At 62.6% G+C, this 57,671-nt stretch carries 48 protein-coding genes and 1 pseudogene (1 of these 49 running past the window's edge); 25 read left to right on the top strand and 24 right to left on the bottom strand.

Translation table 11 applies throughout. The annotated features are described in order from the left end of the window. The 3 genes in view from AC07ZH_RS07590 to ruvB are tightly spaced (at most 6 nt apart) and all read right to left on the bottom strand, a layout consistent with a single transcriptional unit that may run on beyond the window. Positions 1-696 carry the 5' portion of an ABC transporter permease gene (locus tag AC07ZH_RS07590; RefSeq protein WP_495199211.1) on the bottom strand. The gene continues 531 nt to the left of window position 1, outside the view, so 696 of the gene's 1,227 nt are visible here — the first part of the coding sequence; its start codon is at positions 694-696; the stop codon falls past the left edge of the window. 6 nt (positions 697-702) lie between these two features. After that, on the bottom strand, positions 703-1,992 hold the full coding sequence (locus AC07ZH_RS07585) for an efflux RND transporter periplasmic adaptor subunit (protein WP_495199210.1): 1,290 nt from the start codon (positions 1,990-1,992) through the stop codon (positions 703-705). After that, entirely contained in the window at positions 1,989-3,059 is a 1,071-nt protein-coding gene (gene ruvB / locus AC07ZH_RS07580) for a Holliday junction branch migration DNA helicase RuvB (protein ID WP_119110141.1), read from the bottom strand. Before ruvB ends, AC07ZH_RS07585 begins: the two co-directional genes overlap by 4 nt. Positions 3,060-3,249: 190 nt before the next feature. Here ruvB and AC07ZH_RS07575 point away from each other — a divergent pair, with 190 nt between their 5' ends. After that, positions 3,250-3,795 carry a hypothetical protein gene (locus AC07ZH_RS07575; RefSeq protein WP_495199209.1) on the top strand — a complete coding sequence of 182 codons (546 nt, stop codon included), beginning with the start codon at positions 3,250-3,252 and terminating at the stop codon, positions 3,793-3,795. 45 nt (positions 3,796-3,840) lie between these two features. Here the strand turns inward: AC07ZH_RS07575 and AC07ZH_RS07570 are convergent, their stop codons facing one another. Both AC07ZH_RS07570 and ruvA read right to left on the bottom strand, forming a co-directional pair. Further along, positions 3,841-5,379 (bottom strand): trypsin-like serine peptidase, encoded by a 1,539-nt coding sequence (locus tag AC07ZH_RS07570; protein ID WP_495199208.1) that lies wholly within the window; start codon positions 5,377-5,379, stop codon positions 3,841-3,843. 40 nt (positions 5,380-5,419) lie between these two features. Further along, the gene (ruvA, locus tag AC07ZH_RS07565; protein ID WP_495199207.1) at positions 5,420-5,995 is read right to left on the bottom strand and encodes a Holliday junction branch migration protein RuvA; all 576 of its coding nucleotides are present in this window, start codon (positions 5,993-5,995) and stop codon (positions 5,420-5,422) included. Between the two features lie 95 nt (positions 5,996-6,090). Between ruvA and AC07ZH_RS07560 the strand changes: the two genes are divergently transcribed. The 4 genes from AC07ZH_RS07560 (at position 6,091) to AC07ZH_RS07545 (ending at position 10,495) form a co-directional block, all read left to right on the top strand. After that, positions 6,091-7,044, top strand: coding sequence for a PhoH family protein (locus tag AC07ZH_RS07560; protein WP_495199206.1), 954 nt, complete (start codon positions 6,091-6,093; stop codon positions 7,042-7,044). Positions 7,045-7,112: 68 nt separating this feature from the next. Further along, a complete protein-coding gene (ybeY, locus tag AC07ZH_RS07555; RefSeq protein ID WP_495199205.1) occupies positions 7,113-7,568 on the top strand; it encodes an rRNA maturation RNase YbeY in 456 nt (151 codons plus the stop codon). A 144-nt stretch (positions 7,569-7,712) separates the two neighbouring features. Next, entirely contained in the window at positions 7,713-9,677 is a 1,965-nt protein-coding gene (locus AC07ZH_RS07550) for an FG-GAP repeat protein (protein WP_495199204.1), read from the top strand. A gap of 77 nt (positions 9,678-9,754) precedes the next feature. Beyond that, the gene (locus AC07ZH_RS07545; protein WP_495199203.1) at positions 9,755-10,495 is read left to right on the top strand and encodes a sulfite exporter TauE/SafE family protein; all 741 of its coding nucleotides are present in this window, start codon (positions 9,755-9,757) and stop codon (positions 10,493-10,495) included. A 187-nt stretch (positions 10,496-10,682) separates the two neighbouring features. Here AC07ZH_RS07545 and pedF (AC07ZH_RS07540) read toward each other — a convergent pair whose 3' ends face one another. From pedF (AC07ZH_RS07540) to AC07ZH_RS07525, 4 genes are all read right to left on the bottom strand, one after another. Next, a complete protein-coding gene (pedF, locus tag AC07ZH_RS07540; protein WP_495199284.1) occupies positions 10,683-11,069 on the bottom strand; it encodes a cytochrome c-550 PedF in 387 nt (128 codons plus the stop codon). 321 nt (positions 11,070-11,390) lie between these two features. After that, positions 11,391-11,903, bottom strand: coding sequence for a c-type cytochrome (locus AC07ZH_RS07535; protein WP_495199202.1), 513 nt, complete (start codon positions 11,901-11,903; stop codon positions 11,391-11,393). 2 nt (positions 11,904-11,905) lie between these two features. Further along, the gene (locus AC07ZH_RS07530; protein ID WP_495199201.1) at positions 11,906-12,481 is read right to left on the bottom strand and encodes a pentapeptide repeat-containing protein; all 576 of its coding nucleotides are present in this window, start codon (positions 12,479-12,481) and stop codon (positions 11,906-11,908) included. Between the two features lie 53 nt (positions 12,482-12,534). After that, positions 12,535-14,364, bottom strand: a complete 1,830-nt coding sequence (locus tag AC07ZH_RS07525; protein WP_495199283.1) for a methanol/ethanol family PQQ-dependent dehydrogenase — start codon at positions 14,362-14,364, stop codon at positions 12,535-12,537. A 284-nt stretch (positions 14,365-14,648) separates the two neighbouring features. On the opposite strand from AC07ZH_RS07525, the gene AC07ZH_RS07520 reads away from it, so the two are divergent. Next, on the top strand, positions 14,649-15,956 hold the full coding sequence (locus AC07ZH_RS07520) for a sensor histidine kinase (protein WP_495199200.1): 1,308 nt from the start codon (positions 14,649-14,651) through the stop codon (positions 15,954-15,956). Beyond that, complete coding sequence (locus AC07ZH_RS07515; RefSeq protein WP_495199199.1) at positions 15,953-16,693, top strand: response regulator; 741 nt, start codon at positions 15,953-15,955, stop codon at positions 16,691-16,693. The genes AC07ZH_RS07520 and AC07ZH_RS07515 overlap by 4 nt, the downstream gene beginning before the upstream one ends. Positions 16,694-16,744: 51 nt before the next feature. On the opposite strand, the gene AC07ZH_RS07510 is transcribed toward AC07ZH_RS07515, so the two are convergent. From AC07ZH_RS07510 to AC07ZH_RS07485, 6 genes are all read right to left on the bottom strand, one after another. After that, on the bottom strand, positions 16,745-19,261 hold the full coding sequence (locus AC07ZH_RS07510) for a TonB-dependent receptor (RefSeq protein WP_495199198.1): 2,517 nt from the start codon (positions 19,259-19,261) through the stop codon (positions 16,745-16,747). A 524-nt stretch (positions 19,262-19,785) separates the two neighbouring features. After that, positions 19,786-20,763 (bottom strand): FAD:protein FMN transferase, encoded by a 978-nt coding sequence (locus tag AC07ZH_RS07505; RefSeq protein WP_495199197.1) that lies wholly within the window; start codon positions 20,761-20,763, stop codon positions 19,786-19,788. Positions 20,764-20,779: 16 nt separating this feature from the next. Further along, positions 20,780-22,966, bottom strand: a complete 2,187-nt coding sequence (locus tag AC07ZH_RS07500) for a 4Fe-4S binding protein (RefSeq protein WP_495199196.1) — start codon at positions 22,964-22,966, stop codon at positions 20,780-20,782. A 412-nt stretch (positions 22,967-23,378) separates the two neighbouring features. After that, positions 23,379-24,323 (bottom strand): prolyl aminopeptidase, encoded by a 945-nt coding sequence (gene pip, locus AC07ZH_RS07495; RefSeq protein WP_495199195.1) that lies wholly within the window; start codon positions 24,321-24,323, stop codon positions 23,379-23,381. After that, a complete protein-coding gene (locus AC07ZH_RS07490; RefSeq protein WP_495199194.1) occupies positions 24,320-24,967 on the bottom strand; it encodes a response regulator in 648 nt (215 codons plus the stop codon). The genes pip and AC07ZH_RS07490 overlap by 4 nt, the downstream gene beginning before the upstream one ends. A 19-nt stretch (positions 24,968-24,986) precedes the next feature. Further along, positions 24,987-26,351 carry a sensor histidine kinase gene (locus tag AC07ZH_RS07485; RefSeq protein ID WP_495199193.1) on the bottom strand — a complete coding sequence of 455 codons (1,365 nt, stop codon included), beginning with the start codon at positions 26,349-26,351 and terminating at the stop codon, positions 24,987-24,989. A gap of 731 nt (positions 26,352-27,082) precedes the next feature. Here AC07ZH_RS07485 and AC07ZH_RS07480 point away from each other — a divergent pair. From AC07ZH_RS07480 to AC07ZH_RS07455, 6 genes are all read left to right on the top strand, one after another. Then, entirely contained in the window at positions 27,083-28,879 is a 1,797-nt protein-coding gene (locus AC07ZH_RS07480) for a methanol/ethanol family PQQ-dependent dehydrogenase (protein ID WP_495199192.1), read from the top strand. 49 nt (positions 28,880-28,928) lie between these two features. Next, positions 28,929-29,663 carry a hypothetical protein gene (locus AC07ZH_RS07475; RefSeq protein WP_495199191.1) on the top strand — a complete coding sequence of 245 codons (735 nt, stop codon included), beginning with the start codon at positions 28,929-28,931 and terminating at the stop codon, positions 29,661-29,663. Positions 29,664-29,778: 115 nt separating this feature from the next. Continuing rightward, entirely contained in the window at positions 29,779-30,210 is a 432-nt protein-coding gene (pedF, locus tag AC07ZH_RS07470) for a cytochrome c-550 PedF (RefSeq protein WP_495199190.1), read from the top strand. Then, positions 30,197-31,048: a substrate-binding periplasmic protein gene (locus tag AC07ZH_RS07465; protein ID WP_495199189.1), complete on the top strand. Its 852-nt coding sequence runs from the start codon at positions 30,197-30,199 to the stop codon at positions 31,046-31,048. The genes pedF (AC07ZH_RS07470) and AC07ZH_RS07465 overlap by 14 nt, the downstream gene beginning before the upstream one ends. A gap of 100 nt (positions 31,049-31,148) precedes the next feature. Further along, the gene (locus AC07ZH_RS07460; RefSeq protein WP_495199188.1) at positions 31,149-31,727 is read left to right on the top strand and encodes a cytochrome b; all 579 of its coding nucleotides are present in this window, start codon (positions 31,149-31,151) and stop codon (positions 31,725-31,727) included. A gap of 675 nt (positions 31,728-32,402) precedes the next feature. After that, positions 32,403-34,502: a TonB-dependent receptor family protein gene (locus tag AC07ZH_RS07455; protein WP_495199187.1), complete on the top strand. Its 2,100-nt coding sequence runs from the start codon at positions 32,403-32,405 to the stop codon at positions 34,500-34,502. Positions 34,503-34,563: 61 nt separating this feature from the next. Here AC07ZH_RS07455 and dtd read toward each other — a convergent pair whose 3' ends face one another. Both dtd and dbpA read right to left on the bottom strand, forming a co-directional pair. Then, positions 34,564-35,016, bottom strand: a complete 453-nt coding sequence (gene dtd, locus AC07ZH_RS07450; protein ID WP_495199186.1) for a D-aminoacyl-tRNA deacylase — start codon at positions 35,014-35,016, stop codon at positions 34,564-34,566. Then, the gene (dbpA, locus tag AC07ZH_RS07445; RefSeq protein WP_495199185.1) at positions 35,013-36,422 is read right to left on the bottom strand and encodes an ATP-dependent RNA helicase DbpA; all 1,410 of its coding nucleotides are present in this window, start codon (positions 36,420-36,422) and stop codon (positions 35,013-35,015) included. The genes dtd and dbpA overlap by 4 nt, the downstream gene beginning before the upstream one ends. 174 nt (positions 36,423-36,596) lie before the next feature. On the opposite strand from dbpA, the gene AC07ZH_RS07440 reads away from it, so the two are divergent. From AC07ZH_RS07440 to AC07ZH_RS07415, 6 genes are all read left to right on the top strand, one after another. Further along, positions 36,597-38,684 carry a putative bifunctional diguanylate cyclase/phosphodiesterase gene (locus AC07ZH_RS07440; RefSeq protein WP_495199184.1) on the top strand — a complete coding sequence of 696 codons (2,088 nt, stop codon included), beginning with the start codon at positions 36,597-36,599 and terminating at the stop codon, positions 38,682-38,684. 37 nt (positions 38,685-38,721) lie between these two features. Beyond that, complete coding sequence (locus AC07ZH_RS07435; RefSeq protein WP_495199183.1) at positions 38,722-40,203, top strand: AMP nucleosidase; 1,482 nt, start codon at positions 38,722-38,724, stop codon at positions 40,201-40,203. A gap of 134 nt (positions 40,204-40,337) precedes the next feature. Further along, positions 40,338-41,336 (top strand): ATP-binding cassette domain-containing protein, encoded by a 999-nt coding sequence (locus AC07ZH_RS07430; protein WP_495199182.1) that lies wholly within the window; start codon positions 40,338-40,340, stop codon positions 41,334-41,336. Then, positions 41,333-42,151 (top strand): ABC transporter permease, encoded by an 819-nt coding sequence (locus tag AC07ZH_RS07425; RefSeq protein ID WP_495199181.1) that lies wholly within the window; start codon positions 41,333-41,335, stop codon positions 42,149-42,151. The genes AC07ZH_RS07430 and AC07ZH_RS07425 overlap by 4 nt, the downstream gene beginning before the upstream one ends. Before the next feature lie 10 nt (positions 42,152-42,161). Next, on the top strand, positions 42,162-42,671 hold the full coding sequence (locus AC07ZH_RS07420; RefSeq protein ID WP_495199180.1) for a hypothetical protein: 510 nt from the start codon (positions 42,162-42,164) through the stop codon (positions 42,669-42,671). Further along, complete coding sequence (locus tag AC07ZH_RS07415; protein WP_495199179.1) at positions 42,668-44,017, top strand: GAF domain-containing protein; 1,350 nt, start codon at positions 42,668-42,670, stop codon at positions 44,015-44,017. The genes AC07ZH_RS07420 and AC07ZH_RS07415 overlap by 4 nt, the downstream gene beginning before the upstream one ends. A 396-nt stretch (positions 44,018-44,413) precedes the next feature. Here the strand turns inward: AC07ZH_RS07415 and AC07ZH_RS07410 are convergent, their stop codons facing one another. Then, on the bottom strand, positions 44,414-45,169 hold the full coding sequence (locus AC07ZH_RS07410) for a hemerythrin domain-containing protein (protein WP_495199178.1): 756 nt from the start codon (positions 45,167-45,169) through the stop codon (positions 44,414-44,416). 142 nt (positions 45,170-45,311) lie between these two features. Continuing rightward, complete coding sequence (locus tag AC07ZH_RS07405; protein ID WP_495199177.1) at positions 45,312-46,901, bottom strand: GMC family oxidoreductase; 1,590 nt, start codon at positions 46,899-46,901, stop codon at positions 45,312-45,314. A gap of 122 nt (positions 46,902-47,023) precedes the next feature. Here AC07ZH_RS07405 and AC07ZH_RS07400 point away from each other — a divergent pair, with 122 nt between their 5' ends. From AC07ZH_RS07400 to AC07ZH_RS07390, 3 genes are all read left to right on the top strand, one after another. Then, the gene (locus AC07ZH_RS07400) at positions 47,024-47,872 is read left to right on the top strand and encodes a 3-hydroxybutyryl-CoA dehydrogenase (RefSeq protein ID WP_495199176.1); all 849 of its coding nucleotides are present in this window, start codon (positions 47,024-47,026) and stop codon (positions 47,870-47,872) included. 132 nt (positions 47,873-48,004) lie between these two features. Then, positions 48,005-48,511, top strand: a complete 507-nt coding sequence (locus AC07ZH_RS07395) for a MarR family winged helix-turn-helix transcriptional regulator (protein ID WP_495199175.1) — start codon at positions 48,005-48,007, stop codon at positions 48,509-48,511. Between the two features lie 11 nt (positions 48,512-48,522). Then, positions 48,523-48,939 carry an organic hydroperoxide resistance protein gene (locus AC07ZH_RS07390; RefSeq protein WP_495199174.1) on the top strand — a complete coding sequence of 139 codons (417 nt, stop codon included), beginning with the start codon at positions 48,523-48,525 and terminating at the stop codon, positions 48,937-48,939. 4 nt (positions 48,940-48,943) lie between these two features. Here the strand turns inward: AC07ZH_RS07390 and AC07ZH_RS07385 are convergent, their stop codons facing one another. After that, positions 48,944-49,360 carry a potassium channel family protein gene (locus tag AC07ZH_RS07385; protein WP_495199173.1) on the bottom strand — a complete coding sequence of 139 codons (417 nt, stop codon included), beginning with the start codon at positions 49,358-49,360 and terminating at the stop codon, positions 48,944-48,946. 138 nt (positions 49,361-49,498) lie between these two features. Between AC07ZH_RS07385 and AC07ZH_RS07380 the strand changes: the two genes are divergently transcribed. From AC07ZH_RS07380 to AC07ZH_RS07370, 3 genes and pseudogenes are all read left to right on the top strand, one after another. Beyond that, a complete protein-coding gene (locus AC07ZH_RS07380) occupies positions 49,499-50,614 on the top strand; it encodes a DUF2855 family protein (protein ID WP_495199172.1) in 1,116 nt (371 codons plus the stop codon). After that, a pseudogene (locus AC07ZH_RS07375) lies at positions 50,611-51,684 on the top strand (serine/threonine protein kinase). The gene AC07ZH_RS07380 and the pseudogene AC07ZH_RS07375 overlap by 4 nt, the downstream one beginning before the upstream one ends. Before the next feature lie 61 nt (positions 51,685-51,745). Further along, complete coding sequence (locus AC07ZH_RS07370; protein ID WP_119110111.1) at positions 51,746-52,054, top strand: hypothetical protein; 309 nt, start codon at positions 51,746-51,748, stop codon at positions 52,052-52,054. A gap of 95 nt (positions 52,055-52,149) precedes the next feature. Here the strand turns inward: AC07ZH_RS07370 and htpG are convergent, their stop codons facing one another. The 4 genes from htpG to AC07ZH_RS07350 all read right to left on the bottom strand — a co-directional run bounded on the left by htpG (position 52,150) and on the right by AC07ZH_RS07350 (position 57,471). Beyond that, complete coding sequence (gene htpG / locus AC07ZH_RS07365) at positions 52,150-54,123, bottom strand: molecular chaperone HtpG (protein WP_495199171.1); 1,974 nt, start codon at positions 54,121-54,123, stop codon at positions 52,150-52,152. A 204-nt stretch (positions 54,124-54,327) separates the two neighbouring features. Then, positions 54,328-55,263, bottom strand: coding sequence for an exopolyphosphatase (locus AC07ZH_RS07360; protein WP_119110109.1), 936 nt, complete (start codon positions 55,261-55,263; stop codon positions 54,328-54,330). Positions 55,264-55,305: 42 nt separating this feature from the next. Then, positions 55,306-56,589 (bottom strand): lipase family alpha/beta hydrolase, encoded by a 1,284-nt coding sequence (locus tag AC07ZH_RS07355; protein ID WP_495199170.1) that lies wholly within the window; start codon positions 56,587-56,589, stop codon positions 55,306-55,308. Positions 56,590-56,628: 39 nt separating this feature from the next. After that, positions 56,629-57,471: a pseudouridine synthase gene (locus tag AC07ZH_RS07350; protein WP_495199282.1), complete on the bottom strand. Its 843-nt coding sequence runs from the start codon at positions 57,469-57,471 to the stop codon at positions 56,629-56,631. Positions 57,472-57,671 lie beyond the last annotated feature (200 nt).

The following is a 57,671-nucleotide window of genomic DNA, read 5'->3' as shown; positions in this document are numbered from 1 at the left end:
GGTGGCGCCACCGGGCAAGGCCAACAGGTTCTGCGCCTCGCGCAGCGGCACGATCACCGTGCGGCGGTTCAAATCCTTGACGCCAAGATCCACCAGCGCCGTCACGCGCAACGGCTCGCTGGAAGTGCTCGTCTGCACCGTGAAGCGGTCGCCCGCGTGCACGCCCAGGTCGTGCGCCAGCTCGCGTCCGATGATCGCGTCACCCGGCGCCAACCGCGCCACCCCGTTGACCACCTTGCTGCGCAGGCCGACGACGCGGTCGTAGCGGTCCAGGTCGACACCCATCAACGCGATCGATTGGACCGCCTCGCCGCGCAGCGCCAGCCCCGCGCCCGAAACCATGGGCGAGACGCCGGCCACATTGGGCCGACGCTCCAAAAGCGGCACCAGCGCCTGCCAGTTGGCCACCGAGCGCAGGCGCTGGGCGCGCGGCTGGGTATCGCTCAGCACCGCAGCACCGGGCCGAGGCAGCGCCGCCGGCGTGACAACATCGTCGGGCACCTGGAGCGTGATGTGCGCCTGGGCACCGAGTGTCTTGGCGAGCGTGTTCGATTGCAGGCCGCTGATCAGCGCCGAGATATAGGCCACCACCGCGACGCCTGCCGCCACCCCGACGATGATGAGCACGGTCTGCATGCGCCCCTCACGCAAAAAGCGCAGGGCCACGCGCAGTTCAAAGCCGGGCCAGCGCAGCATGGGCGGTCAGTTCCCCATGGTATTGAAAATGGCCGCGCCGGCATCTTCGGCGCGCGCAGCCGGGTCGCTGGCAGCGGGCAGCCAGTCCACCACGCGGCTGCGCACATGGGCGCCGGGCGGCACGCCCGCAGCGTTTTGCAGCACGGCATCCCCTTCGGCAAGGCCGCCCAGCACCTCGACGGCGCCCAGGGTGCGCAGGCCCAGCCGCACCTTGCGCATGCGCGCACGGCCCGCCTGCACCACCAGCACTTCGGCCTGGTCGCCCACAGGCGGCGCGCGCAGCGCTGTCTGCGGCAGCACCAGGGTGTTGTCTCTTCTTGCAGTTTCCACCTCCACCGACAGCGTCATGTCCTCGCGCAGAAACGCTGGGGCCTCTGCGGCAAGCGCGAATTTCACTTCGATGGCGCCGCGCTGCGCGTCCACCGCCGGCGCCAGGCTCAGCACGCGCGCGGCAAAGCGCTGGTTCGGGAAAGCGTCGGCCACGACGGCGGCGCTCTGGCCAGGCCGCAGTTGCTCCAGAAAGCGCTCGTCCACCTGGGCGACAAGCTGCGTCGGGCCGGCCAGCGCCAGGCTCAGCAAGGCCTTGCCGGGCTGCACGATCTGCCCAGGCTCAACGCTCCGCACCAGCACGCGGGCGTTGGTGGGTGCGCGCAGCGTGGCCTGGGCCAGCCGCGCCTGCGCAGCCTGTGTCGCGGCGTGGGCAACATCCAACTGTGCCCTGGCCTGCACCACGTCGCTGCCCGCGTCGGCATTGGCCTGCACCTGGGCGCGCGCACTGTTGGTTTGCGCCTGCGCGACATCGGCAGCGCGGCGCGCCTCATCAAGTTGGGCGGCGCTGTAAAAACCCTGGGCCACCAACTGCTGCGCGCGCGCCAGGGCCGCCTTGGCGGCATGCAGGCCGGCCTCGGCCTGCGCGAGGCCAGCCTGCAAAGCCGCGCGGCCGCTGCTGCGCAGGCCCGTCAGGTGCGCATGGGCCTGCTGCTCCGCGGCCCTGGCCTGGGCGAGTGCGGCGCGCCATTCCTGGTCTTCGAGTTGAATCAGTGCATCGCCTGCCTGCACGCGGTCGCCTTCGACCACCAGCACCTGCACCACGCGGCCAGTGAGGGTGCTGCCAATGTCCACGCGCGAGAGCGTCGCGACGCGGGCGGAAAACTGCAGCGTGCGCACAAGCGGCGCACGCTGCACCTGCACAGCATCGACCTGCGGCCCGCGCAGCCAAATGGCGAGCGCCACCGCCAAAACACCCAGCGCCAGCGCCGCGCCCAACAGCCACAGCGTGCGCCGAGGCAACGTCACTGCGACGCCCCGGCATCGAACAGACCGCCAGCCGCTTGCGGCGGCGTCACGCCCAAATGGCGGTAGGCGGCCAGCGTGGCCACGCGGCCGCGCGTGGTGCGCTGCAAATAGCCTTGCTGGATCAGGTAGGGCTCAATCACGTCTTCAATCGTGCCGGCCTCTTCGCCAATGCTGGCGGCAATGTTGTCCAACCCCACCGGGCCGCCGTCAAAGCGGTGAATCAGCGCCTCCAAAAGCTTTCTGTCCATCACGTCAAAGCCCTGCGGGTCTACGTCCAGCATGGCGAGCGCCCGGTTGGCAATATCTTGGGTGATGTGGCCTTCGCCCTTGACCTCGGCATAGTCGCGCACGCGGCGCAGCAGCCGATTGGCAATGCGCGGCGTACCGCGCGAGCGCCGCGCCAGCTCGAAACCACCGGCGTCGTCCATGGGGGTTCCCAGCAACCCAGCACTGCGCCTGACGATGCGGGCCAGCTCTTCAGGCGTATAAAACTCGAGCCGCGCGACGATGCCGAAGCGGTCGCGCAGCGGATTGGTCAGCATGCCGGCGCGCGTCGTGGCGCCCACCAGCGTGAAGGGCTGCAGATCGAGCTTGATGGAACGCGCCGCCGGGCCTTCGCCGATCATGATGTCGATCTGGTAATCCTCCAGAGCGGGGTAGAGGATTTCCTCGACCACGGGGCTGAGGCGATGGATCTCGTCGATAAAGAGCACATCGTTGCGCTCCAGATTGGTCAGGAGCGCCGCCAGGTCCTTGGGCTTTTCCAGCACCGGGCCGCTGGTCTGGCGCAGGTTCACCCCGAGTTCGGCGGCAATGATGTGGCTGAGCGTGGTCTTGCCCAAGCCAGGGGGGCCAAACAGCAGCACGTGGTCGAGCGCCTCACCGCGCTTTTTGGCAGCGCCAATGAAAATTTCGAGCTGCTCGCGCGCCTTGGCCTGGCCCACATACTCCTGCAACAGTTTGGGGCGCAGGGCGCGCTCTATGGCCTCTTCCTGCGGCGAGGCGGGCGCAGCAGAGATGACGCGCTTGGGCGGCGCGGGAGCGAAATCATCGGTCTGGATGGTCACGTAGGCATATTTCCAGCAAACATTCCGACATAGACTATAGGGCCAAATGAGAGTTGATTTAAGTTGCTGCAACACATAAGGGTTAGCACCTATTTTGGCAAACGTTAGTCAACGTATTATTTATATCAGTCAGAAATCTTAAATAAATCAACTGCGCACATATATATAGTTAATATTCATTAAGCCAAATATGAAAAAGATCAAATCTGCCGTTTTTTGTATTCTGTCGATTTTTACTCTCTCCTCACACGCAGGCCTCTTGAATATCAGCACCAACAATCTTCAATCACGAACTGCATCGGCGTCAGGCTGCACCATCATTGACAGCGGAGGCGCAACGTTTCAAGGCTCCAAAGTTTTGGTTGTATTTGCCGAATCCAACGAAGAGAATTCAGATTCCACTCTGGTAGTGCAAGATCTCAAGGGCGTCAATGTCTGGACCAATGATGATTGGCTTGGCAGCAGATATTTAAATGGCAGTCTCCTCGGTGGAACCTCTTCCGACGTTACGACGGTTTATACCTCGGGCGTAGGCCGCACGCCCGGGCGACCTACAGACGCAGGCATATTGGTAAGTTTTCTTCCAGGTGAAGCAATATGTGCATATTCCAGGGAAAAAACCACGGATAATTTGAAGAGCGTCAGCATCTCCATTACCGATGTCACGCCTCTTGCCACCAAGATTTATTCGATCGAAGGTGGCGATACTCTGAAAAATCTGACCAGAGCCAAGTAACTTGTGGTCTGCTTCTCTCAAATGTTCATGCGCATTTGGGGGAAGTTATTTTGGGCTCAGCATTGTCCGAAATAGGCTGCCCAGCGTCGAGACCCCACCACCGTCCCCGCTGCCGTTGCCGCTGCCGCTGCCGCTGCCGGCCAACCATTTCTTGATTCCGTCGTTGTACGCCACATCCAGGCGCCCATACACGTCAAACCCCCCGGTTGCGGTGCAGCTGACCGCTCCGCCATACAGCGTCCCTACCACGTAGCCACCGCGAAACAAGGCCGAGCCGCTGCTGCCGCCCTCCGTGGTTCCGCTAGACCATTGCACCCGGTAGTAATTGCCCGTGCTCCCGCTGCAGGTGAAATCCGTTCCAGCGCCGCTGGTGCAGGACAACGGGCCCATCAATGTCCCGAAGCTCACCTTGAGCAGATCGGCGCTCGGATGGTGCAGGCCAAATACGGCAGATCCGCTCGCTTGCGGCGTGGCGTCCCAGGCCGCGAATACAGCGCCGGGCGGGGGAGCGTCATTGAGTTGCACCAGAGCGGTGTCGCTTGCGGCATTGGCATACAGCAAGGTAGCTCCACCAAAGCGGCGCACCGAGGCCGACGAGAGCGTGCGGCTGTTGCAGGTGGGGGACCGGTAAAACCAGTCGGTCTGTAGGCTGCTGGCTGCTGCCTGAGTAGAAATGCAGTGGTTGGCGCTCAGAAAATACGGCGTGCCCGAAGAGGCCAGGTCATTCAGCAGTGTTCCCGTACACGCGTAGGTGCTGCCGTCCTTGGTAAACACCATGCGCGCCACCGCATTGCGCTGCGCAGCGACCTCGTCGTAGCAGCTTGCGTCCAAGTTGCAGGTGGCTGACTCGTTGATTTTGCTGACCAGTGCGCCCTCCGGCGGTACCGACAGATCTTCGAAGATGTGCGAAACCCGCGGCACCGAGATACGCAGGGCCTGCGGGTCGGTGCCGGGCGCAAGCTCAATCTCCAGCGTCTGCTCGTCTGCGCCAAGTTCTGGCGTCCACCAGGTGTGCGCAGCGTCACCGGTTTCCCCTGCTGCCAGATTGCGCGCAATGGCGTCCAACACCTGCTGTCCGGCTACTTCATAGACCGTCTCGGGCCGCGCCTGGCCGTACACCCGCAGCAAGGCATCGGCTGGCAAGGCCTCTACGTGCAGTGCGAGCCGCAAGCCTTGCGCTCCGCTCGCCGAGACACTCAGTGCCGCAACCTTGGCGCCAGTCGGTGTGTCCTGCCAATGCAACCGGGCGGCAAGACCATCGGGCGCGGCCGTTTCGGCAAGTGCACGGGGCACGCCCACCAGCCGCGCACCACCTTCTTGCAGTGCAGCGCCTTTTTCCCGGACGAGTTCGCCCAATTGCACCTGCGCCGGCAAGGGTACGGCGGCTGGTGTCAGAGCCCGAGCCTTGACACCGACCTGTGCCTGCACGCCAGACGGTTGAACCCATGCCTCGGATTGCAGCAGCGGCGCAGCCTGCGTCCGTGCCGGCTGCGTCGCATCGTCTGCGCCGCCACCGCAAGCCGTGAGGCCCGCAACCACCAAGAGCCATGTCGTCCAGCGCATTGCGCCCGCTCTGATTTGCATACCTGTTCCTTGTTGTTCCTGCGCAATCCGCGCACCGCCGCTATTTCGCCAGGCTTTTCAGCGCCAGCCGGATGCCATCGCTCACCGCCACATCCACCGGCAGCGCCTTGAGTGCCGCTGCCGCTTCCTTGTCGTTGTAACCCAGCGCCAGCAGCGCCTGCAGAATATCGGCCTGCGCGTCGCTCTTGGCCAGGGCCGCCGTGCCCGAGAGCTCGGCGCCTAGTTTGCCTTTGAGCTCCAGCAGCAAGCGCTCGGCCGTTTTCTTGCCAATACCAGGAACCTTCACCAAGCGACCCGCCTCCTGCAAGGTGATGGCCTGCGCCAGATCGCCCACGCCCATGCCAGAGAGCACCGCCAGCGCCGTGCGCGGGCCGACGCCGGCCACCTTGATCAGCTCGCGGAAAGCGGCGCGCTCTTGCACACTGGCAAAACCGTACAGCAGTTGCGCATCCTCGCGCACAATGAACTGCGTGAGCAGGCTGACGCGCTCGCCCAGCGCCGGCAGGTTGTAGAAGGTACTCATGGGCACCTGCACTTCGTAACCCACGCCGTGGCAATCGAGCAGCACCTCGGGGGGATTCTTCTCCAGCAGGATGCCGGTCAACTTGCCTATCATTGCAGTCCTTCTTGTCACTTTGCGCACACCGCGCAAATCGCGCTGACAGCGCGTGTGGCGCTTCACCGTTTGCTTTACCGCCCGGAATTATCAGCGTGATCCTGCGCCACACCTTCACTCCCCACAACAACTCGCGCCTCTCGCACCTGTGCGGTCCGGCCGACTGCCATTTGCGCACCATCGAGGCGGCGCTGCAGGTCAGCATTGCGCACCGGCACGAGCAGTTCAAGGTGGATGGCCCCAAGGCACGCGCCACGCAGGCCATGGAGATGCTGCAGGCGGTCTACGAAATCGCCGAGCGCCCGGTGAGCGACGAAACGGTCCAGCTCATGCTGGCCGGCGACAGCGAGCTGGTCGATGCCGTTGTGGACGGCTCGCAGCTGACCACGCGCCGCGCCGACCTGCGCGCCCGCACCGCCACCCAGGCGCAGTACCTGGCCAACATCGCCACGCACGACATCAGCCTGGGCATCGGGCCGGCGGGCACCGGCAAGACGTATCTGGCCGTGGCCTGCGCGGTGGATGCGCTCGAGCGCTCGGCCGTGCAGCGCATTGTGCTCACGCGCCCTGCCGTGGAAGCGGGCGAGCGCCTGGGTTTCCTGCCGGGCGATTTGGCGCAAAAAGTTGACCCCTATCTGCGCCCGCTGTACGACGCGCTGTACGAGCTGATGGGCTACGACAAGGTGCAAAAGGCGTTCGAGCGCAACCAGCTCGAAATCGCGCCGCTGGCCTTCATGCGCGGACGCACACTGAACAACGCCTTCGTCATCCTCGACGAAGCGCAGAACACCACACCCGAGCAGATGAAAATGTTCCTCACCCGCATCGGCTTTGGCGCCAAAGCCGTGGTGACTGGCGACGTGAGCCAGATCGACCTGCCCAAGGGCGCGATGAGCGGGTTGGTCGAAGCCGAACGCATCTTGAAGCGCATCAAAGGCATTTCGGTGACGCGCTTTACCAGCGCGGACGTGGTGCGCCACCCCCTGGTGGCTCGCATCGTCGATGCCTACGACGCCGCCGGGCGGCCGGGGCGTGCGCGGGCGACGTAGTCGCTAGCTTTTATATAGCTGCTAACGCTTATCGGATAAGCGCTAGAGGCCTAAAACACTATAAATATATGGCTCTGCCTGCACTTGCCTTGTCCCTGCAATTCGCGCGCTTTGCCGCCGCCCCCGAGCACCGCGCCGTGCTGGCGCGCCACCGGGTGGCGCGCTGGATTCGCCACGCCCTTTCCACCAACGCCGAGATCACCGTGCGCATCGTCGACGAAGACGAAGGCCGCCAGCTCAACCGCGACTACCGCCAGAAGGACTACGCCACCAACGTGCTCACCTTCGACTATGCGCAGGAACCCACAGTGCTAGCCGACCTGGTGCTGTGCGCCCCGGTGGTGGCGCGCGAGGCGCTGGAGCAGAACAAAACCCTGGAAGAGCACTACGCCCACCTGCTGGTGCATGGCGCCCTGCATGCCCAGGGCTGGGACCATGAGACCAGCGCGCAGGATGCCCAGGAGATGGAAGCGTACGAAACCGCCATCCTGGGTGAACTGGGGTTTGCCAACCCCTACGCCTGAGAGCGCGCACCCCCACCAGCGCGCCGGAGAGCGCCGGAGAGGCTGCCAGCATCTCATGAGTCTACGTCTGCTTACTTCGATTTGCCAGATTCGCGCCTGCACCGGGAGACAATTCCTCTTTTATTCCGCTGGAGGATGGAGACGATGTCCGTGCCCGTTGCAAAGAACCGTTTAAAAAGCCAAGCCCGTTCACTCCGGCGCACTGCGCTGCTGGTGCTCACGCCGCTGGCGCTGGCACTGGCCAGTTGCGGGGGCGGCAGCGCTGATGCCCCACCCGACAACGCCAACCTGGGTGCACCGGCCGCCTTTGCTGTGGGCTACACGGTCAAAGGCTACAGCTTCAGCTGGAGCCCTAGCGTTGGCGCTGCGCGCTACGGGCTTTACGAAGACCCGGACGGTACGGCCGGCCCCCTTCCAGAAACGCAGATAGGCGGCGCGCTCACCGGCACAAGCTATGCGCATAGTTTGGCTCCACAACTGCTCACCGAGCGGGTCAATGCCAGCTACCGGGTGCGCGCCTGCGACGCCAGCGGCTGCGGTGCGTTCAGCTCCACGCTGGTGCCCGACCTGACCCAGGCGATTGGCTATTTCAAGGCCAGCAACAGTGGCAAAAATGACGGGTATGGCGCAAGCGTTGCGCTCTCGGCCGATGGCAGCACCCTCGCAGTCGGTGCCCCCGGAGAATCCAGCAAGGCGACCGGCATCGATGGCGACCAGGCCGACAACTCGGTGGAAGGGGCGGGCGCGGTCTACGTATTTGCCCGTTCGGGCAGCGGCTGGAGCCAGCAGGCCTATGTCAAGGCGAGCAACACCAAACAAGTCGTTAACGAGAGAGGGGCTCCCTTCATTACCCAATTTGGCGCCAGCGTTTCTCTTTCGGGCGACGGCAACATCCTGGCGGTGGGCTCGCCCAACGAGGCCAGCAATGCCACCGGCGTGGATGGCGACCAGACGAACACCATGACCCCTGGGGCAGGAGCTGCGTACGTTTTCACCCGCCGCAGCGGCGCCTGGAGCCAGCAGGCCTACTTGAAGGCCAGCAACACGGCCGAAGCGGCCCAGTTCGCAATGGACATCGTCGCAGGCAGCTACGTCCGCGACCCCGCCCGTTTCGGTAGCAATGTGTCCCTTTCCGCCGACGGGAAACTTCTGGCCGTGGGCGCTCCGGGGGAAGCGAGCAATGCCACCGGCATCAACGGGAACCAGCAGAACACATCCGCAGCGCGCGCCGGAGCGGTGTATGTATTCGCCCAAGCCGCCGACAGTTGGCGCCAGCAAGCCTACCTCAAGGCCAGCAACACCTTCCAGGGCGCACAGTTTGGCGCTTCGGTCGCAGTGGCCGCTGATGGACGCACCCTGGCCGTGGGAGCATGGGGTGAGCGCAGCGCAGCCACCGGCATCAACGCAGACCAGACCGACGTATCCCTGTCCGTCGCCGGTGCGGCGTATGTCTTCACCCGCAACGGCGACAGCCCGTGGATGCAGCAGGCATACGTCAAGACCAGCAACCCCGGCGAACTGGATCAGTTCGGCTACAGCGTGGCCCTCTCAGCCGAAGGCGACACCTTGGCCGTTGGTGCCATTGGCGAATCGAGCAACGCTACGGGAGTCAATAGCGCACCCGGCGTGCGCTCCCTGATTCGCGCCGGGGCTGCCTACGTATTCACGCGCAGCGCAAGCAACTGGAGCCAGCAGGCCTATATCAAGGCCACCAACACCCAGGTCAATGCCTGGTTTGGATCCAGCCTCGCGCTGTCCGCCGACGGCGGCACGCTGGCGGTCGGGGCCATGGCTGAAGCCAGCAGTGGCTTCGGCTTCAACACCAACCAGGCCGATGCATCGGCCGGGGGCGCCGGCGCCGTGTATCTGTTCCAGCGCGGCGGCAATGCATGGAGCCAAAAGGCTTACATGAAGGCCAGCAACACCGATGCAGGCGATATGTTTGGCAGCAGCGTTTCCCTATCCACCGATGGCAAGACCTTGGCCGTAAGCGCCCCAGGCGAAGACAGCCTGGCCACTGGCATCCAAGGCGACCAGGCCAACAACTCGGGCGCGCCGGCAGGGCCGATCTACAACCCCGTTCATGTGGGCGCTGTTTACCTGTACTGAGCCGCCTGCGCAACACAATACAGCTCCGCCCCAAAGCAACGCAATCGGCCAAGTCGGCGGGTTTAGCATCGGGGGCCATGCTCGACACCGCCCTCCTCCTCACCGCCGCCTTCGTCGCTGGCGCCCTCAATGCCGTTGCCGGAGGAGGCAGCTTCCTGACGCTGCCCGCACTTGTTTTTACAGGCGTCCCCCCGGTAGTGGCCAACGCCACCGGCACCGTCGCTCTGCTGCCCGGCTACATGGCCGGTGCCTGGGGCTTTCGCGAAGACACGCAGCCGCCGCCAGGGCTCTCCATGCCGCGTCTGGTGGTGCTCTCGCTCGTCGGCGGTGCGGCGGGCGCGGGCCTGCTGCTGGTCACGTCCAACGACCTGTTTTCCGTCATCGTGCCCTGGCTGCTGCTGGCCGCCACGCTGCTGTTTGCGCTGGGGCCCAAGCTGCGCGAATGGACGGCGGGGGGCAAGCCGTCCACCGCCAAAGCGACAGCGGGCGTGCTGATCGTTGCGGCCTACGGGGGTTATTTCAACGGCGGCCTGGGCATCTTGCTGCTGGCGCTGTTCGGGCTGCTCGGCCAAACCAACCTGAACGCCATGAACGGGCTGAAGAACTGGGTCTCGGCCCTGCTCACCGCCATTGCCGTCGCCATCTACGCTGCAGGCGGCGTGGTGCTGTGGCCGCAGGCGCTGATGATGATGGTGGCCGCCACCCTGGGCGGCTACGGCGGCGCGCGGGTGGCCCGGCGCATTCCCGCGCCCTGGCTGCGTGGCGGCATTGTGCTGACGGGTCTGGTGATGACGGCCATCTTTTTCTGGCGGCAGTGAGGGCGCTGCACGCCGCAAGCAGGGCGGAATCCAACCGACGTCACCGCCATATGCCAAGGCCACTGCCACCTCAATGGTCGCCACCATGGCAAGGCTCGTCGAATCGACGGCGCTTAACTTCATCGTCTTTTCCATTGGAGACGCAGACCCGCTTGCCGCCTGGTGTTATTTCCGCAAGCGACACGGTTTAGTCGACGTGGACCGTCTCCAGCCAAGCGCGAATCGCCCACATGGCCTCTTGCGAGAAAATGCCCTCAAACGGCGGCATGTAAACTCGGCCGTCGCGCGTTGATCCGTGACGAATACGGTTAAGGAATATTTCGTCGCCTTCGTCACCTGTTGGCAAATAGCGTAAATCCGGCGCAATACCGCCGGATTTGGCCTCTAAACCGTGGCATCGGGCGCAATTTTGGTTATAGGCAGAGGCACCTATATGGATTGCGGTTTTGTCTCCACGGTAAGGGTTGGACGCGAGCCACGCAGTACCTACCGACTTGAGTCCGGTCGTGTCCACCGCTTGCGGGACCACGTCGCCGTGTGCCAGAGCAGCGCCAGCAGCCAAGCCAAGTGCCATAGATACAAGTAAATGGGAAATGGGGGTTTTTGAAAAAATCACTTTGTCTCCTTGAATATAAAAATTGAGTGTGTTTAGGGTCGCAAATAAAATCGTTTCGTGCATCCCAAGAAGCCATGCATGTCAAAGCAAAGTGCCATGGCCGGCTATTTCCTGACATCCATGACGTTTGACAGCTTGTTTTTTCGGTTATTTTTATAATCAGGCGCAGGTCAGAGCCCGCCGACGGAGCCGGGCGCGCGGGTGCTATTGCAGTCTGCCGGATTGACATCCGCCAACGTTGGGGCTTTGCGTTACATCACTGCTAGCCAACATCTATTTTCATGGCTTATTTTCATCGGCTCCAGATTGAATGGAGGTTTCGTTGGCAGATTCAATGAAAGCCTGGATCGCCCAAATAACCTCTTGACTCAAAACCGGCTTCCAACTCGGCATATGGACCACGCCAACGATCTTTTTACCCTCCCGCACGCTTTTAGAGAAATATTGATCGTTGTCCGTCATGCAGGCGGCTTTCAAACCAATCTCTGTAATTCGCCGGCAATAGCGATTTACTTGGCGCAAATCAGGCGCCGGCATCCCGCCATGCGGATTGGCGTCAACACCATGGCACCGTGCGCAGGATTGATTAAAGGCTGATTTCCCAATTTCCACCGCGGTCTGGTTACCCCGATAGGGATTATTTTTGAGCCATACATCGCCAAGCGGCGGCAAGTCGGACAAGTCAAGTGCCGGCGCTATCGCAACCTCTGCTGCCGGCGCGATAAGCGCAAAAACCATCAGCAGCAGCCCGAGGGTGCTGCGTCCCCAGCGGATAAATACGTTGCTCTTCATAGTCAATAGTCCGTCGGGCAACCGATGCAGCCTTCGAAAAACGAATCCGGAAATATGGTGTACTTAAAGAAGGCGCCTTCCATATTGGCGTTCTTCAGATCGGTGGTGACAAATTTCGTTTCCTGCAGATTCGCATTGGTCAAACGGGCACCGACAAACCAAGCAAAATTAAGGCGGGCCATTTCCAGATTGGCGCCCGTGAGGTCGGCCCCCGAAAAATCAGTTCGCATCAAGCGCGCAAACTCCAAATCGGCACCAATCATTTTTGCCCCCCGGAAAGTCGCCGTCGGGGCGCTGACCTGGTTGAGACGGGCGGCGGTCAGGTCCGCACCATCCAGGATCGCGCCCGCCAGATTGGCCCCGCGCAGATCGGCACGAGCCAGGTTGGCACCGGTCAAATCGGCTCCGGCCAGATTTTTCCCGGCCAGTTTCGCGTGGCGCAAGTCAACACCTCGACACTGTGCGTGCGGCCAAATGCCGCAGCCGTTCATGACCAGAGGTTCAGAGTGGGTCGGCTGCGCGCAGACCGCTGCAGCCGACAGCGTGAGAAGGGCAAAAAGCAGTGTTCGCAATGGCATCAGAATCTCGATACAAAAGCGCGACGACCCTACAAGTCGCCGCGCGATAGCCCTTAACGGGCCGCCACCGCCATCTTGGGCAGTTTGAAGACCCACATCGAGCCGCCCTGGGTAACCTGCTTGGTCAAGTCCGCCATGTCGCCGCCCCACAGTGGTACGGCGCCGCCGTAGCCGGACTGGATACCCACGTACTGTTCACCATCCATCTCCCAGGTGATCGGCACCGAAACCACGCCTGAGCCGGTCTGGAACTTCCACAGTTCCTTGCCATTCTTGGCATCGAAAGCCTTGACGTAGCCATCCGACGTTCCGGTGAACACCAGGCCACCAGCCGTGGTCAAGGTGCCGGCCCAGAGCGGGAATTTCTCGTTGTGCTCCCAGACAATCTTGCCGGTGACCGGATCAATGGCACGCAACACGCCGACATGATCGTCATGCAGCTTCTTGATGCGGAAACCCTGGCCGAGATACGCGGAACCCGCCTTGTAGGTCAGGTGCTCGGTCCAGTAATCCATCCCCCATTCGTTGGATGGAATGTAGAACAGCCCTGTTTCTGTGCTGTACGACATGGGCATCCAGTTGGTACCTCCAAGGAATGGCGGCGACACAAAAACTGTTTTCCCCTTGTCGGCACCGGCCTCAGGCAACGGCGGGCGGCCGTTATTTTCGATTGGTCGACCTGTTTTCAGGTCAAAACCGGTAGCCCAGGTAATGCCTTTAACGAACGGCCAGGCGCCAATCAGCGAGGTCGGCTTATTCGGGTAACCAGCACCGGTAGCCAGCTTTTCGCGGTCGGTGACGAAGAAGAAACCGTTGCGGTCAGCGTGCGCTGATGCCTTGACCTGCTTGCCAGTCTTCGGATCTTTGTACTCAAAGAGAACGACAGAGTTGTTTCCAGAGAAGTCCCAGGCGTCGTTCGGCGTGTGCTGGAAAAAACCCTTGAGTTCGCCAGTACTGGCATCCACGTAGGCTTGCCCCGAGGTAAACAAACTGTCCCAATTGCGCGGATCGTCGCCTTCTTTGGTGCGCTTCCAGGTGTTCCATGGTCCGGGATTGCCGGCGCCAATAACCACGGTATTGGTTTCTATATCGAAGCTGGCCGTCTGCCAAGGAGCGCCGCCACCATGGTTCCAGGCATCAACCAGTTTGCCGTCCTTATCGCGCGGCCAGGAGGGCGCGTTGGCATCACCCGTAGTCACGCTGTCCTTGCCGTTGAGGCGACCCATATGGCCTTCGACCAGCGGCCGCGCCCAGACTTCCTCGCCAGTGTCCGGATCACGGGCGTAAAGCCAACCGACCACGCCGAATTCATCGCCCGAGGAGCCGTGGATCAGCAGCATTTTGCCGGTCTTCTGGTCCTTGACGACAAAGGGTGCACCGGTCATTGTGTAGCCAACTTTGTGGTCGCCAAATTTCTTTTTCCAGACGACCTTGCCGGTGTCCTTGTTGAGGGCGACGATGCTGGCATCGAGCGTGCCGAAGAAAACCTTGTCGCCGTAAATGGCCGGGCCGCGATTAACAACGTCGCAACATGGACGAATATCTTCCGGAAGCCGGTATTCATACTCCCATAGGCGTTGGCCAGTCTTGGCGTCCATCGCGAACATGCGCGAATATGAGCTGGTCACGTAGATGACACCGTCGTGTACCAATGCCTGACCTTCCTGGCCGCGCTGTTTTTCACCACCGAATGAGAAACTCCAGGCTGGCACAAGATTTCCGACATTGGCGGGGTTGAGTTTTGTCAACGTGCTATGGCGTTGCGCTTTGAGCCCAAGACCGTAGGTTAGGACATCCCCCGGAGTTTTGGCGTCATTGACGATATCTTCCCAACTTACTTTGCTGCCGGCAGCAATTGCCGGGGCAGAGAAAGCAGTAATCATAAGAGCTGCGAGAAGGGTTTGGCGCGGATTGAACCTGATTGCTTCCATTGTTTTGTGTCTCCTTGAATTAACGTTGTAACGTCCCCAATACCTCAAGTTGGTTCGTCCAAACCAACCGGCAGCAAAAGTATGCAATCCCGAGCACCTGGATGTCTCAGGATGCGGCCACCATCAAACCGGGAGAAATGCCCGGCTTGATCAGCACTTTCCTCTGAATCACCCATTCGCCCAGATCGGGCACGAAATCTGCTGCCGATATTTCATCTTTCGGCATAAGGCAGGCGATGGATCTCAGACGACAATTGGTCCGCTTTCTCGGAGCGCTTTTGCTGCTGCTAATGCTCGCAGCGGTGCTGATCAATCTGTACTCGCTGCGCAGCGACGTCTCCACCGAGATCGCCGCCTCGGAACAACTGGTCAAAGTGCTGCTCGAAATGGGCCAAATCGAGCACGAACTGTCTCCTGCAGAGGCCGCCAGCCGCTTGGCAGCCATTCTCAATAACGGCCAACTGCGTCATCTGAGCGTCAGTACCGACGATTCGGCGGCACCAGCAAACGGTCCTTCGGCCACAAGTCGGTTGATTGGAATGCTTGGAATTGACTCAGCAACCACAGCTCGGCGGGTACGCCTGGGCCATCAAACGCTGTACATTGCCCCCAATCCGGCCTCGGAAATTGAAGAGCGATTGGGTGACACTGTCCGTCTTTGCAACACCTTGCTGTTATTTTCTGGAGCAACGTTACTGATCGCCTGGTGGTCGGTTGAACGCGCGCTGGTTCCCTTTCGCGATCTGGAAGCCGGTCTCAAGCGTTTGGCCAGGGGCGAGAAAGACCCAGCGCTCCCCAGCTTCACATTGCGTGAATTCAAACAGGTGGCGGGCGCCATCAACGATCTTGCGGCGGCACTCGATACTGCGCATGCAGCACGGAGGCGCCTTTCCCGCCAACTGATAGAGGTGCAGGAAGACGAACGGCGGACCTTGGCGAGAGACTTGCACGACGAGATGGGGCAAACGCTGACCGCCATTGGCTTCACAGCGGCCTATCTCGAACGCAATGCCGAGCAGATCGACACCCAACGTCTGACCGAATGCGCCCAGGATTTGCGTCGAGACATCCGCACCAGCGGCAAACAACTGCGAGACATGCTCAAAAGCCTGCGGCCGCACGGTCTGGATGCATCAGGTCTGGCCAGCGCCTTACGTGAACTGCTGGGCAGTTGGCAACAGCGGGTGTCGGGAATTAGTTTCAAGCTTGAGATGCCCGCAGAGCTGCCTTGCTTGGACAACGACATCGGGCTGGTTCTGTACCGCATTGTTCAAGAGGCGCTGACCAATGTTGTCCGACACAGCGGCGCCTGCTGCTGTAGGGTCACCGTCGAAACAACCGCCTGCGTTCTTGTTCTGCGTATTGAAGATGACGGCAGTGGCCTGCCGCCGGAGGGCTTGCCTCGCCGCAGCGGGCTGCTTGGGATTGAGGAGAGGCTGCACATGGTGGATGGCCACCTGAGCATTGGCCCGGGAAAGTCGCAGGGCCTGCTGCTTCAAATCAGTCTGCCGCTGAGGAAACTCGTACCACAGGAGAAAATATGATCCGCATCATTTTGGTCGATGACCACGCTGTCGTAAGAACGGGCTACCGCCGCCTGCTCGATGCCGAACCTGACCTGCAAGTCGTTGGCGAAGCCGCCAGGGCTGATGAAGCGAACGCACTCGTGCTGCGCACCACTCCAGATGTGGCTCTGGTGGACCTCAGCCTCAAAGGGAGTAGCGGCATAGAGGCCATTCGCGGCATGCTCACCCGCCAGCCGAAACTTAGAGTCCTCGTCCTATCAATGCACGAGGACGCCGGTTACGTCACCCAGGCACTGCGCAGTGGCGCTCATGGCTATCTCACCAAATACTGCGAACCAGAAGAGGTCATCGAAGGCATTCGTTGCATCGCTGCCGGCAAGCGCGTATTTTCGCCTGAGATCGCCCAAACACTTGCCCAGGAAGCTGTCGATGGAGAGAGCGCATTCACCCACCTCACGCCCCGGGAGTTCGAAGTACTGCGTATGCTCGTCCAGGGTGAATCGGCAGCCGAAATTGCCGGATCCATGCAACTCGGTCACAAAACGGTACTCAACTATCTCTCGCTGATTCGGCAAAAGCTTGATGTCAACAGCGATTTCAAACTGCTTCATCTGGCAGCACGTCACGGCCTGGTAAATCTCAGTACCCAGATGCCAGTAACTGAAAAATCGCTGCTCACTCAACCGGTCAGAGTGAATGCAGATTCACAAGCAGAGCAAGTCACCATCCGGTCCGGGTTTGCAATCTATTTTTGACGCATTCCCGTTGCACGCCCTCACCGAGGGCTTATTTGGCGCCGTTAAAAATTAGCGGAATGCATACCGGAGCCCCACCCAGATCTGGCGCGGTGCGCCGGGCGCGTAGAACGCCGACTGAACGAGGGGATAGCCGTCCGCACCCGATCCGCCGAGCGGTCGGGCCGCGAAATTACCGTTTGCATCGAAGCCTGTCGCTCCCAATTGTGCTGCGGTGTTGTACTGCCTGTCGAACACGTTGTTGATTTGCGCCAACAACTGCAACTGTGGCGTCACGCGATAGTTACCGCCCAAATTGAAAACCGCATAGCCGGCACTACGGCCTGAGCCAAGATAATATTTACCGTCTGGTTGGTTGCCGTTGTTCTCATTACCACGCGCCAATGCACCTGACACTGCCACCACAGTGGCGTTGAGAGTGAAGGATGGCGACACTGCATAATTGGCAAACAGTTTCAATATCTGTCGCGGGATCAGCGGAATCCGGTCACCCGGCCGGATGTTGATGGTGCCGTCCATTCCAGGGCTCCCCGCTATGGCTGCGTCATTGCTACTGTTGCCGCTGCCATTGACGGTTTCGGCGCTCTGGTAGGTCGCATCGAGCCATGTGTATTGCGCGCCCAGATTCAACTTGCCAATCTCGCCGCTCAGGCCCAGCTCTAACCCGCGACGCCGGGTTTTGCCGAAATTCTTGAAGTAACCATAGCCGGCCTGATCGTCAGCGACAAACTGGATATCGTCATGATTTTCAGCACTGAACACGCCTGCATTCCATCGTAGATTGCCGGCCAACATGCCGCGCAGGCCCGCCTCAAAAGTACGCGTCACGACCTGCTTCAGCGGCGGGTCGCCAGCCATTGCGTTTGGCAGCTTGCAAGGCTGATCTGGATTGGCACAACCGAGTTCGATTGCTGTCGGCGCGCGGCTGCTTTCGTTGTAGCCCAAATAGGTGTTAAGTGTCTTGGCCGGGCTGTAAGTCAGACCGATGGCCGGATTCAAGCGTGAGAAGCGGTTGTCGCCAGTGAGCGATGCGCTGTCGCTGGCATCATGGATCTGGTCGCGATTCTTGATGGATGTCGTGTTGTAGCGCCCCGACAGCGTCAAGTGCAGGTTGTCCTGAATCGATAAGGTGTCGCTGGCAAACAGGCTCCAGGTCTGGATGCGGCCAGCCAGATTGACCCGCGTGTCATACGGCTCGCCATCCACATTGCCGCCGCTGACGCCATCGCCGAACGCGCTGACGCCGGTAATGCTGCGATCCGGATTCAGATAGCCGAGCTGCGAGGATTGCACGAAGCGCACCCGACTGGCGTCATAGCCGGCGCCGGTCACCAACTGGTTGCGCTTGCCAGCCAGATCGCCCAGCCAGGTGAGCTGGCCTGACAGCCCGAAATTCTGTTGTGAATTCTGGCCACGGTTGATCAACCCATTGCATTTCTCGGCCGGCTCGTCGTTTTGCAGTGCTTGCGCGATGCAGCGCCAGGATGGAAAAGGGGTGTTGGATGCATTGGCGCCGCTGACGGGATAACCGCTGTAGCCGGCCGCAGCCAGCGCCGCTCTATCGGCTGCACTGGGTTGATAAACCGCCTGATCCAACGAGTCATCGTTGATGTCCCCGTTGTAGGTTGATGTCTTGATGTCGCGGTAATACACGTTGCCGGAGAACAGCAGATTGTCATTGACGGAGTGGCTGCCCGCCAGATTGAGCATGGTGGAGCGGTTATTCGTCTGGTCCGGGATGGTGTAAACGCTGGCGCGGTCAAGCGCCAGGAGACTTTGCTCTTGCAGGCCATTGCCGGTCAGCTGATTGTCGGCATGCGACAGCGACAGCTTCAGATCGGTGGCGCTGTCATGCCAACCCAGCTTGGTGAACAATTGGCGCACATCGGACGGCGAATCTTCGCGCCAGCCGTTCTCCTTGAACAGGTTGCCGGTGACATACCAGTCCAGCCCCTTGTCGTTAAAGCCGCCGTGCTCGAATTCGACCGCACGCCGAGCATGGCTACCGAGCGTGGTCTGCAGCGAGGTGCCCGGATTGCTCCGGCCGTCCTTGGTCTGCACCGACAGCGCGCCGCCCAGCGTATTCAGGCCAAATAGCGGGTTGGAACCCGGCATCAACGTCATTGACGAGATCGCTGCGCGCGGGATCAAATCCCAGCTCACCACATCGCCAAATGGCTGGTTCATGCGCACCCCATCTACGTACACCGACAAGCCCTGCGGCGTGCCCAGCAGCGGCGACGCGGTGTAGCCGCGGTAGCTAACATCCACCTGGAAGGGATTGCCCTGCATTTCGTTGACATGCACGCTGCCCAGCGTGCGGTTCATGAAATCGCCCAGGTCCAGCGCACCGCTGCGTTCGATGTCGCGGCTTTTGGCAGTTTGCACCGGCGCCGCGATCTCGCTGAGTGGCTGGCCGATGCCAGGCAGTGGCGTACTGCCGACAACCTCAACCGCCGGCAGTATATTTTCCTGTTGCGCTTGGGCATGCGCAGTGAACGCGGTCGCCAGTGCCAGTGCGATAGAAGTACGGGGCCATGGCCCACAGTGAAGTAACGGATGTTGCATAAGGTGTCCTGATTTTTTCTGTATGGCTGGCGGGCGAATCTGGTAGGGCAGTGCATGCGAACGACAAAGTTGACCCTGCAAAATTCACCCAACCACCCGAACCAGCCGATCTACACCGGTATTTCGCGCACCTGCAGCCGTTTCGACAACTACTGTCGCGGTCATCGAGTAATCCCGTCTCCAACGCGGTGTTCATGCGGCTTAGCATGGGTTTTCCAAGTCAACTATAGGAACGGAACTCCCGCAAAGCCCGGGAATTGCCTGCACAAAACCCGGGAAAACTTCCCGGCGTCAATGCGTTTGGGGCAAAAAATCTGTTCTACCAACTAATGCCTTGAACACTGTGCCAGCCGTCTTGAAAGGGAGGGAACAAGAACCCCACGGTGCGGACGAATCAGACGACAACAGTGCCTCCTGGGGGTAGAGGCGATTTCCGGCTTGGCACAGCTCAACCCACCTTCAACAATTTGGCCGCAGAAACCCCACGAAACGGCTGGATCGATCGTCTGGCCGAGCTCACACTTTCAGGCCAGGAGCACATCGGCAGTCGCCTCCCAGCGGCCAGCTTTGTCCACCCACAGCACGCCCACTTGCCAGCGCTTGGCGAGCTGGGGAATCTGCTGCGGACCCGCGACGAACATGACTTTGGTGAGGGCGTCGGCCATCATTGCGCTGGGCGCCAGCACGGTGACGCTGCTCAGATCGGGCGGTGAGTCGCCCGTGGCCGGATCGAAGATATGGTGGTGTTTGTGATCCGCCGTGAAGGCACTTCGGTTGTCGGCTGAAGTGGCCACGGCACGGCCATCTCCGCGCAGCGTGGCCACCAGTCGCTGTTCGTCGTGCGGGTCTTCAATGCCCAAGGTCCACGCCTGGCCATGTTCATTCCGACCCAGCGACGCATATTCGCCGGCATCGATCAGGGCATTGGCAATGCCATGGTTGCGCAGCGCTTCGCGGGCCGCATCCGCCGCATAGCCCTGCGCAATGCCGTTGAAGGTAAGGGCCATGCCGGGGCGACGCAGCTCAATGCGCTGCTCGCCCACCTCCAGAGACTGCCAGCCCACGCATTGCTGTGCGGCGTGGATTTCGGCCGCGGTAGGCTCGCGCCCTTCACTCTGGGCTTTGGCGTGCAATGCCCACAGCGGCTGCACGCTCAGGTCGAACCGACCGTTGCTGCGCCGGGACACCATCTGTGCGGCGCGCAACACCTTGAGCAGATCGGCGCTGGGGCGTTCCAGGTAGCCCTGACGGTTGAGCCGCACCAGCTCGCTGTCCGGTCGGTACAGACTCATGGAAGCTTCGACGCGCCGGATGGCCGCCACCGCCGCGTCGAGCGCGACCTCGGCCTGTGCGTTGTCAGAGTGCGCGGCTCGCAAGGTCAACGTGGTGCCCAGGCCCAACATCACACGCTGGCGCCAGTGCAGGGGTGCGGCTGGAACCGCATGCGGCGCAGTACTGGCAGCCGCACCAAGGGTCGCGAACAGAAAATGGCGTCTTTGCATCTTTGGCCTTATTGCTTTAGGCGTCCGTGCCGGAGGCCGCCGTCGGGACGGGCACGGGCTGCACGGGTATCACCCGGCTATTGCGCTTTTGGATAATGAGCGGAGTGCACAGCTTGTCGCTCTCATAGATCACCACGCAGTCCAGGCACTGGAAACACTCGTCGTAGTCAATCTTGCCTTGCGGTTCGATGGCCTGGTACTCACAGCGGTGGCGGCAGGTCTGGCACGGTTGGCCGCATTCGGCGCGGCGCGGCAGCCAGTTCAGCAGTCGCACACGGCCCAGCACTGCCAGCCCTGCACCCAGCGGGCACAAGTAGCGGCAAAAGCCCCGGTAGACAAAGGCGCTGAACGCGAGCAAGGCGACAGCCCACAGAACGAATGGCCAGGATCTGTGAAACCCCAGCGTGATCGCAGTCTTGAAAGGTTCGACCTCCACGGCCTTGTCGGTCCAGGGCGCTGACATGAAGGGCATGGCAATCACCACCGCAAGAACGCCATATTTGAGGTATTTCAAGCGCTTGTCGGTGCGGGTATGCAGACGCCGCTGCGGCAGCCCGAGTGCGCGTGCGATCTTGGCGATGAACTCTTGCAGTGCGCCAAACGGGCAGAGCCAGCCGCAGAAGGTGCCGCGCCCCCAGAGCAGCAGCGAAATCACTACATAGGCCCACAGCAGTACCGTCATCGGGTCGTAGAGGAAGAAGTCGAGGCTGCGTCCGGCCCGCAGTGCCTGGATAGCGGCCGTGAAGTTGACAATGGACAACTGGCCTTGCGCATACCAGCCAATGAAGCCCAGGGTAAACAGCAGGTACGCAGTACGGACCTGCGCCATGCGCCGCGGCGACGCGGTGACCCACTTGGGGCGGGCGAGCAACACGGTGAGCAGCGCCAGCGCCGCACACAGCACGCCGATCTCCCAGGCGCGGTCGGTCCAGAGGGCGTGCCAGGTCTTGTTGTCGGAAGCAGAAACGTCAAAGTAGTCGGACGGAAGCCGCAGCTTGAGCACGAAATCCTTGCGCGCCTTCTCGGGAAACATCTGGCCTTTTTCACGGGTCACGCTCAGCGCGAAGTCCAGGGGCTGCGAAGGGTCCAGACTGGCCTGGCTGATGACCTTGAACACACGCCACTGCACGTCCGGGCCGCGCCAGTCGGCTGGCAGCTTGGGGGATCCCTCGATGTTGAGGTCGCGCAATTCGATCGGCAGGCCAGACTGTGTCAAGGTAAGACGGTCCGGCACTGCACCCGCAATGTAGTTGTCGCCGACAAAGCTGTAGCGCCCACGCGTGGCCACCAGGAAGGCGTGGTCACCGGGCTCGATCCAGCCCATGAGGTATTTCCATGCCTTGTCGCTCAGCACATTGCGCCCCACGCTGGGCACATTGAGGTACAGCACCATGAGCTGTGTGAATACGGCGTCGGGCTCGCGCCGTGCAATCTCATCCTGGCGTTCGCCCACTGTGCCCTTGAACGCGGCTTCCACGTCCTTGTTCAGCAGGGTTTTGCGGGTCACGAGGCCGGCCCGCTCCAGCGCCGAAAAATCCATGGGCTGGTACAGATGGGTCTTGATGCGGCCAACCAGATCCGGGTCTGTGCCGAGGGCAAAGCCGAGCCTGGCGCGCGCCACCTTGAGTGCGGCTGACAGCAGGCTCTGGTTCACGATACGCGTCGAGGCGGTGGCCTTGGCGACACCATCGATGAAGACATTGGCGCTATCCGCCTGGCCGGTCTTGTTCGAGTTGGAGCCAATCTTGATGCTCTGCGTGATTCCCAGTCCCTGGTACTGTTTGACGAACCTGTCCAAGGGAGCTGGGCCGAGCCCTTCAACAAAGACCGGCTCGTGCTGGGAAAGAACCTTGACATCCAGGAATTCCCCCTTGTTGTCGAGTGCAATCAGCAGGTTGATGGGCGTACCTGAGAAGCCTGGCACCGGAGCGAAGTCAAGCGATTCGAATGCAAAGCCGACCGCAACAGGGTCGCCCCAGCCCTTGTCGCTTCGCATCTGGCGAAACAGGGGCCACACCGGCAGCTCGGGGTCTTTTTCTCCGACGATCAGCGGTTCGGGAAAATATGCCGCCAGCTTTTCCCGATCAAGCGTAACCGCGTGCGCCGACGAGGCGACCAGCAGCAAGAAGCTCGCGGTGCCGAGGTACCCGGCGAGACCCGGAATCCGAAGGAACAACTTGATGACAAAACGCACAAGGTGCATGGAAGACCGTTCAGCAATGAGACATCGTGTGCCTTAGGTTGCAATTTCTGTACCACCAAGGGTTTTCCACAAGAGGCCCATCGCCCCACCATCAAAAGCACGAACCGCGAATGAACAACGGTGCGCGAGACTGGCATGGTCAACATCCTCGGAAAATCGTGCGCCTTGATGGTGTGCACCGCTTCCCGCTCCAATCTATGCACCCGCGCTCCGACCCGTTCGTCGGTTGGTTTGGCGCTCATTGCCCACAGTGACAGCTGCATAGGCTTCAGGTCGGCTGCTTTGAGGGCGCGCAGGCACTCGTCGATCAGGCCGATGCCCCATGTACCCGACGACACCATAGGCATGGGTTTTTCGTCGCACATCACCTAGGACGACGGCCCGAGAATTTCATGATGCAGGAAACGCGGACTCAGCCGCTGCAGCTCGCAATACTTCCAAGCGCAGCGATACAGGCAGCGGCAATGTCCGGTGCCGAAGCGCCATGCCGACCACCGGCAACAAGTCGCCACTCGGCTTCGGGCCAGGCGCGATGCAAGCGTATGGCGGTGCGCGGGGGACAAACCGGATCCTCACTGCCTTGCACGATGACTGCCGGGAGGTGCCGAAAGCAGGCGCAACTGGCAAGCAGTTCGGCGGCGTCGACAAAGCAGCGCTGCACGAGGTAGTGCGCCAGCACGGCGGTCTTCGCCAGTTGCCGGGCGTCGGGAATGCTGGCCAGCGGAGCTTCGCCCATTAAGGCGCGTTCATAGTCGATCCAATGCCGCGCCGCCCCCTGCCTCACTAAAAGATCGCGGCTCAGCAGACGGCTGGTGTAGGCGTGCAGCAGGTCGCCGCGCTCGGCGGCTGGCACGCCGGAGGCAAAAGCCTCCCAGGCCTGCGGTACGCTGTGATCGGCTCCCTGGGCATAACGCTGCAACTCGTCGGCCGAGCTGAGGAAGATGCCACGCAAGACAAGGCCGGCGATCCGCTCTGGATGCTGTCGCGCGTAAGCCAGAGCGAGAAGGCTGCCCCAGGAGCCACCGAAAACGATCCAGCGCTTGATGCCGAGTGCCTCGCGGATACGTTCGATGTCGGCCAGCAGGTGCGCAGTGGTGTTGGCCTGCAGGCAACCAAGTGGCGTGCTCCGGCCGCAGCCGCGCTGATCGAAGAGCACGGCACGAAAACGTTCGGGATCGAAGAAACGGCGCTGAGCCGGCGAACAGCCACTCCCCGGACCGCCATGCAGAAAAACGACCGGAACACCTTCCGGCCGCCCACATTCCTCGACATGCAACACATGACCGTCACCAACCGCGAGACGGAGCGTGCGGAACGGCACCGTCTCCGGAAAAAATGGCCCGGTCATCGCGCTCATGCCTCCATCAACCCGGCGCGCATGGCGAGGACCGCCAGTTCGGCGGCATTGCTTGCATTGAGCTTCTGTTTGATGTGGTAGAGATGCGTTCCGACGGTACTGGCGCTGACATTGAAATCACTGGCGATATCCCCCACCGAACGCCCTTTGGCCAACTGAAGGAAAACCGCAAACTCCTTTTCGGTAAGCGTTTCAGCCGGGTCGGCGGTACCCGAGAGTTGCGCCAGCGCGACCTCCTGCGCCAGTTCCGGATCGATATAGCGCTGATTCTTCGCCACCTGCCCGACGGCCCGCAGAAACTCAGCGGGTGTACTGCGTTTACAGAGGTAGCCCAGCGCGCCGGCCTTCAGGGCGCGCACCGGGATCACCGCGTCCTGATGCGCCGAAAGTATCAGCACGCGGGCGTTGGGATAGCGGGCGCGCAGGCGCTCAAGGGCGGCCAGCCCGCCGATTCCGGGCATCGAAATATCCATCACCAGCATGTCAGGTAACAATTCGCCATACAGGCGCACGGCCTGTTCGCCAGTTTCGGCCTCACCCACTACGCAAGCCCCGGCGCCCTCAAGGAGCGCACGAAACCCCATGCGCACGATCGCGTGGTCGTCGGCGATCAGGATTTTCTGACTGGCAAGGCACAGGGTCATGGCACTTTCTCCCGGGTACTTATGGGTTGGCCGGCAACAAGACACAGAGGCGAGTACCTCCACCGGCCACGCTGTCGAAATGCAACTCACCCAACAGCGCCGCGACGCGTTCGCGCATGCCGCTCAAGCCGAGGCCGCAGCCGGAAAATTTTGATGGCGCCCCAAGGCCACGGCCGTTGTCGACCAGGCAGAGTTCGAGGCGGCATTCCCGCCCCTGTTGTAGTTGGCGCAGGTGCACATCAACGCGGCTGGCTGCCGCATGACGTGCAACGTTGGTCAGACCTTCCTGAACAATGCGCAGCAGCACCTGAGCGAAGTCGTCGCTGACGTCTTGGAGGCCCGCCTCCAGCGTCGTGCCTAGGGCAATATCGGGATAGTGCTGTTGCCAGACATCGAGATAACGCCGCAGCATTTCCTCCATGTTGACGCGCCCGCCTCTGGCATCCGGGCGCAGATGATGAAGGATATCGCGCACGCCGTCTTGCATCTGCCCAGTCACGGCAACAATGCTTTGCGCGTACCCGTTCACGACCGGATGTTCGCTGGTGCGCTGTGCAATCGCACCAGCCAGTGCACGCACGGCAGTGATGCCTTGCGCCAGCTCATCATGCAGTTCGCGAGCGATGTTGCCGCGTTCGGCCTCCAGTCGCAATTGCACGCGTTCCGTCAGCTCATGCTCGGTTTCCAGCCGCACGTTGTCATTGACCGCTTCGGCAAGGCGGTCGGCCATGCCGTTGAACGCGCAGGCCAGGCGCCCGAGTTCCGGCACCGGAAAAACCGGCAGACGCGTGTCGAAACGGCCACGTCCGGTACGGTCGAGCGCCGCCATGACCACGCCGAGCGGGCGTAGCGCGCGGCGCAGCGCAAGGCGTACCGCAAAGAACAGCGCGATGAGCGATACCACAGCCCATCCTGCTATCAAGCGCAGGTCGTCCCAGGCATCGAGTATCGCGCGCGAGGAGTCCGGATGAAGGATCAGCGTCAACGGACCCGCATTGATCAAATGGGTGGCAAATTGCGGGTCGACGATGGCCGAAAACCAGCCGGGAGCAGCGCGCCCAGCCTTGTAAACAGGCTGTGGTGACAGGTAGACCTGATTCCCGGCTCTATCGAGCACTTCCAGCGCGTTGGCGCGAATCCGCCCGACCGCCTGCACATGCGAGAGCAGCTGCTCACTGCTCCAGACCGGTGGATCGGAGCGCGCCTGGCGAGCAGCAACGTTCAGCCACTGCTGGGCGACCCGACTGGCAGCCTCGACTTCCTCGTGGATGGATTTCCGGCTTTGCGTCAGCCACAAGCTACCCAGCGCCAATACAAGCACGCCAGCGAGCGCCGTCAGCACGAAACTGATGCGGGTATGCAGACTTGGCGTAAAACGGCGCACGGTGGTTTCTCCTCTTGAGCCGACGGGGACTACCCATGAGACCGCATAGGCAACATGCTTGTCACCGGAGCATTTCCCGGCCCACTCCCATTAAGACCAATGGAATGGTGAAGACCTTCACTGGCTGCGTTGCCGATGCCCCGAAGACCCATCTATTCGGCGGTGCACGGGGCCTGAAGCAGACTTTGCCGCGCTATCCCACGGTGCAATGGCCAACAAGACAGCAAGCATCGTGCCTACCGTGCCCTGAATACCTTTAGCGGAAACCGATACAGCGTAGGCCGGAGCACTGCAGTCGCAGGGGGAAAGAATGGTGGCGGGGCGGTCACCCTACCGGCCTCGCTTGCGGAGCACCTGTCGCACTTTGGAGCAGTTGACGCCATTTGAAACAGGCGAACTGTCCAGACCTGCTGCGCCTGTAACGGCTGCAGCTTCGGCGCTCGACCGAAACTCGGGCCCACTGGGAATTAGGGCGATGCTGAATAAGTCGCTGCGATGGCGAGGATTTGCAACGCCGCAGACCGCCCGAGGGACGGATGCGCGGCGCGTGAGGGACTTAATCAGCATTGCCTTAGACGCCGTATTTCCTGGCCGGCCGGCCACAGCCTCAGGGACAAATCACCCGTCATCATTCTGGCACGCTGCTTGCTTGAGTTCTCGCCCACGGGGCTGATACTGCTTTCTGGTGGGCATCTGTTCCGCTTCGGAAATACAACCAAGGAGACGATTCGATGAAACAGACGGGCAAAAACAACAGGGTGCCGTTCGTTTTGGCACTGGCAGCTGCAGCCGTACTTGGCGCCGGCTCGCTGGGCACAGCCCAGGCGAAGGACGTGACAACTGCAGACATTCTCAACGACGCCAAGACCCCCGGAGACGTCGTGAGCTTCGGCCTCGGCACTCAGGGTCAGCGCTACAGCGCGCTGAACTCCATCAACACGAAAACCGTCAAGAACCTGACGCCCGTCTGGACCATGTCCTTCGGCGGCGAAAAACAGCGCGGTCAGGAATCGCAGCCGCTCATCAGCGACGGCAAGATGTTCGTCACCGCCTCTTACAGCCGGATCTTTGCGTTCGACGCCATGACTGGCAAGAAGCTGTGGAAGTATGAGCACCGCCTGCCCGATGGCATCATGCCTTGCTGCGACGTGGTAAACCGCGGCGCCGCACTGTACGGCAACCTGGTGATCTTCGGCACGCTTGATGCGCAACTGGTCGCGCTTGACAAAGACACCGGCAAAGTGGTCTGGAAAGAAAAGCTGGAAGACTACGCAGCCGGCTACTCTTCCACCGCAGCACCGATCATTGCCAACGGCAAGCTGATCACCGGCGTGTCCGGGAGCGAGTTCGGCGTCGTGGGTCGTATCGACGCCCGCGATCCGATGACCGGCAAGCTGTTGTGGACACGTCCGACGGTCGAAGGCCACATGGGCTATACCTTCGACAAGGACGGCAACAAGATTGAAAACGGCATCTCCGGCACAACCAACGCAACCTGGCCTGGCGATCTCTGGAAAACCGGCGGCGCATCTACCTGGAACGGCGCTACCTACGATCCGGAAACCAACCTGCTCTTCGTCGGCACAGGCAACCCGGCCCCGTGGAACAGCTGGAACCGCCCCGGCGACAACCTGTTCTCATGCTCGACCGTCGCCATCGACCCCGATACCGGCAAGATCGTCTGGCATTACCAGAACACGCCCCACGATGGCTGGGACTATGACGGCGCAAACGAATTCGTCTCCTTCAACTACAAGGATCCGAAAACCGGCAAGATCGTCAAAGCTGGCGGCAAGGCGGATCGAAACGGCTTCTTCTACGTAAACGACCGGGCCAATGGCAAGCTGCTCAACGCCTTCCCGTTCGTCCGAAAAATTACCTGGGCCAAGAAAATCGACTTGGAAACGGGCCGCCCTGTCTACAACGACGAGTCCCGTCCTGGCGATCCGGCAAAAAGTGCCGACGGCAAAGCCGGTACTGAAGCATTCGCAGCACCAGGCTTCCTTGGCGGCAAGAACCAGGAACAGATGGCATACAGCCCGCAAACCGGCCTGTTCTATGTTCCGGCCAACGAGTGGTCGATGGAGATTCACAACGAGCCCGTGGCGTACAAAAAAGGCGCTGCCTATCTGGGAGCCGGGTTCACGATCAAAGCCATCAATGACGACTACATCGGTGCCCTGCGCGCTGTCGATCCGGCCACAGGCAAGATCGTCTGGGAAAGCAAGAACTACGCCCCGCTGTGGGGTGGCGTTCTGGCTACCGGCGGCGGCCTGGTCTTCCACGGTACGCCGGAAGGTTTCCTGAAGGCACTTGATGCCAAGACCGGCAAGGAACTGTGGTCCTTCCAGACCGGTACCGGCATCGTGGCACCTCCCGTCACGTGGGAAGCGAACGGCGAACAGTTCATCGCTGTGACAGCCGGCTGGGGCGGTGCGGTTCCGCTGTGGGGCGGCGACGTTGCCAAACGCGTAAATTTCCTCGAACAAGGCGGTTCGGTATGGGTGTTCAAGCTGCACAAGTCTTGATCAGCATTTGACGCTCTGATCGACCCGAAACGGGTCGATCACTCAAAATTTGTATCAGAAAGATGCTGAAAATCGCCGCCGTGCCGCACTGCAAATCTGCGCGAAAGCTGCTGCTATCGCCATGGTCCGCGCCGTGCCCGACGGCGGTTCCGACATCTTTCATTTCTCAAGCTACTTCGAACTCACGACACCTGGCATTTTCAGCAAAACAGCTCCCTGCTCTGGCAGACGTCAGCCCGCAATGGCCTCCTCTTTGCTCATGAAGCAAATCAGCTTTGATCTGAACCAGATCACCCCAACAACCCGCCAACCGGAATTCCGTGCCCAGATGCTGCGCGCAATTCGTTGGACTGCACTGGTTAGGCTCCTTGCTTCACTTGATGAAAGCACGCTGCTGAGGTTCCGCCACTGGCTAGAGAAACGTCAACGGATGGATCAGATTCTCGCCGCCGCCCGCGACCTCCTCAAGATTCAAGATTTGCTGCCCAAGGCGGCCACCACCATAGATGGCAGCTCGATTGTGGCCGCCAGTCCGACCAGGAATACAGACAAAGACCGCGATCCCGAAACGTATTCGAGCCAGAAAATCACGCAGCGGTGCCTTGGCAAGATGTCGTTTACGCTGCCAATACAGGGGATAGCGCGGCATACATCAATGCAGGTACACAGATGCTTGCGCTTGAAAACAGAGGGCAGGCCGCAAAAAAACGGCTCCAACAGTCCAAATAAGGGGGAGACAGCCATGCACAGGCCGAGCAAAGCAGCTGCATATTGCCTCATCTGAAAGATGCTAACCCTATAGACCCCAATAAACCAAGTTTTCTCCCACCTTTAGCATGCCTTGCCGTTTTGTGTCGGCCATCCCAAACACAGTCTATTTTTATATCCAAGGAGACAAAGTGACTACTTCAAAAAAATCCATTTTCCACCTGCTTCTATCTGTAACGCTGGGCCTGGCCGCCGGTTCCGCCGTGGCCCACGGCGACGTTACCCCGCAGCCGGTAGATACGGCTGGGCTGAAACCAGTCGGCACTGCATGGCTTAAGTCCAACCCCTATCGCGGTGATAAAACTGCAATCCATATTGGCGCATCCGGCTATAACCAGAATTGCGCTCGTTGCCACGGCCTTGAGGCCGAATCCGGGGGTATTGCACCCGATTTGCGCTACTTGCCTACTGGTGACGAAGGTGACGAGATATTCCTTAACCGTATTCGTCACGGTTCTACACGCGACGGCCGGGTTTATATGCCGCCGTTTGAGGGCGTTTTCTCGCAAGAAGCCATGTGGGCGATTCGCGCCTGGTTGGAGTCGGTCCATGTCAACAATTAAGCGCCGCCAGTGGCTTGCTGCTCTGGGTGCGTTGGGCATGACAGCCGTCCTGCCTGCGCTGGCCGACGGGTTGGACGATATACGCCAAAAGGGTCGTCTGCGCGTTGCCGTTTATAACAATTTTCCGCCCTACTCTTTCGATGACCGGGGAATAGATGTTGATCTCGGCAAGGCCTTGGCTGAACGTCTCGGCGTAAAAGCCGAGATTGCATGGTTCACGGCTGACGAGGATATGAACGGTGACCTGCGCAATATGGTTTGGAAAGGGCACTACCTCGGAGCCCAACCAGGCGATGTGATGCTGCATGTACCGCTGGATCGGTACCTCGCTGCGCAGAACGATCAAGTACGGATCTTCGGGCCCTATCATGTTGAAACGGTCGCACTCGCGCGCATCGCCTCGCGTGTGCCAGAACCCTCGGGCTCATCTGCGGTAGCGCTGAATGTCTTCACACACGAGAAAGTTGGTGTCGAAGGGACTTCCGGTTCAGATTCGTTTCTGATGGGTGTTCTTAACGGTCGATTACGAGACAATGTTGTGCATTACCGCAGCGTTGCATTGGCAGTGGCCGGCATGCGGGGCGGTGAAGTGGCCGCGGTAATGGCGCCCAGAGCAGAGCTTGAAGCGGCCCTGAAGAACGACCCGGACTACCCGATCAGTCTCGTCAAAATGCTGGAACTGCGCCCAAGCAAGTGGCCGCTCGCCATGGCCGTCAGAAAGCATGAGGAGCGGCTCGCTCAAGCGCTGACAACCGCGCTGACCAGCCTGCAAGAAGATGGAACGGTGGCGCGTATTTTTAGCCAGTACGGCATCACTTACCAGTTGCCAGAAAGTTGAGCATGCGGCTCAGACATTGCGCCTCAGCGATCAACGCCGCAGTTCTGCTCACACTGGTCTATGCGCCATTGGGCGAATTGCCTTGGGAGGTAACTATTCCATGAGCGCAGTGAGTAGCGAACGCTATAACCGGTCGGCGATTTTTCTGCATTGGCTCCACGCCGCACTGGTCATCGCTTTGCTGATCATCGGCTGGATGATGACCGATCTGCCCAAGGGCCCGGTGCGGACAGCGCCTTATGCGCTGCACAAATCGCTTGGTCTGTGCGCGCTGGTGCTGGTTTTCATTCGTATCGTCTGGCGGCGCTTTTATGCCCCGCCCGCTGTGGCGACACAGCTGCGGCCATGGGAGCGAAAATTATCTGCCGTCGTTCACCGTGGGCTCTATTTCCTGCTGGTACTTGCGCCGTTGGCGGGCCTTCTGTCGGCCTCATTCACCAATCATTCATTGAAGTTTTTCGGGCTGCTGTTTCCCTCGATCGGCTGGCCAGAGAACGCCACCCTCAATGCCATCTTCAACAACCTGCACAAGGGCGCTGTGTGGACGCTGATGTTTTTGCTTGCCCTGCACGTTCTGGGCGCGCTTCATCACGCGTTGCGGCGCGACGGGGTGATCAAGCGCATGCTTCCATGGGGCAGCGGACAAACGATGCCAAACGCAAGCCCCATTCGCCAGTAACCATCCGCCACTCAGCACCCATTCCGCCGCCAATTTTAGATCGGTATCGCTAACACGTGTCACTGGGCGTAGCGGCATTTGGCTGGGACATCACGGTCGGCTGGGTAGCCTCGCTTCCTGTCGGCGGCGTGACAGCTACGGAGCGGACTTACGGGGTAAGTCTTTGGAGCAGTTGGCGTGTCCAGGAAATGCTGCTTCCGGTGGAAATAGAGGCAAATATACATAGATAAATTCCATACAGCTCTTGAATTTTAGGCGTAAATAGCGGCTTCTCTTTATTCCAAAATATAGCTCAGCGCCGCTGGAAACGAAGTGGTGCGCGATATGAATATCATTAGATAATCCAAACCACTATGGTGCGAATTGATTATCTTTCAATCGCAACCCTCAAGCAATAATCAACTGGCGGCGTGTAATATCTGAGTACTCGTACCCAGCTTATCTGTTTGCAGTGAAAATCTAAAATAGAGGGTTTAGTATCAACTAAATTTCCAGAACACTCAAAAGCATAAGCCAATCACAAAAAAGTGTCGCCCCTTTATTTCCAATATCATTCACCCTCTTTTTACGCAGTAATCAGATTTACTGCCAGATCCTAGAGTAAATCTTATGCCTCAAATTGCTTGTGCTCTTCCAGATCATAGGAAGGTAAAAACCGCTGTCTTTCTCGCTGCAATGAGCGCCGCAGTACAGGTACTTGGGCAGACCGCCCCCGCACCAGCCGAGCCTTCTTTGGGTCCAATTGTGACCATCGCCACACCTGGAGTGGAGCAATCGGCGTTTGATACACCCGCTTCCGTCGATGTGATCGATGCCTCGACACTTCAAAACGCGGAATTACAGGTTAATCTGTCCGAGACTTTAGACAGAGTCCCCGGTATCATGGCAAATAATCGCCAGAACTACGCACAGGACATACAAATTTCTTCGCGGGGGTTTGGCGCACGTTCCACCTTCGGCGTACGGGGTCTGAGACTTTATGCCGACGGCATTCCAGCAAGTTTTCCAGACGGGCAAGGTCAGGTGTCGAATTTCGATTTGGCTTCGGCTGCCAGAATTGAAGTTCTGCGTGGACCATTTTCGGCGCTCTACGGCAATTCCTCAGGCGGAGTGATCAGCCTGTTCACCGCCGACGGAGGCCCGCAGACTGTGGCCGACCTCGCCACCACTTGGGGCAGCAATGGCGTACAGCGCACAGGCGTGAAATTGAGTGGGACACAGGGTGCCGCGCAGTACAACATCAGCGCCGCCAGGTTTGGCACCGATGGTTACCGCGATCACAGCGCTGCGACGCGGGAAAACTTCAATGGCAAGGTGAAATATACCGTCAGTGATGACACCCACTGGACATTCGTAATTAACAGCGTGAATATGCCTGGCGTTCAGGATCCGCTCGGACTTACGCGAACGGAAATGCTTGCCAATCCGCGTCAGGCGACAGCTAGCGCATCTCTATTCAATACACGCAAATCGGTGAATCAGCTTCAAGGCGGCATCGTACTTGATCAACGTTTGAGTGGCGGACAGTCGTTCCACATTGCCGCCTATTCCGGCACACGCAGTGCTGAGCAGTTCCAGTCGATTCCCGTGGCAACCCAGGCATCGGTTACGCAGCCGGGCGGCGTGATTGATCTTGGCAGTCGGTATCAGGGGCTGGACGCGCGCTGGATTGACAAATCCAAATTATTGGGAAAACCGTTGACATTGACGGCTGGCCTGTCCACTGATCGAATGAATCAGTCAAGGCTCGGTTTTCAAAACTTTGTTGGCTCTGTGCTCGGAGTGCAAGGAGCGCTGAGGCGTGACGAGCTCAATACGGTGGATGCGTTTGACCAATACGTGCAAGGACAATGGGAAATTGCGGAACGATGGAGTGTTTCCGCGGGGTTGCGGCATTCGCAGGTGTCATTTGACTCGCAGGATCGGTATATTGTTACCGGCAATGGCGATGACAGCGGTTTCGTAAAATATCAGGCGACTACACCAGCACTTGGCGTAGTGTTCCATGTCAACGATGCCTTGAACCTCTACGCTTCGGCAGGGCGAGGCTTTGAAACGCCGACGCTCAATGAATTGGCCTATCGTGCCAATGGTGGAACAGGGCTGAATTTCGGCTTGCAGAGCGCGACCAGCCGGCAATGGGAGATTGGAATGAAATCCGAATTCATGCCGAACTGGCACTTGAATGCGGCCTACTTCCGAGCGAATACAGCCAATGAAATTGTGGTGTTAAGCAACTCTGGCGGCCGCAGTACCTACCAAAATTCAGGGAATACGCAACGAGACGGCATTGAGGCTGCGCTGTCAGGTCACTGGGGAAAGGGATGGTCGACGTACCTGGCTGCGACGTATCTGAATGCGACGTACGGCAGTAGTTTCATGACTTGTGTTGCCGCACCCTGCACCACGCCGAATACGTTGATTGCCGGCGGAAATAGAATTCCTGGGATTCCTCGCGCCAGTCTTTATGGTGAACTGGCTTGGCAGTACCAGGCTTGGGGCCTGGAAACCGCGCTGGAATGGCGCCATGTGGGGAAGATGTATGTGAACGACACCAACAGCGATGCCGCACCTCATGTCGATCTTCTCAATTTGAGGGCTTCGCTGCTCCAGAAATTTGGCCACTGGGCAATCAGAGAATTTGTTCGAATTGATAACTTAACAGACAGAAATTATTCTGGCTCGGTTATTGTCAATGAAGGTTCCCGTCGCTTTTTCGAGCCAGCCCCTGGCCGCAACGTTCTGGTCGGCTTAGGTGCAACGTATACGTTTTAGGCCAGAGTGACGCTAGCTTTATTGGCAAGTCTGCGCATCGGTTGTTTATTCAACAAAGCCATCAGGCGCCGATAGGCGCCATGCGCAGCGGAATCGTCACCGGCCCATCGTTGACCAAATGCACCTGCATCTCGGTGGCAAAGCGCCCGGTTTGCACCTCAGGGTGCGCAGCACGGGCTTGGGCAACGAAGTAGTCGAACAGCCTGCGCCCTTCGCCCGGTGCAGCGGCCTGCGAAAAGCCTGGGCGGTTGCCGCTTGTGGTGTCTGCGGCCAGGGTGAATTGGCTCACCAGCAGCAGACCGCCCCCGGTGTCCTGGACGCTGCGGTTCATCTTGCCGGCGTCGTCGCTGAAGATGCGCAGCTTGAGCAGTTTGGCCAGCAGCCGGTCGGCCTCGGCTTCGGTGTCGCCGCGCTCGGCACAGACCAACACCAGCAGGCCCGGCCCGATCTGGCCGACGACTTCGTCCGCCACTTCGACGCGCGCCTCACGCACGCGCTGCAGCAGGCTGATCATCCGCCCTCCGCCACCAGCCGCGCCTTCACGCTCTTGCCTTTGACACGCCCGGCGTTGAGGCGCGAGACCACCTGCTCGGCGATGCCACGCTCGACTGCCACATAGGTCGAGAACGCGTTGACGTTGATCTTGCCCACCTGCTCGCGGGCAAAGCCCATGTCGCCGGTGAGCGCGCCCAGCACGTCGCCAGCGCGGATCTTTTCCTTGCGCCCACCAATGATCTGGATGGTGGCCATGGGCGGCACCAGCGGCCCGCTGCCGCTGGGGGTGAGTTCAGCCACCGGCTGCCACTGCGACGCGCGGCCCTGCAGCACTTCAATTTTTCCGACACTGCCCATTTCGTCCATGCTGACCAGGTTGAGCGCCAAGCCCTCGGCGTCGCCCCGGCCGGTGCGGCCGATGCGGTGGATGTGTACCTCGGCATCGGGCGTCACGTCCACATTGATGACGGCGACCAAATCGGCGATGTCCAGGCCACGCGCCGCCACGTCGGTGGCTACCAGCACCGAGCAACTGCGGTTGGCAAACTGCACCAACACCTGATCGCGCTCGCGCTGCTCCAGTTCGCCGTAGAGCGCCAGCGCACTGAAGCCCTGCGCCTGCAGCACCGCCACCAGGTCCCGGCACTGCTGCTTGGTGTTGCAGAAGGCAATCGACGATTCGGGTCGAAAGTGCGCGAGCAGCAGGGACACGGTATGCAAACGCTCAGAGTTTTTCACCTCGTACCAGCGCTGCTCGATCTTCCCGGCGCTGTGCTGCGCCTGCACGGTGATGCGTTGCGGCTCTTTCATGAACTGCTGGCTGAGCTTGGCGATGCCTTCCGGGTAGGTGGCTGAGAACAACAACGTCTGGCGGTTTTTCGGGCACTGGCGCGCCACGGTGGCGATGTCGTCGAAGAAACCCATGTCGAGCATGCGATCGGCCTCATCGAGCACCAGGGTATTGAGCTGGTCCAGCGCCAGGTGCTGGCGCTCAAGATGGTCCATCACACGGCCAGGCGTACCGATGACGATGTGCGCGCCATGCGACAGGCTTTGCGCCTGGCCGCGCAGCGGCACGCCGCCGCACAGCGTGACGACCTTGACGTTGTCCGTGCCGCGCGCCAGGCGGCGGATTTCTTCGCTGACCTGATCAGCCAGCTCGCGCGTGGGGCACAAGACCAGCGCCTGCACGCCAAAGCAGCGCGGGTTCAAACGCGCGAGCAGCGCCAGGCCAAAGGCGGCGGTCTTGCCGCTGCCGGTGCTGGCCTGGGCGATGAGGTCCTTGCCCAGCAGCGCGGGCGGCAGGCTGGCAGCCTGGATAGGGGTCATCTGCAGGTAGCCGAGCTGCTGCAAATTGGCGAGAGTCGCGGGGTTGAGCGCAAGCGTGTCGAAGCCGAGCGCATGTTGCGCAGATGGAGAGGTCATGCGCGGATTATCCGGTGCCCCCTAAAAAGGTCCAAAACGCTCCGCGTTACCTAAGAACGTGTTCATCATTTGTCTTGGCACAAACCCGTAGGCAAACCAAGCGCACGCCATGTAAGCTATTGTTGCGACCCCGGACCTGCGGTATGCAGGCCAGCCACCCGCCAAACGGATTCGATGACCGAAACCACGCAAGCTGCCGCACCCCAGGACGCCGCAAGCCCCGGCGCCGCTGAGCTGCTGCACGCCCTTGCAGAATCGCTGGGCGGGCAGATTGCGTATTACGAGCTTCCCAGCAGGCAGTGCCGCTTTGCCAATCTCGCGTACGCGCAGGCGAACGGCTTCTCCATTCTGTCGATTCTCGGGAAAATGCCTGAGGAAGTCATCGGCGCGAACCAATGGGCTGAGGTTGCCGTAAATGCCGAACGTTGTCGAAGCGGCGAGCGCGTCAAATACCTGCACGAACGGCGCGCTAACGACGGTAGCGTGCGCATGTTCAGCGTCACCCTCACCCCACATTTCGGTGCAGACGGCGCGCCTGACGGCGTGCTCTCGGTCACCAACGAGTGCACGGCGAGCTGGGCGGCAGAGCGTGCGGTGCGCGAGAGCGAAGAGCGCATGCGCAAGTTTGCCGAGGCCACGGAAGAAGCCATCATGTTCCACAGCGACGGCGTGGTGCTCGATTGCAATGAGGCGATGACCCGGCTCACCGGACTGTCTCAAGACGAGGTGGTAGGGCGCACCATGTTCGATTTCATCGCCCCCGCCTGGCGCCCCATTGCACAGGACTACACCAGCCACGGCAGCGAATACCTGTACGAGGTGTGCATCGTCCACCGCGATGGGCACGAAATCCCAGTGGAAGTCATCGGCAAAACCATGCCCCAGCAGGGTGCCGACTACCGCGTGGTGGTAGCGCGCGACATCAGCGCGCGCAAGAGCATGCAGGAGCGCGAAGCTTTTCTTGCACTGCACGACGCGCTGACCAAGCTGCTCAACCGCCGCGCGCTGCTCGACCAGTTGGCCCTGGCGCTGGCCCAGGCCCGCACTGCGCAGACCCCTCGCCAGCGCCAGGTGGCATTGCTGTACCTCAACCTCGACCATTTCAAGACGATCAACGACTCGCTGGGCCACAGCGCTGGCGACCAGATCCTCTGCGCGGTGGCCGAGCGCATGCGTGGGTGCGTGGCCGAGCGGGGGTTCATTGCCCGGCCCGGCGCCGACGAATTCGTCGTGGTGTTGCCAAGTGCCGACCGTACGACAGCCGCAGGCTTGGCCGACGAGCTCTTTCGCTGCCTGGCCGAACCCATTGAGATGGCTGATACCAGCGTGTGCCAGTCCGTCTCTATTGGCATCAGCCTGTTCCCGGACGACGAGCAGACTCCAGCCGGCCTGCTGCGCCAGGCAGAAGCGGCACTGCGCCAGGTCAAGGACAGCGGCCGCGGCCACCACCAGTTCAGCACCCCAGGCATGGCCGATCATGCGATGGCATCGCTGCAATTGCAGCGGGAACTGCACACAGCCATTGCAGAGAGCCAGTTCGTGCTGCATTACCAGCCCGTCGTGCAAATGGCCGATGGCGCGCTCGCCGGGTTCGAGGCGCTGGTGCGCTGGCAGCATCCCCGCCAAGGCCTGCTGGCACCGGACAAATTCATCGCTTTTGCCGAGACGCATGGTTTGATCTCACCCATCGGTCGCTGGGTGATGCGCGAAGCCTGCCGTCAGTTGAAGGCTTGGCACGACGCGGGCCTGCCACAAGTGCCAGTGGCCGTAAACCTCTCGGCATTCGAATTTCGCCAGCGCGACGTGGCCGGGGAAATTGCCGCAGTGCTTGCGGAAACCGGCCTGCAGCCGCAGTTTCTCGAAGTGGAGCTGACCGAAACCGTGTTGATGCAGCAAAGCGAGCAGGTGCTGCAGACGCTGCAGACGATCAAAGCGCTGGGCGTGGGCATCGCGATCGACGACTTTGGCACCGGCTATTCGTCGCTCTCCTACCTCAAGCGCTATCCGCTCGACAAGCTCAAGATCGACCGCTCCTTCGTCCTGGATACGCCAAACTCAAGCGACGATGTCGCCATCGTCACCGCCATCATCGAACTGGGCCGCAGCCTCAAGCTGCGCACCGTGGCCGAGGGCGTAGAGCTGCCGGCGCAACAAGCGCTTCTCACGCAATTGCGCTGTGACTTGGCCCAGGGCTACGGCATTGCACGCCCTATGGACGCGCTGCAGACGCGCGCCTGGCTGGCACAGCGCCGGCAGCGTTGACACCAAGCCGTCTTGCAGCGCGTACACAATAGCGCGCATGCCGCTCACCACTGCCCCCGTTCCCGCCGCCCACTTCTCTGACCCGGACGCGGCCGTCGCCCAAGTCCAACTGCTCTACCAGCAACAAATTGAGCACCTGCGCGGCGCCATGCAGCGCTTCGTGGCCGGCGAGGACGTGCCCGAGCGCGTGCGCGCCTTCTACCCCTACGTGCGCTTGCACACCACTACGGTGGCACGCGCCGATACGCTGCTGGCCTATGGCTTCGTCGAGGGGCCTGGCACCTTCGAAACCACACTCACCCGACCCGACCTGTTCGGCGGTTACTACACCGAGCAATTGCGCCTGCTGCGCAAGAGCCACGGCGTGGAGCTGGAGGTCGGGCTGAGCACGCACCCGATTCCCATTCACTTCTCGTTTGCCGAGCACGACCACGTCGAAGGCCAGCTCAGCGCCGAGCGGCGCATGCTGATGCGCGACCGCTTTGACTTGCCCGACCTGGCCGCCATGGACGATGGCATCGCCAACGGCACCTGGCGGCCGCGGGCGGGCGAGGCGCAGCCGCTGTCGCTGTTCACCGCACCGCGCGTGGATTACTCGCTGCACCGCCTGCGCCACTACACCGGCACGGCGCCCGAGTGGTTCCAGAACTTCGTGCTGTTCACCAACTACCAGTTCTACATCGACGAGTTCGTGCGCCTGGGCCACGCCGAAATGGCCAACCCCGAGAGCGAGTACATCGCCTTCGTCGAACCCGGCAACGTGGTCACGCGCCGCACAGGCCTGCCGGCGCAGGACGTGGACGACCTCGGTGCGCCGCCGCCCCGCCTGCCACAAATGCCCGGCTACCACCTGGTGCGCGCCGACCGCAGCGGCATCACCATGGTCAACATCGGTGTCGGCCCGGCCAACGCCAAGACGATTACCGACCACATCGCCGTGCTGCGCCCCCACGCCTGGATGATGCTGGGCCACTGCGCGGGCCTGCGCAACACCCAGCAGCTGGGCGACTACGTCCTCGCGCACGCCTACGTGCGCGAAGACCATGTGCTGGACGAAGAACTGCCGCTGTGGGTGCCCATTCCCGCGCTGGCCGAGATCCAGGTGGCGCTGGAGCAGGCCGTGGCCGACGTGACGCAGATGGAGCGCGGCGCGCTCAAGCGCATCATGCGCACCGGCACGGTCGCCAGCACCGACAACCGCAACTGGGAGCTGCTGCCCGACAACACGCCCCAGCGGCGCTTCAGCCAGAGCCGCGCGGTGGCGCTGGACATGGAAAGCGCCACCATCGCCGCCAACGGCTTTCGCTTTCGCGTGCCCTATGGAACGCTGCTGTGCGTGAGCGACAAGCCGCTGCACGGCGAGATCAAGCTGCCCGGCATGGCCAACCATTTCTACCGCGAGCGCGTGGACCAGCATTTGCGCATCGGCATGCGCGCGGTGGACATCCTGCGCGCCGGGGGCATCCACCGCCTGCACAGCCGCAAGCTCCGCAGCTTTGCCGAAGTGGCGTTTCAGTAAGCGCCTGTCCAACGGCACAATCGCTTTTGTTTTGATAGCTTACAGCGCTTATCCAGTAAGCGCGAGAGGCACTTTTTACCTAAAATTCGGCGGCTTGCACCCGCTGGCGCCGCCGTGCGGGAGAATGCACGCACATGGTCCCTCCCGACGCTGCAGCGCCTTCCACCCCACCGCTCGCGGTGCCGCTGGCCCCGCCGCCCTTGCTCGACGTCTCCGGGCTCTGCAAATCCTACGGCAGCGCGGTGGTGGTGGACGGCGTCTCCTTTGCCATCGCCCCCGGCGAATGCCTGGGCGTGATCGGCCCCAACGGCGCGGGCAAGACCACCACCATCCGCATGTGCCTGGGGTTCACGGCGCCAGACGCCGGCAGCATCCACTACCACCCACCGGCAGGTGGCGCGCCGCTCGCCATGCCGCGCGACGCGCTGGCCATCAAGCAGCAGCTGGGGGTGGTGACGCAGTTCGACACGCTGGACCCCGACTTCAACTGCTCTGAAAACCTGCGCGTCTATGGCCGCTATTTCGGATTGAAACGCGCGGTGCTGGATGAGCGCATTCCCCAACTCCTGGAGTTCGCCGCACTGAGCCACAAGGCTGCTGCCCGCCCCGGCGAGCTCTCGGGCGGCATGAAGCGGCGCCTCTCGCTGGCGCGAGCCCTGGTCAACGCCCCGCACCTGCTGCTGCTCGACGAACCCACCACCGGCCTGGACCCGCAGGCGCGCCATTTGATGTGGGAGCGGCTGCAGCGCCTGGTGCAGGGCGGCACCTCCATCCTGCTCACCACGCACTTCATGGACGAGGCCGAGCGCCTGTGCTCGCGCCTCATCGTGCTCGACCACGGCAAGAAGATTGCCGAAGGCGCGCCCCGCACCCTGATTGCCGAGCACCTGGAGCGCGAGGTGGTGGAGGTCTATGGCGCCGGAGCGCTGGCCTTGCAGCGCGACGCCAGGCTGGCACCACTGGCCGAGCGCATCGAGGTGAGCGGGGAGACGGTGTTTTTCTATACCCAGAATGCGCACCCGCTGCTTGATGTACTGCTGGAGCACCCGCAGCTGCGCACCCTGCACCGGCCGGCGAATCTGGAGGATTTGTTCTTGAAACTCACCGGCCGCCAAATAAGGGAGGACGCATGACGCCAAGTGAAGTGGCCCGCCCGCCCAGCCTCTGGCGCGCGCCCGACCTCTCGCGCAACTGGTGGCCGGTATTTCTGCGCAACCTGCTGGTCTGGCGCAAGCTCGCCATTCCCAGCCTGGTGGGCAACATCGCCGAGCCGCTGATGTGGCTGGTGGCCTTCGGCTACGGCATGGGGGCGCTGGTGGGCAAGCTCACGGTGCATGGCGAGCCGGTGCCCTACATCCTGTTTTTGGCCAGTGGCTCGATCTGCATGAGCGCCATGAACGCGGCGAGCTTCGAGGCGCTTTATTCGGCCTTCTCGCGCATGCACGTGCAAAAGACCTGGGAAGGCATCATGAACACACCGGTCAGCCTCGACAGCGTGCTGCTGGCCGAGCTGCTGTGGGCGGCGTTCAAGGCGCTGTTCACGGTGACGGCGATTTTGCTGGTGATGCTGGCGCTCGGCATCAGCCACAGCCCCAAACTGCTGGTGGCCTGGCCGGTGCTGCTGTGCGTGGGCATCATGTTCTCGGCGATTGCGCTCATCTTCAATGCGCTGGCCAAGGGCTACGACTTCTTCACCTACTACTTCACCCTGGTGCTGACGCCGCAGATGTTCCTCTCGGGGGTGTTCTTCCCGCGCGAGCAACTGCCGCCGCTGGTGCACACGATTTCGGACTGGCTGCCGCTGACCAACGCAGTGGAACTGGTGCGGCCGCTGTTCATGGACGAGTGGCCCCAGCACGTGCTGCAGAGCGGGGGGACGCTGATTGCCACCACCGTGCTAGCGTTCTGGGTAGCGCTGGCGTTGACGCGCAAGCGTTTTCGCGCATGATGCAGTCGCCATGACGAACCGCGCCGCGCCCCTGCTGCTGCCCGAGCACGTCGCCTGGATCAACGCTGGCGTCTCGGGCATCGTCGCCTCGCGCTCGGCCACCAGCCAGCCCAGCATCGCACGCGCCCTGGCACTTTCCATGCGCCCGGATGGGCGCAAGCTCACCGCCCTCCTGCGCCCTGACCAGAGCCGCGAGCTACTGAGCGATCTGCAAGCCGGCCGGCCGATGGCGATCGTCCTCAGCCAGCCGAGCACCAACCGCACGCTGCAGCTCAAGGCGTCCCGCGCGCGGGTGCGCTCTGCGACGCCTTACGAGCAAGCTGCTCAGCCCGCGTACGTTGCCGCCATGCAGCGAGAGATTGGCTCGCTCGGCTACCCGCCCGAGTTCGTCGCCGCCCTGCTTCACGTTGCGCAGCCGCAGGAACTGGTGGCGGTCGAGATAGCGCCCGAGCAGGCGTTCGACCAAACGCCGGGGCCGCGCGCCGGGTCGCCGCTGCGCGCCCTGGAAGGCTCGACATGAAGGCACGCGCCGAACCCGACCTTCGGCCGCTGCGAGCCTGCCTGGAAGGCGCGGTTCCCGGAATGGTCGCGACCTGCGATGCCGAAGGCATGCCCAACGTGGCCTACCTCTCGCAGGTGGTGTACGTGGACGAGATGCATGTCGCGCTGTCGTTCCAGTTCTTCAACAAAACGCGGCGCAACATCTTGGTCAACCCCTGCGCCACGGTGCTGCTGACCGACCCCGGCACAGGGCTGCTGCACCGGTTGCATCTGCGCTATCTGCGCACGGAGGACAGCGGCCCCTTGTTTGAAGGCATGCGGGCGCAACTTGCGGGCATTGCCTCGCATGAAGGCATGGCCGACGTGTTTGTGCTGCGGGGGGCCGACATCTACCGCGTCGAAGACATTGAATCGCTGCCGGGTGAAGGCCTGAGCCCTGCGCCCGCCCGCTGCGACCTGCTGCACGCGCTGCGCCGCTGCTGCCAGGACCTGGCGCAGTGCACCGCGCTGGAGGACCTGGTGCAGGCCTTGTTTGCCGGCATGCGCGCCTACATGGGCGTGGAGCACGCCATGGTGCTGCTGCCCGACGCCGCGACCGGCCGGCTCTACACCGTGGCGAGCATGGGCTATGCGCAGTCCGGCGTGGGGTCCGAAGTGGGGCTTGGCCAGGGCGTTATCGGCGTGGCAGCGCAGCAGCGCACTGCGGTGCGCATCAGCCATGTGACGCACGCCAGCCTGTACACGCATTCCATCCGCCGCAGCATGGCGGCCGACGCCACTCCCGCCGGGCAGGATATCCCCTACCCCGGCCTCGATGCACCAGGCAGCCAGCTGGCCATTCCCCTGCTGGCCGCCGGCCGCATGCTCGGCGTGGTGTTCGTGGAAAGCGCCGACGAAATGCGCTTTGGCTACCAGGAAGAAGACGCGCTGGTGGCACTGGCCGGCCAACTGGCGGTGGCGCTGGACCCGCTGCGCGCGTTCGCGGAGCACGCCGAACCGGCCGAACCTGCGCTGGCAAGCGCCCGGCCGCCCACCGGATCGCCGGTGCGCGTGCGCCATTTCAGCGCCAACGACAGCGTATTCCTCAACGACGACTATCTGATCAAGGGCGTTGCCGGCGCCATCTTCTGCAAGCTGCTGCGCGAAACGCTTGCGACGGGCCGGGTGGATTTCTCCAACCGCGAACTGCGGCTGGACGCAAGCCTCAAGCTGCCTGACGTGGCCGACAACCTGGAGGCGCGGTTGCTCTTGCTGCAGCGGCGGCTGCAGGAAAACAGCCCGCACATCCGGCTGGAAAAGACTGGCAGAGGGCGGCTGCGGCTGGTGCTCAAGCGCCCGGTGGAACTGGATACGGTTTCCCGCTGAGCGCCCTGCGCTCTCAAGGCAAGTCCTCCCTCGGGTCGGCTGCGCCGGCCTTGACGCCTGCAGCATCGGGCTGCGCGTACGCTGCAAGGCACGCTGCCTCGAGTGCCAAGTACCGCTTTGTTATCGCACCGGGGAACAACGCAGCGCGGGAACCCGGCGCACCCGGCATCCGAAGCTCCAGGCAAACGCGGCACACCCCTTGCGGCTCTGGATGCAGCGTGTGCCTGGCCCGTACTCGCAGGCCGGAGTGGGTACTCCACCAGGCAAAGTCGGTGCCTGCGCGCCACTCCGTGACCGGCGACGCCGCAAGCTCCGACAACAGCGCCCACACCAGCGCTTGTGGCGCGCGGATCGGATCGTCTGGGTGGTGTGGAAGCTTGGCATGTAGCGAGCGGACTAGGACGCCTGCGCCAGCGCACCTTCGAGCTTGCTCCATTGCGTGGCGTTCAGGTGCTGGCGTGCCAGCGCGAGCGCCGCGGAAAAGGCCGGCAGTGGCGCCTCCTCGCGCATGCCGCGCATCAGGCCGGCGCGCTCGGCAGGGCTGAGGGCCGGCAGCATCCAGCGCAGGTCTTCCATCATTTCCTGCGGGGGAATGGCGGCACGCAGCGCATCCTCGATGCCCTGCAACTGCGCGTCGCTGAACCCAGCCCACAGCACTGCGTTGTGCTGGTGTTCCTCCATGAGCATGTGCTCGAAATTGTGGGCGACGAAGCGCGAGAGCTGGTGGTAGAGGCGGTGCGCTTCGCCCCGACGCAGCGCAGCAGGCAGACCCATGAGCCGCGTCGCAGCAGCGGCGATTCGCGCGATGTCGGCTTCGTGCTCCACATGCTCGGCCGCGGCGCGTGCGCTCTCTCCGGGTGCGAGCTGCTCGATGGCGGGATGCACGAAAGCGTTCTCATGCTGCACGTGGCTGTGGCAGAAGTCCATGAGGCCCAGCACGCTTTGGCAGGTCTGGGCGCACTCCAGGTCGTCGTCGGTGTCCATGCGGCCCACCGCCACGAGCGCGTCGCACATGCAGGCGCGCAAGGCCTTGTGAATGGTGGCGTACATGTCCCACCGAACGGTGCCCTCCGGTTGGGCAATGGCGGTCAATTCCTCGCTGTCGAACTTCATGGCAAGTGCTTCCTTCGCGTCTGGCGCGTTGCGTTTCATGGCTCGTCCCTCCAGGCACGGTGCCCGGAGAGCCACGAAAGGAAGTCTAGAAATTCCGCTTGAAAATCGCCGTTAAAAATTTCTTATCCGCCCCTTGAGAAATCCTTATTTCGCCAGGCATCAGCGGCAAGCGTGCGGTTTTTCACGCCGCAGCGCGCAGCAAATCCACCGCCTTCTCGGCAATCATGATGGTCGGCGCATTGGTATTGCCGCTGACCACGCGCGGCATGATGGACGCGTCCACCACCCGCAGGCCTTGCAACCCGTGCACGCGCAGCTCGGCATCCACCACATCGAGCGGCCCCTGCCCCATGCGGCAGCTACCCACCGGGTGGTAGATGGTGTCGGCGTGGTTGCGGATGAACTGCTCGATTTGCGCGTCGCTCGTGGCGCCGGCAGAGGCCTTGGATTCGCGCGCGCCAAACTTTGCCAGCGCGCTCTGGCCCAGGATTTCACGCATGCGGCGCACGCCGCGCACCAGGCGGTCCAGGTCGTCCTGCTCGCCCAGGAAGTTGGGGTCCACCAGCGGCAGGGCATTGGGATCGCTGCTGGCGAGCTGCACGCTGCCCCGGCTCTTGGGCTGCAGCAGGCAGACGTGGCACGAGTACCCGTGGCCCAGCACCGTCTTGCGGCCATGGTCCACCAGCTTGCCGATAACGAAGTGCAGTTGCAAATCCGGCGCGGCTTCCTCGGGGCGGCTCTTGATGAAACCGCCGGATTCGGCGAAGTTGGTGGTCAGCATGCCGCTGCGCGCGCGGCGCCACTCGCCGATGCCGCGCAGGATGCGCAGGGCGCCAGGGAGCGAAATACCGAACAGGTCGTAGAGGCCCGGCGCGTCCATGACCTGCACGACATCCACGTGGTCGTGCAAATGCAGGCCGACGCCGGGCAGATCGTGCGCCACGGCAATGCCGTGCTGCTGCAGCTGCGTGCCCAGCCCGATGCCCGAGAGCATCAGCAACTGCGGCGAGAGCAGCGCGCCGGCCGACAGCAGCACTTCGCGCGAACAGCGCAGCGTCTGGCGCACACCGCCCTGCTCATACTCGACACCCACCGCACGCTTGCCGTCGAGCACGATACGCGTGGCGCGCGCGCCGGTAATCACCCGCAGGTTCGGCCTGGCAAGGTGCGGCGTGAGATACCCCTTGGCGGCGCTGAAGCGCTCGCCGTTCTTGTGCGTGACCTGGTACAGGCCCACGCCTTCCTGCGACGGGCCGTTGAAGTCGCCGTTGCGCACTTCGCCCGCCTGCACACCGGCTTCGACAAAATGCTGCGCAAAGGGGTTGGGCGAACGCAGGTCCATGACGTTGAGCGGCCCGCCGCTGCCGTGCAATGCGTCGGCGCCGCGCTCGTTGTGTTCGGAGCGCTTGAAGTAAGGCAACACGTCGTCCCACGCCCAGCCGGGGTTGCCCTGCGCCGCCCAGTGGTCGTAGTCCGCGTGCTGGCCGCGCGCGTAGATCATGGCGTTGATCGAGCTGGACCCGCCCAGCACCTTGCCGCGCGGCTGGTAGCCGCACCGGCCGTTGAGGCCCGCCTGGGGCGTGGTGTTCTGGCCCCAGCCGTTGAGTTCGTACTTGGCCATGATGGCCAGGCCAGCGGGGCAGTGGATCAGCACACTGCTGTCGGGTTTGCCGGCCTCCAGCAGGCACACGCGCACCGCCGGGTCTTCGCTGAGGCGCCCCGCCAGCACACAGCCGGCCGAGCCGCCGCCAATCACGATGTAGTCGAACATGGGTCTCCTTGGTTGTGGGGCCACCGTCTTCGAGCGGCGGCTCTGGCGCACCATAACCGCAAGCGCAGGCGATTCTCGCTACCATCGTTCAGGTCTATTTCACTTTGAAGAGAGCTCTCTATATGGAAATCACAAAGGTTGGCATCATCGGCGCGGGCACCATGGGCAACGGCATCGCGCAGGCCTGCGCAGTGGCGGGCGTGGACGTGGTGATGGTGGATATCTCGGACGCGGCCGTCCTCAAGGGCGTCGCAACAGTCGCCAACAGCCTGGACCGCCTGATCAAGAAGGAAAAGATCAGCGGCGCCGACAAGGATGCCGCGTTGGCGCACATCCACACTTCGACGAATTACGCCGACCTCAAGGGCGCACAGCTCATCATCGAGGCGGCGACGGAGAACTACGAGCTCAAGCTCAAGATCTTGAAGCAGGTCGACGCCATTGCGGGGCCCGAGGTGCTGATCGCATCGAACACCTCGTCGATCTCGATCACCAAACTGGCGGCCGCCACTTCGCGCCCTGGCCATTTCATCGGTATGCATTTCTTCAACCCGGTGCCGATGATGGCGCTGGTGGAGCTGATTCGCGGTGTGCGAACGAGCGATGCCACGCACGACGCCGTCAAGGCACTGGCGCTGCGGCTGGGCAAGTCGCCCATCACGGTGAAGAACGCGCCAGGCTTTGTCGTCAACCGCATCCTGGTGCCCATGATCAACGAAGCGTTCTTCGTACTGGCCGAAGGCCTTGCCACACCCGAAGACATCGACGCCGGCATGAAGCTTGGCTGCAACCAGCCCATCGGCCCGCTGGCTCTGGCCGACATGATTGGCCTGGACGTGTGCCTGGCGGTGATGGAGGTCTACCTGCAGGAGTTCGGCGACAGCAAATACCGCGCCTGCCCACTGCTCAAAGAGCTGGTGGCCGCAGGGCACCTTGGGCGCAAGACAGGGCGCGGCGTGTACGGGTACTGACGGTTCATTGGGGTTTATCGGGGGTTCATTGGGTCTGACCCCGATGAACCCCCGCGCAGCCAACGCACTGCACCGCCATGCATATCGGACAATTACATTGTGCACAATTTAATTGTCCGCTACAATTTGACCATGCTATCGCGACTCCCGCCCTCCAGCCCACCCGAACTGCTGCTCGACCACCAGCTCTGTTTCGCGCTCTATTCGGCGTCGCTTGCCATGACCAAGGTGTACAAGCCGCTGCTGGATGCCCTGGGCCTCACCTACCCCCAATACCTGGTGCTCCTTGTGCTGTGGGAGCAGGACGATCTGCCTGTCTCCAGCATCGGCGAGCGCCTGTTCCTTGATTCCGGCACGCTCACTCCGCTGCTCAAGCGCCTGGAGGCTGCGGGCTGGCTGCAGCGCACCCGCGACAGCGCGGACGAGCGGCGCGTGCGCATCGCCCTCACCCCGGCGGGTCGCGCGCTGCAGCAGCAGGCGCGCAGCGTACCGGCCTGTGTGCGCGCCTACAGCCAGCTCGAATTGCCGCAAATCCACGCGCTGAAGTGCCAACTGCAGGCGCTGCGCGGCACCCTCGCCGCTGGCGGCATGGCCACAGATTCCGTTTGTCCCCCGCCTGCACCGCAGGCACAACCTTGAAGGAACCCACCATGACCACGCTCGACAAAGTTCTGTACACCGCCAAAGCCCACACCATCGGCGGCCGCGAAGGGTCGTCCCGCAGCGACGACGGCCGCCTGGACGTAAAGCTCTCTTCGCCCGGCACGCCTGGCACCGGCACCAACCCCGAGCAGATGTTTGCCGCCGGCTACTCGGCCTGCTTCATCGGCGCCATGAAGGCCGTGGCCGGCAAGACGCAGCTCACGCTGCCGCAAGACCTGGCCGTGGACGCCGAAGTGGACCTGGGCCCCATCCCCAACGCCTACGGCATTGCCGTGCGCATGAAGGTGTCACTGCCTGGCATGGACCGTGATGCTGCGCAAAAGCTGATCGACGCCGCCCACCAGGTGTGCCCGTACTCGAACGCGACGCGCGGCAACATCGACGTGAACATCACCCTGGCATAAGCATTCAAGCGGGCGGCTGCTGGCGCAGCGCCCGCACTTCCTCGCGCAGAACGCGAATGTCGTCCCGCAACAGGCTGATCTCGCTGGCGAGGTCTTCTTCGAACACCACCTCGTCGGCCTGCGCGTCCTTTTCCACAAAGATGGCCGCCAGCGAGGCCGTCGCCAAGGACAGCACCGCCAGACCCAGCAGCACCACCAGCACCGCAAAACCGCGCGAGGCGTGGGTGCTGGGCACGATGTCGCCATAGCCCACCGTCGCCGCCGTGGTGAAGGCCAGCCACAGGCCGTCGGCCAGGGTGTGCACGCCTGGGTCCAGGGCCCAGAAGCCCACCCCGCCGATCAGCAGAATCAGCGTGCACAGCACCAGCGAATAGAGCACGCCGCGGCGTGCGATGTGCAGTCGTTTGTTCAAAGCGGGCACGGGGGCACCTTGTCTGTCCGGCCGAAGCAGGGCGCTTCGCGCAAAGGCCCATTGTCGCCGTGGCCGGCCTTGTGCCCGCTGTCTCACAAGGCTCTCCCAGGCATTGAGACGCCCACCGCTTTGGGCTACTGTCGCGAAATGACCACCACCCTCCTCGTTCGCCAGGACCAACTGGCCACCACCCGCCTTGTTTCGGCACCCGACACGCCCCTTGTCGATGGCCAGGTGCGCGTGCGCGTCGATGCGTTCGCGCTCACCGCCAACAACGTCACCTACGCGGCCCTGGGCGACCTGCTGAACTACTGGGGCTTCTTTCCCAGCGGTGAAGAGGGCTGGGGCATCGTGCCGGTCTGGGGCTTTGGCACGGTGGTGGAATCTGCGCACCCCGACGTCACCATGGGCGAGCGCCTGTACGGCTACTGGCCCATGGCGAGCAGCGCGGTGCTCTCGCCCCAGCGCGCAAACGCTGCGGGCTTCAGCGACGGCGCGCCGCACCGCGCGGGCTTGCACGCGGTCTACAACCACTACCTGCGCAGCAGCGCCGACCCGTTCTACCGGAACGACAACGAAGACCTGCAGGCGCTCTTGCGCCCGCTGTTCGTCACGTCCTGGCTGATCGACGACTTTCTGGCCGACCAGCAGTTTTTCGGCGCGCGCCGCCTGCTGCTCTCCAGCGCTTCCAGCAAGACCGCCTGGGGCACGGCGTTTCAACTGGCGCAGCGCGGCGGCCTGGAGGTGGTGGGCCTCACCTCGCCCGGCAACGTGGCGTTCTGCGAGAGCCTGGGCTGCTACGACCGCGTGCTGGCCTACGATGCCCTGGAGCAACTCGGCGGTGCCCAGGCCAGTGTCTACATCGATTTCGCCGGCAGCGTGGCGCTGCGCAAGCGCATCCACGCGCACTTTACGGGGCTGGCCTACAGCTGCTCCGTCGGCGCCAGCCACGTGCAGGACCTGGGCGGCGCCGGGCAGTTGCCAGGGCCGCGCCCGGTGATGTTCTTCGCCCCTGCACAGGTCAAGAAACGCCACGGCGAGTGGGGCGCGCAGGGGCTGAACGATCGCCTGGTGGGCGCCTGGAGCCAATTGCTCACCGCAGTGCAATCACCGCCCGCGCCCTGGCTGGTGGTGCAGCGGCACCTCGGCCCCGAGGCCACGCAGGCCTTGTTCCAGGATATGCTCGCCGGCCACGGCGATCCGCGCACCGGCCACATCGCCAGTCTGCAGGCAGAGCGCGGCGAGGGCGACAATGGGGCATGAGCCCACCCGACGCCACTGAACAGCCTCCCTTCGAAAACCACGCAGGCGGCACCGACCCGCACCCCTACGCGCGCCTGAGCCCCGACCAGGTGCTCGACGCCCTGGCCAGCGTCGGCCTGTATGGCGATGGGCGCCTGATGGCGCTGTCGTCGTACGAGAACCGGGTTTATTAGGCCACGCTGGAAGACGGCGAGCGCGTCGTCGCCAAGTTCTACCGGCCGCAGCGCTGGAGCCGGGCGCAAATCCTGGAAGAACACACGTTTGCCGCCGAGCTGGTGGAGGCCGAGGTGCCGGCCGTGGCGCCGCTGGTGCTGGGTGGCCAGACGGTGCACCAGCATGGCGATTTCCTCTTCTCGGTGAGCCCCTGGCGCGGCGGTCGCACGCCCGAGCTGGACGATTGGGAGGTGCTGGAATGGATAGGCCGCTTTCTCGCGCGCCTGCACACCGTAGGCGCGGCCAGGCCGTTTGCCGAGCGCCCGGCGCTGGACGTGCAGAGCTTTGGCGAAGAACCACGCGACTGGCTGGTGGCGCATGCCGCCGTGCCGCTGGACATGCAATCGCGCTGGCTGGACGTGTGCCAGCGCGCTCTTGAAACCATAGCTGTCAGCGCTGTTCCATCAAGCGCTGGAGGCCAATTTAGCCTTAAAACCTCCACGCAGATCCGCCTGCATGGCGACTGCCACCCCGGCAACATTCTCTGGACCCCGCTGGATGAGTGGGGGCGCGGCGGCCCACACTTTGTCGACCTGGACGACGCCCGCAGTGGGCCAGCGGTGCAGGATCTCTGGATGCTGCTCTCGGGCGACCGGCGCCAGCGCACCGGGCAATTGAGTGCGCTGCTGGAGGGCTACGAGCAGTTCCGCAGCTTCGACCGGCGCGAACTGGCCCTGATCGAGCCGCTGCGCACGCTGCGCCTGATCCACTACAGTGCCTGGCTGGCACGGCGCTGGCACGACCCGATCTTCCCGATCAACTTCCCCTGGTTTGGCTCAAGCGACTACTGGAGCGGGCAGATCGCCTTGCTGGAAGACCAGATCGAAGCCATGCACGAAGAACCACTGGCAGTCTGACCCGTCAAGGGTGGTTCTTGTATGCTGCAAGGTCTTGCCACTACCCCACACAACAGCACCCATGAAAGACAAGCTGCGCACCTTGTTTTCCATCCGCACCAAGCGCGCGGCGCCGCCCGTCGGTCCCTTGCCTCCGGTTGGAGCGTCCATCATGTGCGGCAGTCTGAAGATGCAGGTCACCCACCCCATGCCGCGCGAGCTGTGGGACTGGATGGTGCTCTCGGGCTGGCGCAACGTCCCGGTCGCCAAAGACCGGCGCCAGAGCGTGGTACTGCCCGAGCGGACCCTCAAAGATCTGATGGATGCCGCCCCCACCGAGCGCGATGCGCTGCACGCCCGGATACTGCGCTCGGCAAAACGGCCCGTCTGAAACGCCGCTGCACCTGCAGTACCGTCAGATCACTTTAGTTTTGATAGCTGCTAACGCTTACTGGGTAAGCGCTAGCAGCTATTTTTAACTAGATTTTAGACCAGCAGCGCATTCACCCGGCGCACGTAGGCCGCCGGATCGTCCGGCAAGCCGCCTTCGGCCAGCAGCGCCTGGTCAAACAGGATGTTGGCCAGGTCGTTGAAGTGCACGCTGCCGTCGAGCTTCTTCACCAGCGGGTGCTCGGGGTTCACTTCCAGCACGGGCTTGGATTGAGGTGCCTGCTGGCCGGCCTGCTTGAGCATGCGGGCAAGTTGCGTGCTCATGCCGTCGTCCTGCACCACCAGGCAGGCGGGTGAATCGACCAGGCGCGAGGTGACGCGCACGTCTTCGGCCTTGTCCTTGAGCGCTTCCTTGAGCTTGGCGAGCAGCGGCTTGAAGGCCTCGGCCGCTTCCTCAGTGGCCTTCTTCTCGGCCTCGTCCTGCAGCTTGCCCAGATCGACCGCACCCTTGGCCACACTTTGCAGTGGCGTGCCGTCGAAGTCCTGCAGGTAGTTCAGTGCCCACTCATCGACCCGGTCGGTCATGAGCAGCACTTCGATGCCCTTCTTCTTGAAAACTTCGAGCTGCGGGCTGTTCTTGGCGGCGGCCAGGGTGTCGGCGGTGATGTAGTAGATGGCCTCCTGGCCTTCCTTCATGCGCGCCTTGTAGTCGGCGAACGAAACGCTTGCCGTGTCGCTTGACGTGGAGGCAAAGCGCAGCAGCTTGGCCAGGCGCTCGCGGTTGCCGAAATCTTCGCCCAGGCCTTCCTTGAGCACCGCGCCGAACTCGGCGTAGAACTGGCTGTACTTGCCTTCCTTGGCCTTGTCGTCGGCGTCGACCACATCGGTCACGCCGTCGGCGTTGGCTGCGGCGTCGTGCCTGTCGTGCTTGGCCAGGTCTTCCAGCATGGAGAGCACGCGCTTGGTCGAGCCTTCGCGGATGGCGCGCACGTCGCGGCTTTCCTGCAGCAGCTCGCGGCTGACGTTGAGCGGCAGGTCGCTGGAATCGATCACGCCCTTGACGAAGCGCAGGTAGCTGGGCATCAGCGCCTCGGCGTCGTCCATGATGAAGACGCGCTTGACGTAGAGCTTGATGCCGGCCTTCTTGTCGCGGTTCCACAGGTCGAACGGGGCCTTGGCGGGGATATAGAGCAGTTGCGTGTACTCGGTGTTGCCCTCGACACGGTTGTGCGCCCAGGTCAGCGGGGCCTCGTGGTCGTGGCTGATGGCCTTGTAGAACTCCTGGTACTGCTCGTCGGTGATGTCCTTCTTGGGGCGGGTCCACAGGGCGCTGGCCTTGTTCACGGCTTCCCATTCGCCGGTCTTGACCATGCCGCCGGGCTGGCGGCCGCCATTTTCGTCGCCGGGGGTCAGCAGCTCGCCGTCTTTCCACTCTTCCTTTTCCATCAGGATGGGCAGGCTGATGTGGTCGGAGTATTTGGCGATGACGCTCTTGAGCTTCCAGGCGTTGAGGTATTCCTCGGCGTCGGCGCGCAGGTGCAGGATGACGCTGGTGCCGCGTGCGGGCCGGTCAATTTGCTCGACCTGAAAATCGCCGCTGCCGCCGCTGACCCAGCGCACGCCTTCATTGGCGGGCAAACCGGCGCGGCGCGACTCCACGGTGATCTTGTCGGCGACGATGAAGCCCGAATAAAAACCCACGCCGAACTGGCCGATGAGCTGGGCGTCCTGCTTCTGGTCGCCCGTGAGCTTGCCCATGAAGTCCTTGGTGCCGCTCTTGGCAATGGTGCCCAGGTGGTCGATGGCCTCTTGCGCGCTCATGCCGATGCCGTTGTCGGCAATGGTGAGCGTCTTGGCGTCCTTGTCGAAAGACACGCGCACTTCCAGGTTGGGCGCGTCTTCGTACAGCGCTGGCGTGTCCAGCGCCTCGAAACGCAGCTTGTCGCAGGCGTCGGAGGCGTTGGAGATCAGCTCGCGCACGAAGATTTCGGGGTTCGAATACAGCGAGTGCGTGACCAGGTGCAGCAGCTGGGCCACTTCGGCCTGGAAGGACAGGGTTTGTTTGCTCATACGGATAGGTTGACGAAACGACAATGGAAAGAAGACGAAAGCACCGCCCCAGGATGGGCGTGGCGCTTGCAAGCCCCCATTTAGGGGCGGGCGGGGCGGGTTTCAAGCGCCGGCGGCACACAGGGCGCAACCCGAAAGAAACTCAAATTCAATAGCTGCTAGCGCTTACTGTATAAGCCATAGAGCCATATTTGATGGTTATTTTTAACCGTCGGTGTTGATGCGCCGGACCAGCATTTGCAGCATGCCGTCGGCCTTCTCGTTGGCCACCTGGCAGGTGCCTGCGGCCGCATGCCCGCCGCCGCCAAATTCGAGCATCAGGTTGCCGACATGCGTCTTGCTGCTGCGGTCCAGAATCGACTTGCCCGCGGCCAGCACGGTGTTCTGCTTTTGCAGGCCCCACATCACATGGATGGAGATGTTGGCGGTGGGGAACAGTGCGTAGATCATGAAGCGGTTGGTCGCCCAGATGGTCTCCTCGGGCCGCAGGTCCAGCACCACCAGGTTGCCAATCTGAATGGCGCACTGCAGGATCTGCTCCTTGGCCCTGGCCGCATGGTCGCGGTACAGCGCCACGCGCTCCTGCACATCGGGCAGATCCAGAATCTGCTCGATCGTGTGGTCGCGGCAGTATTGGATCAGGTCCATCATCAGCGCGTAGTTGCTGATGCGGAACTCCCGAAAGCGCCCCAGGCCGGTGCGCGAATCCATCAGGTAGTTCAGCAGCACCCAGCCCTGCGGGTCGAGGATGTCGTCCCGCGAATACTGGGCCGAGTCCGCCTGGTCCACGGCCGCCATCATCTCGTCGGTGATGTGCGGGAAAGCCGCCTTGCCGCCGTAGTGGTTGTAGACCACGCGCGCCGCCGACGGCGCATGGGCTTCGATGATGTGGTTGACGTCGCGGCGCCCCGCGTTGCGCACCGTCTCGGATTCGTGGTGGTCGAACACCAGGTGCGCGCCCGGCACATACGGCAGGTTGGTGGTGATGTCGCGCTCGGTGATGGCGATCTTGCCGTCCTGCATGTCCTTGGGGTGCACGAAGGTGATCTCGTCGATCAGGTCCAGTTCGTTGAGCAATACGGCGCAGACCAGGCCATCGAAGTCGCTGCGCGTCACCAAGCGGTATTTTTTGTTTTCCACGTTGTCTCCTTGGGAAGGCAATGGTAGCGCCGCGCTGCTGCGTCAGCGCGTCAGCCACTGCACCAGTTGCTGCGCCACGCGCGGGTTGTCGAGCAATTGCAGGTGTCCCACGCCGTACACCACCAGTTGGCGGCTCTTGGCAAACACCAGCGCATGCGCGGGCTGCTCGTGCTGGCCCAGCGCGCTGGCCAATGGCACCAGGCCATCACCCAGCAGGCGCTCGGCCAGCGGGCTGCGCTGACGCGCCAGGGTCGCCGCCACGGTGAAGCAGGCAACGCCGTCCGGCAAGGGCAGCGGCTGGCGCTTGTCCGGGCTTCTGCGGAAGCGGTCGTGCCCCTGCCAGTCGGCGTCCTGCACATGGCCGTAGCGCAGGTCGGTGATACCGGCGCTGCGCAACTGCCCCAAGCGCGCAAAGGGCCGGCTCCAGGGCGTGCTGCCGAGGACCACGTCCACCCAGTTGCCAGCGCGCTCCAGCGGCGCGCCGTGGTGCGGCGTGCCCAGAAACACCAGCTTGTCCAGGCGCCCGATCCATTGCTGGCCGGCATCCGCCGCGTGCTGGCAGGCGCTGCGCATCACCAGGCCGCCCATGCTGTGCACCAGCACCGTGAATTCCTGCACCGGCACCGGCCAATCGGCCAGCAGGGTTTCGATGCGTCCGGCCAGCTCACGTCCGTTGGTGGAGGTGTGCAGGCCCGTGTTGTAACGCACGTAAACCGGTGTGTAGCCCAGCTCTTTGGCCAGCAGTGCGCCATGGTCGTGGCCTGCGCGCTGCCACTGCAGGTCGTTCATGCACAGGCCATGCAGCAGCAGCAACACCTTGCCGGTCGCCTGGCCCGAGGCGCCCAGCGCCGCCAGGTCGATGGGGCGGCCCTGCTGGCGCAGCTCCATGGGCAGCGCCAGCGGGTTGCCGTCGGCGGCCAGGCGGTCGCCCATCACGCCATTGAGCGCCGCCAGCACGGCTTCGCGCTCGGGCGGGGGCGCGGCGCTGGCTTCGCTGCCGCGATCCAGAAAGGGTTCGAGCCGCAGCAGGGCGGCCTGCAGGCCCACACCCACCAGCCGCGTGACGCCGCGAATGCCCTGGTACACCAGCCCCGTGAGTCCGCGCGTTCGCCCGGAAGCCTTGCCGCCCGGCAGGCCCATGCTGTCCAGGACCGAGCGGTGCACGCCCTCGGCGATGTCGGTCACGCCAGCCGTGGCCAGCGTGGCCAGGCGGGCCACGCCGCGCGCATCGGTGGCGCGCAGTTGCCGCACGGCCGCAGCGGTTGCAGCGGCGGCGCGTGCGGTCTTGCTCTTGGGGCCCTTGGGCGTTGAGGAAGTCGCTGTCACGTGGGCTCCAGAAATGGACGACGGGCTGGCCGCGCTCGCTTAGAAATGCTCGTTCGCAGAGAGAAAGCGCCACTGCCCCACTGGCAGCGCGCCCAGCGTGATACGGCCGATGCGGATGCGCTTCAATCCCACCACCTTGAGACCCACCTGCTCGCACATGCGGCGAATCTGGCGCTTCTTGCCTTCGACCAGCACGAAACGCAGTTGCTCGGGGTTCTGCCAATCCACCTTGGCGGGCTTGAGCGGCTGGCCGTCCAGGCTCAGGCCATGGCGCAGGCGCTCCAGCAGCGCCTGGGGAAACACCGCCTGCACGTTGGTGCGCACCGGATCTCGCTCATCAATTTCCTGCAAGGGCTGCGCACGTTCACCCGAGCGCCGTGCGCCATCCCCCTCGTAGACCACGCGCACCAGGTATTCCTTGTCGACGCTGGAATCCTCGCCAATGAGCTGGCGCGCCACGCGTCCGTCCTGCGTCAGCACCAGCAGCCCCACCGAGTCGATATCCAGCCGCCCGGCGGGCGCCAGACCGCGCAGTTGCGGCGGCGAAAAGCGCAGGCCACTGTGGTCTTCGCGCCATTGGCTGCGCGGGTTGATGAGTGACGCCGCCGGCTCGTGGCCGTCTTCGGCCTGGCCAGACACGTAGCCCATGGGCTTGTGCAGCAGGATGGTGACCTGCTTGTCCTGCTGGCGCTGCGCTGCGCGCTCCACCGTGATCTTGTCCTGCGCAGTGACGCGCATGCCCATCTCGGCCACGGCGCCGTTGACGTAGACCCAACCGTGCGCAATCCAGTCGTCGGCTTCGCGGCGCGAGCACACGCCCAGCTCGGCCAGGCGCTTGTTGAGCCGTGTGCTGTCGCCGGGCGAGAGCGCGCTCGCGGCCACTGCGGCCGGCTTGGCTGGTGCGCGTGCGCTGCGCTGCGCGGGTGGTGGGCGAACCGCAGCCGGCGGACGGGCCACGGGTGACGGGCGTGCCGCAGGGCGCGGCGCCGCCAGCACCGGGCGGCGCAGAAGCGGGCGGGCCGCAGCGGCTGGCGTTTGCGGCTCGGCCGGTTCACGCGGGGTGGACGGAGATCGGGGAGGGC

This window comes from Simplicispira sp. GW247-4R2A (genome assembly GCF_059424465.1).
This window is presented reverse-complemented; position numbering and strand designations above follow the sequence as displayed.

What these genes read in the sequence shown, in the direction of transcription:
- AC07ZH_RS07425 (WP_495199181.1), top strand. Translation starts at nt 41,333, where the DNA reads ATGACGCCAAGTGAAGTGGCCCGCCCGCCCAGCCTCTGGCGCGCGCCC.
- AC07ZH_RS07545 (WP_495199203.1), top strand. Translation starts at nt 9,755, where the DNA reads ATGCTCGACACCGCCCTCCTCCTCACCGCCGCCTTCGTCGCTGGCGCC.
- AC07ZH_RS07500 (WP_495199196.1), bottom strand. Translation starts at nt 22,966, where the DNA reads ATGCACCTTGTGCGTTTTGTCATCAAGTTGTTCCTTCGGATTCCGGGT.
- AC07ZH_RS07510 (WP_495199198.1), bottom strand. Translation starts at nt 19,261, where the DNA reads ATGCAACATCCGTTACTTCACTGTGGGCCATGGCCCCGTACTTCTATC.
- dbpA (WP_495199185.1), bottom strand. Translation starts at nt 36,422, where the DNA reads ATGACCTCTCCATCTGCGCAACATGCGCTCGGCTTCGACACGCTTGCG.
- AC07ZH_RS07515 (WP_495199199.1), top strand. Translation starts at nt 15,953, where the DNA reads ATGATCCGCATCATTTTGGTCGATGACCACGCTGTCGTAAGAACGGGC.
- AC07ZH_RS07430 (WP_495199182.1), top strand. Translation starts at nt 40,338, where the DNA reads ATGGTCCCTCCCGACGCTGCAGCGCCTTCCACCCCACCGCTCGCGGTG.
- htpG (WP_495199171.1), bottom strand. Translation starts at nt 54,123, where the DNA reads ATGAGCAAACAAACCCTGTCCTTCCAGGCCGAAGTGGCCCAGCTGCTG.
- AC07ZH_RS07380 (WP_495199172.1), top strand. Translation starts at nt 49,499, where the DNA reads ATGACCACCACCCTCCTCGTTCGCCAGGACCAACTGGCCACCACCCGC.
- AC07ZH_RS07420 (WP_495199180.1), top strand. Translation starts at nt 42,162, where the DNA reads ATGACGAACCGCGCCGCGCCCCTGCTGCTGCCCGAGCACGTCGCCTGG.
- AC07ZH_RS07460 (WP_495199188.1), top strand. Translation starts at nt 31,149, where the DNA reads ATGAGCGCAGTGAGTAGCGAACGCTATAACCGGTCGGCGATTTTTCTG.
- ybeY (WP_495199205.1), top strand. Translation starts at nt 7,113, where the DNA reads ATGGCTCTGCCTGCACTTGCCTTGTCCCTGCAATTCGCGCGCTTTGCC.
- pip (WP_495199195.1), bottom strand. Translation starts at nt 24,323, where the DNA reads ATGAGCGCGATGACCGGGCCATTTTTTCCGGAGACGGTGCCGTTCCGC.
- AC07ZH_RS07575 (WP_495199209.1), top strand. Translation starts at nt 3,250, where the DNA reads ATGAAAAAGATCAAATCTGCCGTTTTTTGTATTCTGTCGATTTTTACT.
- AC07ZH_RS07415 (WP_495199179.1), top strand. Translation starts at nt 42,668, where the DNA reads ATGAAGGCACGCGCCGAACCCGACCTTCGGCCGCTGCGAGCCTGCCTG.
- AC07ZH_RS07370 (WP_119110111.1), top strand. Translation starts at nt 51,746, where the DNA reads ATGAAAGACAAGCTGCGCACCTTGTTTTCCATCCGCACCAAGCGCGCG.
- AC07ZH_RS07405 (WP_495199177.1), bottom strand. Translation starts at nt 46,901, where the DNA reads ATGTTCGACTACATCGTGATTGGCGGCGGCTCGGCCGGCTGTGTGCTG.
- pedF (WP_495199284.1), bottom strand. Translation starts at nt 11,069, where the DNA reads ATGGCACTTGGCTTGGCTGCTGGCGCTGCTCTGGCACACGGCGACGTG.
- AC07ZH_RS07410 (WP_495199178.1), bottom strand. Translation starts at nt 45,169, where the DNA reads ATGAAACGCAACGCGCCAGACGCGAAGGAAGCACTTGCCATGAAGTTC.
- AC07ZH_RS07530 (WP_495199201.1), bottom strand. Translation starts at nt 12,481, where the DNA reads ATGCCATTGCGAACACTGCTTTTTGCCCTTCTCACGCTGTCGGCTGCA.
- AC07ZH_RS07395 (WP_495199175.1), top strand. Translation starts at nt 48,005, where the DNA reads ATGCTATCGCGACTCCCGCCCTCCAGCCCACCCGAACTGCTGCTCGAC.
- AC07ZH_RS07525 (WP_495199283.1), bottom strand. Translation starts at nt 14,364, where the DNA reads ATGATTACTGCTTTCTCTGCCCCGGCAATTGCTGCCGGCAGCAAAGTA.
- AC07ZH_RS07520 (WP_495199200.1), top strand. Translation starts at nt 14,649, where the DNA reads ATGGATCTCAGACGACAATTGGTCCGCTTTCTCGGAGCGCTTTTGCTG.
- AC07ZH_RS07440 (WP_495199184.1), top strand. Translation starts at nt 36,597, where the DNA reads ATGACCGAAACCACGCAAGCTGCCGCACCCCAGGACGCCGCAAGCCCC.
- AC07ZH_RS07535 (WP_495199202.1), bottom strand. Translation starts at nt 11,903, where the DNA reads ATGAAGAGCAACGTATTTATCCGCTGGGGACGCAGCACCCTCGGGCTG.
- AC07ZH_RS07480 (WP_495199192.1), top strand. Translation starts at nt 27,083, where the DNA reads ATGAAACAGACGGGCAAAAACAACAGGGTGCCGTTCGTTTTGGCACTG.
- AC07ZH_RS07505 (WP_495199197.1), bottom strand. Translation starts at nt 20,763, where the DNA reads ATGCAAAGACGCCATTTTCTGTTCGCGACCCTTGGTGCGGCTGCCAGT.
- AC07ZH_RS07435 (WP_495199183.1), top strand. Translation starts at nt 38,722, where the DNA reads ATGCCGCTCACCACTGCCCCCGTTCCCGCCGCCCACTTCTCTGACCCG.
- dtd (WP_495199186.1), bottom strand. Translation starts at nt 35,016, where the DNA reads ATGATCAGCCTGCTGCAGCGCGTGCGTGAGGCGCGCGTCGAAGTGGCG.
- AC07ZH_RS07390 (WP_495199174.1), top strand. Translation starts at nt 48,523, where the DNA reads ATGACCACGCTCGACAAAGTTCTGTACACCGCCAAAGCCCACACCATC.
- AC07ZH_RS07455 (WP_495199187.1), top strand. Translation starts at nt 32,403, where the DNA reads ATGAGCGCCGCAGTACAGGTACTTGGGCAGACCGCCCCCGCACCAGCC.
- AC07ZH_RS07400 (WP_495199176.1), top strand. Translation starts at nt 47,024, where the DNA reads ATGGAAATCACAAAGGTTGGCATCATCGGCGCGGGCACCATGGGCAAC.
- AC07ZH_RS07490 (WP_495199194.1), bottom strand. Translation starts at nt 24,967, where the DNA reads ATGACCCTGTGCCTTGCCAGTCAGAAAATCCTGATCGCCGACGACCAC.
- AC07ZH_RS07570 (WP_495199208.1), bottom strand. Translation starts at nt 5,379, where the DNA reads ATGCAAATCAGAGCGGGCGCAATGCGCTGGACGACATGGCTCTTGGTG.
- AC07ZH_RS07465 (WP_495199189.1), top strand. Translation starts at nt 30,197, where the DNA reads ATGTCAACAATTAAGCGCCGCCAGTGGCTTGCTGCTCTGGGTGCGTTG.
- ruvA (WP_495199207.1), bottom strand. Translation starts at nt 5,995, where the DNA reads ATGATAGGCAAGTTGACCGGCATCCTGCTGGAGAAGAATCCCCCCGAG.
- AC07ZH_RS07550 (WP_495199204.1), top strand. Translation starts at nt 7,713, where the DNA reads ATGTCCGTGCCCGTTGCAAAGAACCGTTTAAAAAGCCAAGCCCGTTCA.